Here is a 57,671-nt window from a genome sequence, read left to right as displayed (position 1 = left end):
ACGACCTTCGAGCAGGAGCACGCCGCCGACCTCGCCCACGCCCGCCGCACCGTGGTGGACCTGTTCCGCGAACCCTCCCTCCAGCAGGTCCTGCTGCTGTCCAACGACGCCCGTTTCGAGGAGTTCACCGCCTGGATCGCCTCCGGCGGCGAGGGGTCGGACGGGCACGTCCGGCGGATGACCGACCTGCTCGCCATGTACCTCCAGCGGGTCACCACCAAGAACGAGACCCACTCGCACTTCGGCCCGCTCGCGGTCGCCCGGACGGCGCCGGAGGGCACCGCCGCCGGCGTCAGCTGGTCCACCGGCCCGCTGCGCCGGATCGCCCTGCTCAGCCACTGGGCGGGCGAGGCGCTGGCCGAGGTGTTCAGCGCCCGGCCGGAGACCTTCGAGACGGTGCGCCCCCGCCGGCGGCCGCTCGCCTTCGCCGAGGGCCCCGTGGTCCGGCTGTACGCCTTCGAGACCACCACCGGCATGCCGGACGGCTGGCGCTTCGTCGCGGTGAAGTCCGACACCTTCGACGCCGATCGCTCCTGGCTCTGGGAGCACTGCGACGGAGAGCGCACGGTGGCGCAGCTGCGCGCCGGCTGGGCCCGGCGCCCGGACCGCCCCGCCGACCGGAGCTTCGACCGGGTGCTGGCCGAACTCGTCGACCAGGACTGGCTGATCGGGCGCTGGGAGATCCCGATCGGGTCCACCGACGTGCTGCGCTCACTGGCCGGCCACCTCGCCGACGACTCCCCCGACCGCGCCGTGGTGCGCCGCTTCGAGGACGGGCTGCGCCGCTTCGCCGAGGGCCCGACGGCCGAGCGCGCGGCCCTGCTCGGCGAGCTCAAGGCGACCTTCGAGGAGGTCACCGGCGCCGCCGCCAACCGCTCCGAGGGCCGCCACTACGCGGACCGCGCCATCCTCTACGAGGAGGCGTACAGCCCGGTCCGGGACGTCGTCCTGGGCCCGGACGTCGCCGGGCTGATCGGCCGCGAGCTGTCCGCGGTCTACGACCTGACGCTGCTCGTCCCCCGGCTGCGCGTGCGCCGCGAACTGGCGATCCTGCACCGCTGGACGGCGCGGCGCTTCGGCCTCGGCACACCCGTACCGCTGCCAGACTTCTACGCCGCCTTCTTCGCCGACAAGCCGCGGCTGGCCGGGGAGTGCGAGGAGGTGGACCGGGAGATCGCGGCGCTCGACCGGGAGGTCGTCGACCTGCTGCTGGACGGCGCCGAGGACGGCCGGCACGAGAGCGTCGTCGACCGGGCCCGACTGGAGGAGCTGCTCGCCCGCCACCCGGACACCCCGCCCGCGCTGTGCAACCCGGACGTCATGCTCGCCGCGCCGGACGCCGCCGCGATCGCCCGCGGGGACTTCCTCGCCGTCGTCGGCGACTGCCACGCGGTGCGCGAGGCGCTCACCCACTCCAGCTTCGCCCCGATGCTCCAGGCCGAGGCGCCGGAGCTGCTCGACGAGATCCACGCCCGCTACCGGGGACTGCTCGACGAGGACGAGGTGCTGGTCGACCTCTCCCGCTCGCACCCCGACAAGACCGGCGCCCAACTCACGTACCCCTGCCCGGACCTGGAGGTGTACGGGCTCTCCCCGAAGGCCCGCGGCGACGTCCTCCAGCCCGGCGGCCTGTACCTGGTGGCCACCCCCGAGCGGGTGGAACTGCGCGCCCACGGCGTCGAGGGCCGGCTGAAGCTGCTCGCCCCGCTGGCCGGCGGCCCCAGCATCCGCCAGGACCCGCTCTCCCCGTTCGCCTTCCCCCGGCACTTCGGCGGCGTCGGCGTCCGTGACCGGGACCGCGACCACGTGCCCCGGATCCGCTGCGGCCGGATCGTGCTGCACCGGGAGCGCTGGCGCGTCCCCGCCGAGGCCCTGCGCGGCTGGAGCCCCGGCGTCCACCGGTCCAAGGGCGACGCCGCCGAGTTCGCCGCCGCCCGCCGGCTGTGCCGCGAACTCGGCCTGCCGCGCCGCGGCTTCCTGAAGATCCCCGGCGAGCCGAAACCGGTCTACGTCGACTGGGACTCGCCCCTCATCGTCCGGCAGGTCTTCCGGCTCGCCCGGAGGACGGCCGCTCCCCTGGAGTTCAGCGAAATGCTCCCCGCCCCGGAGCACCTCTGGCTCGACATCGACGGAGAACGTCACACCAGCGAGCTGCGCTGTGCGGTCTTCTCGCGCCGTCCCCACTGAGTGCTCCACGTCGAGGACCCCACGCCCTCACCGACCGAAGGCACGGCCATGACCAAGAGCTGCATCGTCCAGTTGCCCTTCCCCTCCAGCCACGACCCCGACCCCAACCTGTCGCGCTACTACGACGACTACGACCGGCGCTTCCGGGCCTTGCTGCCCGAGTACTTCATCCCGACCGACGGCCTGTGGGAGATGCCGCTGTGGGTCGCCCACCTGACCGCCCTGCTGAACACCGCGGGCCTGGACTCCGTCTTCCGCGACCTGTCCCGGACCCCGGCCGAGCCGGAGGACTGCGCCGAGCCGCTGCTCGACGCGACCGCCCCCGGTGACCTGGTCCTGATGTCCCCGCTCGCCCAGAACCTCCGCCTCGCGCTGGAGGTGGCCAAGCGGCTGGAGCACGCCGGGCGGCGCGTCGTCCTCGGCGGGAACATGGCCCCGCTCGCCCCGGACGGCGCCGTGCACGCCGTGCACCGCGGCCAGCTCGACGCGACCTTCGTGCGCCGGCTGGTCGAACTCGCCTCCGGGTCCGGCGGCAGCCTGGAGAAGCCCCTGCTGCCCGGCCTGGTGTCCGACCGGATCACCTGGGCGCCGGACTACCGCCACCTCGGCGGCTACCAGGGCCGGGTGCCGCTGCTGCGGCTCAACGCCAGCCACGGCTGCCTGTACCAGTGCTCGTTCTGCGGCGACGCCTGGAGCAAGCAGCTCACCCTGGTCGCCAAGGACGCGCTCGCCCAGGAGGTGGACGAGCTGACCAGCCGGTTCCCGGACACCCGGCTCTTCTACATCGGGGACAAGACCTTCGGCCAGTCCCGCGAGGCCGTCGCCAACCTGCTGGACGTCTTCCGGGACCGCCCCGGCTACCGCTTCATCGTGCAGACCCACGTGATGCAGGTGAAGGAGTGGATCGTCGAGGCCATGCTCGAACTCGGCGTCGTCGCCGTGGAGCTCGGCTTCGAGTCCGCCGACTCGCAGATGCTGAAGCGGCTCAACAAGCTCTCCCGCGGCCTGGACGACTACACTTCGAAGATCCGTCAACTCAGCGACGCCGGGCTGAAGATCGTCCTCAACATGATGGGCGGCCTGGACGAGGAGACGGAGGCCGCGCACGGCCAGACCGTCAGCTGGATGCGGGAGAACGAATCGGCGCTGTGGCTCTTCAACCTCTACAACTTCGTCCCGTACCCGCTCACCCCGGACTTCCCCCGGCTGCGCGAGCGCATCTTCAACTGGGACTTCGCCGACTGGCGGGAGGACGCCCCGGTCGTCTACCGGCCCCGGCACCTGTCCCCGGAGGACAGCTGGGAGCTGTTCCAGGAGAAGATCGCCGCCGCGCACGCCATCATCCGCGACCCGCTGCCCGCCGCCGCACCCGTCGCACCCGCCGTGCAGGAGAGCTGACATGACCGAGCTGCCCGACTTCGAAGCGCTCCAGAACAGCGTCAAGCCCGAGGACTTCGAGCAGGACCCGCTGCCGGGCTGGGCCGGCGTCGGCACCCTCTTCGGCGCCCCCACCACCACCGCCGACCAGGTCGACGTCGGCGAGCGGGGCTGGGTGGTGTCCGGCGTGCCCTTCGACGCCACCGCCAGCTCCCGCCCCGGCGCCGCGGAGGGGCCGCGGGCGATCCGCCAGGCCAGCCTGGTCTTCTCCAGCTACCTCACCAGCCTCGGCCAGTGGCGGATGCTGGACACCCGCACCGGGCAGACCTTCCGCTACCACGCGCCCCGCGTCGCGGACGCCGGCGACCTGCACATCTACCCGACGGACACGGTGAAGACCTTCCAGGCCGTCGCCGCCGAGAGCCGCCGGCTCAGCCGCAACGCCCCGAACCTGGTCTTCCTCAACGGCGACCACTCGTGCACCTTCCCCACCTTCGCCGGCTTCCGCGCCGGACGGCTCGACCGCGGCGCCGGCCGGGTGGGGTTCGTCAACATCGACCACCACTTCGACTTCGGCAACTGGAGCACCCTGCACGGGCCGCTCTACCACGGCTCCAACTCCCGCCGGATCAGCGAGATCCCGCAGATGCGCCCGGAGGACATCGCCTTCGTCGGCGTGGGGGACGTGACCAAGTACGACCAGTTCCGCGGCCTGATCGACAGCGGCTTCCACGTCGTGCCCGGCTCCCAGATCACCCGGGACGGCGCCGCCGCGGCCCTGCGCCCGGTGATCGAGGAGCTCGGCTCGCGCTGCGACACCGTCTACGTCTCCCTCGACATCGACGTGCTCGACAGCGCCGCGGCGACCGGCACCGGGCATGTCACCATGGGCGGCATCGGCATCGGCGACCTCCTCGACGTCTACGAGGAGCTGCGGGCGCTGCCCGTCGGCGCCGTCGACATCGCCGAGATCGCGCCCCGCTACGACCCGTCGGGCGGCACCGCGCAGATCGCCGCCCGGCTGCTCTTCGAGTTCCTGTTCCGCACCGAGGGAGCCCCGGCCGAACTCGCGCCCTGGGCCCCCGGCCCCACCTCCGCACCCCTGGAGCACCGGTGAGATTCACGCCCCACGAAGCGCAGTTCGACTGTTCCCGGCTGGTCTCCGGGGCCCCCGCCGAGCGCGAGCAGGCGCTGGACGCCCTCGCCGCCGAGGCCGTCGAGGTCATCCACCGGGTCGGCTACGCGGTCTTCCGGATCGGCCGGCTCCGGCTCGGGATCGAGGACAGCCGCCGGCTGTCCACCGGCATCGTCGAGCGCGTGCGCACCGCGCTGATCGCCCGCGGCGCCCCCGCGCGGATGCGGCTGGAGGTCGACCGGGCGCAGCGGACCTACGTGCCCGAGGGCTACACCACCCGGACCCTGCTGCCCCACCACGACGGCCAGCACTGCTCGTACCTGACGCCCAGCCTCCAGGACGCCCCCGACTGGGACCCGGCCCGGCGCACCTACGGCGACTCCGGGTACACCACCACCCCCGCGCACAAGATGTACCAGGGCATCTTCCTGCCCGAGGTCGGCGAGGGGCTGAGCGTCACCACGTACTACGACTGGCTCGGCGTGATCGACGACGTGCTGGAGCGGCGCGGCATCGACCGCGGGGACGACCCGGCGGCCACCGCAGCCCGCTGGCTCGGCGACAACCTGAGCCGCGGCCTGGCGCGCCAGTCGGAGCACGGCTGCGCCTACCCCTCGGTGGGCGCCATGCTCGGGCTGGAGGAGCCGTTCTGGCACGGCCTGTCCTTCCACCACAGCGAGGCGGTGCTGACCAAGGAGGAGCGGCGGCGCTACCCCGCCGCGGTGCTGCTGGCCCAGGGCTGCGCCTGCGGCGAGTGCCGGGGCGAGGCGGCCCGGCTCTTCTGCCACCAGCTGCTGACGGCCACCGGCCTGACCTGGGCGGCGTTCCGCCGGCGCTGGGAGGTGCTCGCCCCGGGCGAGCACTGCGACCTGCTGCTCGGCCACAACCTGACCATGCTGCACGGCGGCCTGGCCGGCGGCGCGGGGCGGATCATCGAGCCGCTCTGCCTGGTCGTCGACGACCCGTCCGGTCCCGAGTACGAGCGCTGGCTGGCCGCCTCCTGGCGGCGCACCCTGCCCGGAGCCGGCTGATGCGGGGGGCGCCCGCCACCCTGGCCACCCCGGTCGACCTGCACCTGCACACCCGGCACTCGGACGGGGACGAGGCCCCGGCCGAGCTGGCCCGGCGGTGCGTGGAGGCCGGGCTGCGGGTCGCCGCCGTGACGGACCACAACACCGTCGCGGGCGTCGCCGCCTTCGAGCGGGCCGCCGGCGGGCGCCTCACCGTGGTACCGGCCTGCGAGATCACCACCAGCTGGCGCGGCGAGGAGACCCACTGCCTCGCCTACTTCGTCGACCCCGGCGACGAACCGTTCCGGCAGCGGATCGGGCGCGTCCACGACGCCGAACTGGCCTGGTGGCGCACCTGGACCGACCGGGCGCAGTCCCTCGGCGTGCCGCTCGACCGGGCGGACGTCGAACGCCGCATCGGCGGCGACCGGGTGGCCTACGTCAACGACTACCTGGCCCTGCTGCTGGAGGCGGCGCGGGACGACCCCCGGTTCGCCCCGTACGCCGACGGCGACGACCGGTTCGCCCGGTTCATCGCCGACTGGTGCCGGCCCGGTCGGCCGCTGCACGTCGAACACCCGGTCAACCCCGACCTGGTGGACGTGCTGTCCTGGATCGGGCAGGCGGGCGGGGTCGCCGTCCTCGCCCACCCCGGCCCGCACACCGCCGGGCTGGCCGCCCCGGAGTGCGCGGCGCTGCTGGAGCCGCTGCGCGCGGCCGGGCTGGCCGGGCTGGAGGTGTGGACCAGCTGGCACACCCCGGCGGACAGCGCCCGGCTCGCCGAGGCGGCCGAGCGGCTCGGCCTGGTCGCCACCGCCGGGTCCGACTACCACGGGGTGCGGGTCAAGCCGTGGGCGCCGCGCCCCGGCCTGCTGCCCGCGCTGCCCGCCGAGCCGCTGGCCGTCCTGGACGCCCTGCACGACCGGCGCCCGGTCGGCGGCACCGCTGTCCGGGCCGGCACCGCCACTGTTCCCGGCACCGCCTCCGTTCCCCGCGCCGCCACGACCGACGCCCCCCGTCCGCACGAGTCCCCGTCCGCACGAGTCCCCAGGTGAGGCTGTGACCACCGTCAACGACCCCCAGACCAGCACCGAGCCCGGTGCGCGCGTCGCCTGGCAGCTCGCGCCGGTCGTCGTGCTCCGCCAGGCCGGCTTCCCGATGGAACTGCTCGCGCCGCTGGCCGACCCGGCCGCCGCCGAGGAGGCCCGCGACCTGGTCGACCAGGGCCTGCGGCTGAAGGCCCTGGCCGACGAGTTCAAGGCCGCCCTGCGCCGGCACCCGGTGCCCGGCGCGGCCAGGCTGTCCTCCCCCGCCGGCTTCCTGCTGCCCGTCCCCGAGGCCGAACTCGCCGCCGCGGCCGCCGCGGTACCCGACGCGGCGGCCGCCACGCTGCACGCCTACCAGGACGCCGCCCGGCGGTTCGCCGAGGAGCAGACCGCGTTCGCCGCCCGGCACCAGGACCGCCTCGACCGGGCCGGGGCCGCCGTGGTCGAGGCCTTCGGCGACGAGCGCCTGCGGCAGGTCCTGCTGCTCTCCAACGACTCCGCCTACCCCACCTTCGCCGCCTGGCTCGACGCCCACGACGGCAAGGCCGGCCGGCGCACCCGCAAGATGACCGACCTGCTCACCATGTACCTCCAGCGGGTCACCACCAAGAACGAGACCCACTCGCACTTCGGCCCCTACACCCCCGGCCGGGTCGGCACCGCCCCCGGCATCACCTGGTCCGGCGAACGGGAGCTGGAACGGCGGGCGCTGTTCAGCCACTGGGCCGCCGAGAAGCTCGCCCAGAGCGCCGCCGCCGTCCCCGGCCTGCTCGACCACGCCCGGCCCCGGCGCCGCCCGCTGTCCTTCCTGCGCGACGGCCGGATCGACCTGTACGCCTTCACCACCCGCGACGGCCTGGACACCGACTGGGACTTCCAGCACCTCGGCGGCCGCCCGGTGGAACCGTACGAGGCCTGGCTGTGGGAGCACTGCGACGGCGAACGCACCCTGCGCGAGCTACGGCGGGCCTGGCAGGACGAACTGCGCTGCCCCGTCCCCTTCGACAAGGTGCTCGGCGAACTCGCCGACCTCGACTGGCTGGTCGTCGAGTTCGAGATCCCGATCGGCGACCACCGGCCGCTGGCCGCCCTGCGCGAGCAACTGCTCGACGCCCCGGCCGACTCGGCCGCCCCGCTGCTCACCGCGATCGACGGCTTCGAGGCCGACCTGGCCCGCTTCGCCCGGCTGCCGCTGCCCGAGCGCGCGGCCGCGCTCGCCGAGTCCAAGGCCCGCTTCGAGGAGCTGACCGGGGGCCCCGCCAACCGCAACAGCGGCCTGCACTACGCCGACCGCAGCATCCTCTTCGAGGAGGCCCGGGGCCGGCCGGCCGACCTGACCGTCGGCCCGGACCTCGCCCGCTTCATCACGGACGAGCTGTCCATCGTCTACGAGACCGTGCTGGCCGGCCCCCGCCTGCGGATGCGGCGCGAACTGGTCATCCTCACCCGGTGGGTGGCCGAGCGGTTCGGCCCCGGGGTGGAGATCCCGCTGGACGTCCTCTACGCCGAGTTCTTCCGCGACCGGGACGCCATCGCCCGGGAGTGCCTCGCCGTGGAGGCCGAACTCGCCGAACTGGACCGGGCGATCGGCGCCGCCCTGCTCGGCGAGGCCGCGACGGACCCGGACCGCTCCGAGGTCGTGGTGGACCGGGAGCGGATGGCGGCCGTCCTCGCCGCCCAGCCGAGCAGCCCGCCCGCGGTCTGCGACCCGGACATCCTGTTCGCCGCCCGCAGCCGGGAGGACCTGGCCGAGGGCCGGTTCACCGCCGTCATCGGCGACTGCCACGCGGTGCGGGAGGTCATCACCCACACCAGCTTCGGCCCGCTGATCCAGGAGCACACCCCCGAACTGCTCTCCGAGGTGTACCGCGGCTACCGGTCGCTGCTCGCCGACGACGAGGTGCTCGCCAACCTGTCCCGCGGCCACCCCGACAAGTCCTCCACCCAGCTCGTCTACCCCTGCCACGACCTGGAGGTCTACGGCCGCTCCGCGCAGTCCCGCGACCGGGTGCTGCAGCCCTCCCAGCTGTACCTGGTGCTGCGCGACGGCCGACTGGAGCTGCGCGCCCACGGCGTCGAGGGCCGGCTGCGCCTGATGGCGCCCCCGGCCGGCGGCCCGAGCATCCGGCAGGACCCGCTCTCCCCGTTCGCCTTCCCCCGCCACTTCGGCGGCGCCGGGCTGGACGCCCCCGACCTGGCGCACATCCCCCGCATCCGCTGCGGCCGCGTCGTGCTGCAGCGCGAGACCTGGCGCATCCCCGCCGCCCGGCTGCGCGACACCACGGCCCTCGGCCGGCAGAAGGGCCGCGACGACGCCGCCCAGTTCGTCGCCGCCTGCCGGCTGCGCGCCGAGCACCGGCTGCCCCGGCACGTCTTCGTGAAGGTCCCCGGCGAGCCGAAGCCGGTCTACGTCGACTGGGAGTCCCCCCTGCTGGTGCGCCAGCTGGGCCGGCTGGCCGCCAAGGCCGAGGGCACCCTGGAGATCTCCGAGATGCTGCCCGCCCCCGACCAGCGCTGGCTGGAGGTGGACGGCCACCGGTACACCAGCGAGCTGCGCTGCGCCGTCTTCTCGGCGGGGCGGCCCGACCCGGCGGAGCGGCCCGACCCGGCGGAGCCGCGCGGGTGAGCACCGACACCACCGTCCGCCCCGGCTCCGGCTACCACCGGGTCATCGGCGCCGCGGCCTCCTCCGCGGTCGGCGACGGCATGCGCTTCGCCGCACTGCCGCTGCTGTCCACCGCGGTGCTGCACGACGCCTTCCAGGTCTCCGCGGTCACCGCCGCGACCACGGTGCCCTGGCTGCTGTTCGGCCTGCCCGCCGGGGCGTACGCCGACCGCTTCGAGCGGCGCCTGCTGATGGTCCTCGCCGACCTGCTGCGCGCCGCGGTGCTGATCCTCGCCGTCGTGCTGCTCGCCGCCGGCTGGCTGACCTTCTGGCCGCTGCTCACCGCCGCGTTCCTGCTGGGCGTCGGCGAGGTGCTGTTCGACTGCGCGTCCTTCGCCCTGCTGCCCGGCGTCGTCCCCAAGGAGCGGCTGGAGTCGGCGAACGGCCGGCTCTTCGCGGTCCAGACGGTCGGCCGCGACCTGCTCGGGCAGGTGGTCGGCGGCGTGCTGTTCACGGTCGGCCGGGCGGTCCCGCTGCTGATCGACGCGGTCTCCTTCCTGCTCTCCGCGGCGCTGCTGCGCGGGGTGCGCGGCTCCCGGCCCGAGCCCCGGCCCACGGCCGACCGGCCCCGCCTGCTCGCCGACATCCGCGAGGGCGTCGTGCTCGTCCTGCGCGACCCCCTGCTGCGCGCCCTGACCGTCTCCGCCGGCGTGATCAACGCCGTCTACCTGGGCCAGATCGCCGTCTTCGTCATCCTGGTGCGCGACGTGCTGGAGCTCCCGGACGCCGCGTACGGGGCCCTGCTGGCCGCCGGGGCGGTCGGCGGCGTGGTCGGCAGCACGGTCGCGAGCCGGCTGACCACGGCGGTCGGCCGGGTCCCCGCGCTGGTCGGCAACCTGGCCCTGATGGGCGTCGCCGGGCTGGCGGTGGCCGCCACCGACCGGGTCGCCGTGGTCACCGTCGCCTACTGCGTCACCGGCTTCGCCCTGATGGTGTGGAACGTCGTCGCCGTCTCGCTGCGCCAGACGATCATCCCGGACCGGATGCTCGGCCGGGCCACCGGCGTCTACCGGCTGTTCGCCTGGGGCACGATGCCCCTCGGCGCGCTGGTCTTCGGCCGGGTGAGCGCCTCGGCCGGGCCGCGCGCCGCGTTCGCCCTCGGCGGCGTGGTCACCCTGCTGACCTGCCTGCCGATCGCGTACACCCTGCTGCGGGACGGCAGGATGACCGACAGCAGCGTGACCGACCGTCGCAAGACCCCCGAGGATGCAGCATGAGTGAGCGTTTCGCCGTACTGGACCGGCTGGCCGAGCAGTGGGGCCTGAGCGGTCTGGAACTCGTCGGCAAGGGCCTGGAGTTCACCGTCTTCCGGGCGCAGGGGCGGGACGGCGGACCGGTCGCCCTCCGGCTCGCGCACCGGCGCTTCGACTCCAACGCCAACGACCCGCACGTGGACACCCGCGCCCTGCTCGTCCAGGAGTACGCCGTCGCCCGGCACCTGGCCGAGCACGGCCTGCCGGTCGCCCGGGCCCGGGAGCTGGTCCTCGCCGACGATCCGAACTCCCCCGACGTGCTGCTCTCCGACTACGTCCCGGACGACGGCTCCCCGCTCGACTCCCACGCCCTCGGCCGGCTCCTCGCCCGGCTGCACCGGGTACCCCCGCCGCGGCTGCACCCCGTCGCCGCCGAGGGCGGCACCACCGCCGACGCCCTCATCGGCCGGATAGGCCGCCGCTGGGCCGAACTCGCCCGCCTCGTCGACGACTGGCCGGAGCCCCCGGCCGCCGGCCTGCTCGCCCGGCACCTCTCCTCCCTCACCGAGGACAGCCTGCTCCACCTGGACGTCCGCAGCTCCAACATCCGCCGCCACCAGGGCCGCACCACCGCCCTCCTGGACTGGTCCAACGCCCTCCTCGGCACCCCCGCCCTGGAGTTCGGCCGGCTGGCCGAGTACGCCCGCTACCCGGAGAACGACCTCGACCCGGCCGCCCTCCGCGCCGGCTACGCCACCGTCGCCCCCGCCCCCGCCGAGGACGACCCCTGCCTCCTCGCCTGCCGCCTGGACGCCGCCCTGATGCTCGCCCTGGTCTTCCTCTCCGAGGCCCCCGACCCCACCCGCGGCCCCGCTGCCGCCACCCACGCCCGCACCCTCGCCCAGCGCCTCACCGCCCGGTAACCGCCACCCGCCCACGCGGAACGCCCGGCCGGGAAACCCCGGCCGGGCGTTCTGCGTTCAGGGATCTCCATGACGCCATCCGCAACCTCGACGGCGGCCGGGGGCGGAAGTTCGCGGACCTCATCGTCGCCCTCACCGACCCGGGCGACATCACCCAGGTGTCGAATGCGGGCAAAAGGGTCACCGCGACGCGGTTCTGTCATGTGCAGGGGCCTGCAAGCGGCTTACAACGGGTGCGTTATCTTCAGCCGTGAGCATTTTCCCCCGGCAACGACCAGGTTCCCCGGGCCGCCGCAAGGCCGGCCGGAGCGGCCGCCTCGCCGTCCTGGACGGCCTGCGCATCCTGGCCGCACTGATGGTGGTCTTCCACCACTACATCGGCTACGGCGGCGGCACCAAACCCGAGATCAGCGCCTGGGGCAAGCCGGTCGAGCAGGTGTTCCACCGCGCCTCCGCGCCCGCCGCGTACCTGTGGACCGGCATCTGCCTGTTCTTCGTGATCAGCGGATTCGTGATCTGCATGAGCAGCTGGGGCCGTCCGGTGGGCGACTTCGTCCGCTCCCGGGTCATCCGGCTCTACCCCGCATACTGGTTCGCCGTCCTGCTCACCACCGCCGTCGTGACGATGTGGCCGCTGGTGCGCCAGCCGCTGCCCTCCGAGCAGGTCCTCGCCAACCTGACGATGTTCCACGTGGGCCTGGGGATCCCGAACGTCGACGCCGTCTACTGGACGCTCTGGGCCGAGCTGCGCTTCTACCTGCTCTTCGCCATCGTCGTGTGGCAGGGCGTGACCTACCGGCGGATCGTCGCCTTCTGCTCGATCTGGACGGTCGCCGGCATCGTCTCGGCCAGCACCAAGTGGCCGGTCCTGGAGTTCTTCGCGATGTCGGACGTCTCCTCGTTCTTCGTCGCCGGCCTCGCCCTCTACCTGGTCCACCGGTACGGTCCCAACCTGATGCTCTTCGGCATCGTCGGGATCAGCTGGATCCTCTCGGTGCTCTACACGATCCAGCACCAGCACGACGTGAACACCGTCCTGGGCCGGCCCGAGCTGCCGACCTGGCCCGCCGTGCTGCTGACCACCCTCTCCTACCTGGTGATCACCGGCGTGGCGCTGGGCTGGGGATCCCGGATCCAGTGGCGCTGGCTCACCTTCGCCGGCGCCCTCACCTACCCGCTGTACCTGCTCCACGAGACCATGGGCTGGACCGCGCTGCGCGCCCTCTACGACCACGGCACCAAGCCCTGGACGGCGGTCGCCCTCGTCACGTTCGCCATGCTGGTCGCGTCCTGGCTCGTCCACCGGATCATCGAGAAGCCCCTGACCCCCCGCCTCAAGACCGGCATGACCAGGAGCATCGACCAACTCCGCGCCGCCGAACCGCTCCCCCCACAGCCCGCCCCGGCCGCGACCCCCGCCCCCGGCATCCTGGAAGCCGTCACCACCCCCTGGACCACGGCCTTCACCCCGAAGGACGCCCACCCCCCGTACACCGCCGACCGCCACTGACCCACCCCGCCCCGACAGGGACCGGCGCCACTCGGCACCGGTCCCTGTTCCGTACCCGCCCCCGGTCGCCGCTCAGGACGACCGCCGGGGACGCCGGACGATTACTTGACACCCTCAACCATTCAGCCTTACCGTCGACATTACTTGAGCACATGAACCATCCAGTGACTCAATACTTGTCGCAGGGAGCAGTACCATGAAGGCCATCACCTACCGCGGCTACGGCGGACCCGACGTCCTGGAGTACGGCGAGGTGCCCGAGCCCAAGCTCGGCCCGGACTCCGTTCTGGTCCGGGTGGCCGCGGCCTCGGTCAACCCGGTGGACTGGAAGATCCAGGCCGGTTACCTCGACGGCGCGCTGGACGTCTTCTTCCCCGTGATCCCCGGCTGGGACGTCGCCGGTGTGGTGGAGCAGGTCGGCCCCGGGGTCACCGAGTTCGCCCCGGGCGACGAGGTGATCGGCTACGTCCGCGAGGACGTAGTGCGCCGCGGCACGTTCGCCGAGTACGTCGCCGCCCCCGTGCGCACCCTGGCCCGCAAGCCGGCGAACCTCGACTTCGCCCAGGCCGCCGGCCTGCCGCTGGCCGGCCTCACCGCCTACCAGGCACTGACCCGCGCACTGGAGCTCAAGCCGGGCGAGACCGTGCTGGTCCACGCGGCCGCCGGCGGTGTCGGCTCGCTCGCCGTCCAGATCGCCGTCGCCCTGGGCGCCCGGGTGATCGGCACGGCCGGCGAGCGCAACCACGACTACCTGCGCACCCTCGGCGCCGAGCCGGTGGCCTACGGCGACGGCCTGGCCGACCGCGTCCGCGCGCTCGCCCCGAACGGCGTCGACGCCGTGCTCGACCTGGTCGGCGGTGAAGCCCTCCGGATCTCGCCGGCCCTGCTCGCCGACGGCGGCCGCCTCGCCTCCGTCGCCGACGGCGCCGTCCTCGCCCTCGGCGGCCAGTACGTCTTCGTCCGCCCCGACGTCGCCGACCTCACCGCCCTGACCGACCTCGCCGAGAGCGGCCGGCTCACCGTCGAGGTCGCGGCGACGTTCCCCCTGGAGCGGGCGGCCGACGCCCAGCGCCTCAACGCCGGCGGACACACCCGCGGCAAGATCGTCGTCACCGTCCCCTGATCCCCCTCGCCCCCCGGCGGCCCGGCCACCAGGGCCGGGCCGCCCCACACCACCCGGAAGGACCCGCCGTGTCCCTCGTCGTGATCAGCGACTGGCTCGCCGACACCGGCGCCGAGCAACGCGTCGCCGACCTGCTCCCCGCCGTCACGCAGGCCGCGCTGGCCGAGCCCGGCGTACTCTCCTTCCGGGTGGTCCGCTCCCTGCGCGACCGGTCCGCCTTCGTCGTCTTCGCCGAGTACGAGGACGAGCAGGCGCTGGCCGCCCACCGCGAGAGCGCCGCGTACCAGCAGCTGGTCCTCAGCCGCATCACCCCCCACCTCATCGACCGCCAGGCCGAGGCCTACGCCGTCGTGTGACGGAAGCGCGCACCGGCGGGAGGGGCGTGCGCACCGGGAGCGGCCGGGCGCGCGATGCCTCCGGCTCGCCGAGGAGGCCCCTTCCGGCGCACGACGGCCTTCCGCCGCCCGGCGGCAACCGGCGGGCAACCGGCGGGCAACCGGGGCAAGGGCCGACACCCCTGCGCCGGCGGGACATGCCGCCGGCGGATCGGGAGCGCCCTCGGCGCGGCCGTGTCCGGTGCGGGGGCCCACCCGCTGCCCGGCGCTCTCCACCGCGAGGAGCCCCAGCCGACGTGCGGCTGGGGCTCCTCGCGCCGGCCGTCAGGTGACGCGGGGCTCACCGGGCGGGCTGCCCGGCGTTCTCCCCTCAGCGGTCGCCCGGCGCAGCGCGGTCGCCGGCGCCCCCGGTGGCCGGCTCAGCCCCAGGGCTGGGCGACCAGCCAGCTGGTGTCGGCGGCCCAACTGGCCCCGCTGTCCCAGCTGTTGGCGCCTCCGTTGCCGGCTATGTAGGCCGTGTACTCGTAGTGGCGCAGGTACTTCGCCGGGAAGTTGGCGGACCGGAAGGACGTGCCGACCCCGCTGTTGCCCCTGGTGGGGCAGAAGGTGGCGTCCTGCGCGAAGGTGCCCGCGCCGTTGTCGAAGTCCAGGTAGAGCTCGTAGTCGTAGTGGTGCAGGAACCGCCCGGGCCTGTCGGCGGACTCGAAGGAGAGGCAGGAGCTGTCGGCCAGGCCGGCGCGGACGATCCAGGTGGCGCCGGCCTTGTCGGCGGCCGGGCTGGAGGAGGTGGTGCCGGAGATGACGACCTTGGAGTCGGTGTCGTTGTGGCGGAGGTAGTGGGAGGTGCAGCAGGGCGCGGTGGTGGCCCGCAGCGAGATCCGGGAGCCGGGGGTCAGCGTGCCGGTGCCGGTCGAGCCGCTGTCGTAGCCGGCGGCGGTGATGTTGGCCTGGACGGCGTTCTCGGTGGCGTCCGAGGGGTAGCCCTGGGTCATGACCCCCTCGTAGAAGGTTCCTTGGGCCCACTTGCTGTTGTCACCGCCGATGCCCAGGATGATCGCGCCCTCCTTGTGCATCGGGTCGTAGCCGGTGGCGCTGGGGCGCACCCCGCTGTAGAAGGTGGACAGGCCGCCCGACCGGGCGTCGCCGCCGCGCAGCGCCCAACGGTTCGGGGCGCCCTTGAGCATGGCGGTGAGGAACCGGTTGTCGACACTGGGGTCGTTGGCGTTGAATCCGCGGTTGACCCCGGAGAACAGGCCGTTCTCCAGGTCGGCCATGACCCAGGGGCCGTTGCCGCTGCCCGAGCCCCAGCTCTTGTTGTCGCCGAAGTAGAGGGCTTCCATGTGGCCGTTGCCGGTGTCCAGGTTGTTGGTCTCGGCGTTGCCGTAGTCGAAGCAGCAGCCGCCGTTGAAGTGCGTGCCGTCGAAGATCGCGTACATGCCCTCGGGCTGGTCGCCGGTGGCGATGCCGTTGGTCCTGTTGTTCCGGTAGCCGGTCCCGGGGGCGACGTAGACGCCGTACGCCCGGTGGCCGGCGACGGTGACCGGCGCCTCGAAGGCGTTGGCGAGGTTGTCCGGCCCGCCGGCCGCGCCGCCGCCGGGCGCCTGGGTGAGGTGGTTGCCCTTGCCGGACTGGTCGTAGATGACGGTGATGACGCAGCCGGTGCCGGCGCAGAAGGAGTCCTGCGCGGCGGCGTCGGCGTAGCCGCCGGCGCTCAGCAGGCCGATGTCCCTGGTCGCGCCGTCGGAGGCGCGCCTGACCTGGTACAGCGGGCCGCCGTACGCCCCGTAGAGGGCCCGGGTGGTGCTGTGCGCGGCGACGCACGGGGTGCTGCCCGCGGCGTAGATGTCGCACGGCCCCTGGGTGGCGGCCTGCGAGGTGGTGGCCGTGCCGGCGAGCAGACCGGCGGCGAGCACCGCGGTCGTCCCGACCGCCGTCAGTGCCCGCCGGGCGCGGCTCCGCCACGATCGCGTGGTCATGAACGAACTCCTTCGTGGGGTGGGGGAAGGAAGAAGGCGTCCAATTGTTAGCGCTAACAATCTATGGCCGGTGAAAGTGCGCGCAGGATGGCGAGGACACCCCCGCCGTGCAGCGCCGATCCTCACTATGGCCAGCCGCTGAGGCACCGTCAAGGCGTCTGACTGTTAACGCTCACTGGAAGTTCTCACAGCGGACCCGTCCCCCGGCCCGCCCTGGGCGGGTGCGGACCGCCCGGTCCACCGCGGCGGTCCGACGCGGTAACTCCGGCAGGTACGAGCACACTTGCGCACGCGCGGGGCGGGGGCGTCGGGGCGGGGGCGTCGGGGCTACCGTCGGCGCCCCGGCAGCTCGACACCGGGGCCGGGCGGCCCCGCCGGCGGCGCCGCCCCGCCGGAGGCGCGCTCGGTCAGCCGGAAGCCGGTGACGAGTTCGGGCTGGATGCGCACGGTGTAGTCCATCGGGGCGTCCATCCACGGCCGCAGGACCTGCTGGTAGTGGCGCAGCCGGTCGGGCTCGGTGACGAGCCGGGCGTAGCCGGTGACGACGACGCTCCAGCCGAGGCGGGTGTCGGGGTCGATGGCGTCGGCTTCGTAGGCCACCACGACGCCCGGCGCGTCGGTGCCCGCGGTGACGGTGGTCAGGGCCGCGCCCTCGTGGGTGCGGATGATGATCGCGCCGTCCGCGACGATGTGGTTGACCGGGCGGATGGCCGGCAGCGCGCTCTCGGTGAAGACGACCCTGCCGAGCGGGACGCCGGCCAGCAGATCGAGGCACTCGCCCCGCTCCAGCGGGACCATCTGCCGGGCGGCGGGCGCCGGCTGGGTCCACCGGGCGGCGGTCGGCGGCTGGTTCTGCCGGCGGGCGGTGCCGCCCCGGCCGGCGGCTTCGTCGCTCATGAGGCGCCTTCGACGGTCGTGCGGCCCGGCCCGGCCGCCTCCAGCACCTCGACGAGCGCGTCCGGCCCCCGGACCGCGGCCGCGATCCGGGTCCGAGCATCGGCCGGCCTCCTGTACGGGACCCGCCCGTCCGCCTGAGCCGTGATCCCCTCGCCCACTTCCAAGGTCCTCCTACCGGCGCCGACCGGCCCCGCAGTCCACGTGCACCGATCACCCTCCTGCCGCCGGGATCGTGCCGCAAGGGCCGAACGGCCCCATCGGCGGGCGGGGTTGCGGGGCGGCGGTGTCAACGGTGCGGTGGCCGGTCCGGCCAGCCGGCCGGATCGATCCGGGGCACCGGGTTGGCCGGTCCCCGCCCGCCCCCGTCTGCCCCCGCCTCCCCCGGCCTGACCCCCGCCCGCCCCCGGCCGCTACTGTGAACCCGAGGGCCCTGCTGAGACGGGTCAGGCACGTCGAGGAGGTCACCCGTGGGCGCGGACGAAGCCGCATCGCCACTGCCGCAGCTGCGCCTGGACGAGCTGCTGGACGAGCTCCAGGCCCGCATCGACGCCGTGCGCGGCACCCGCGACCGGGTCCACAGCCTCCTCGAGGCGGTGCTCTCGGTCGGCCGCGAACTCGACCTCACCCAGGTGCTGCGGCGGATCGTCGAGGCGGCGGCGGTCCTGGCCGACGCCCGGTACGCGGCGCTCGGCGTGATCGGGGCGGACGGGGAGACGCTGTCCCAGTTCCACACGGTCGGGCTGTCGCAGGAGGAGATCGCGGCGATCGGCCCGTACCCGACGGGCAAGGGCATCCTCGGCGAGCTGATCCACCGTCCGGAGCCGCTGCGGCTGGTCGACCTCTCCGCGCACGCCGCCTCGCACGGCTTCCCGGCGAACCACCCCGTGATGCGCACCTTCCTCGGCGTGCCCGTGCGGGTGCGCGAGCAGGTGTTCGGCAACCTCTACCTCACCGAGAAGCGCGGCGGCGCCCAGTTCGACACCGACGACGAGACGGTGATCTCCACCCTGGCGGTGGCCGCGGGCGTGGCCATCGACAACGCCCGGCTGTACGAGGAGTCCCAGCGCCGACAGCGCTGGCTGCACGCCAGCGCCGAGATCACCCGGGGCCTGCTGTCCGGCAGCCCGCGCGGGGAGGTGCTGGAGCTGATCGCCCAGCGCGCCCGGGAGATCACCGGCGCCGAGCTCGCCGACGTGTCCGTACCGCTGCCCGGGTCGGACCGGCTGACGGTCGAACTCGCCCTCGGCGCGGACGCCGCCGGAAGGCGCGGGCTGACCGTCCCGGCCGAGGGCACCCTGTCCGGCGCGGCGTACGCCGGCGGGGCGCCGGCCACCAGTGCCGACCTCGACGCGGACCTCCGGTTCGCCGCCGGGCCGCGACGCTTCGAGGGCTTGGGCCCGGCGGTCGCGGTCCCGCTCGGCGTCGCCACCGGTGAGGTCCAGGGGGTGCTGCTGCTGGCCCGGCCGTCCGGGCAGCCCGAGTTCTCCACGGAGGAGATCGGGCCGCTGCTCGGTTTCGCCGACCAGGCGGCGCTGGCCCTGGAGCTGGCCGCGCGCCGCGACGACGCCGAGCAGCTGGCCCTGCTGGAGGACCGCGACCGCATCGCGCGCGATCTGCACGACCTCGCGATCCAGCGGCTGTTCGCCACCGGGATGACCCTGCAGAGCGCCGCCCGCTTCATCGAGCACCCGGGAGCGGCGGACCGGGTGGTGCGCGCGGTGGGCGACCTGGACGAGACCATCAAGATCATCAGGTCGACGATCTTCGGCCTGCGGGCCCGTGACCGGGACGCCGGCCACAGCCTGCGCGCCCAGGCCGCCCTGGTCGTCGGCGAAGCGCAGGAGGCGCTCGGCTTCGCACCCCAGCTCAGCATGGAGGGGCTGCTCGACACCGACGTGTCCGCCGAGTTGGCCGAGCAGGTGATGGCCGTGCTCCGGGAGGCGCTGAGCAACGCCGCGCGGCATTCCCGCGCCGACCGGGTGGAGGTCGCCCTGCGCGCCACCGGGACGGACGTCGTCCTCACGGTGGCCGACAACGGCGTCGGCATCCCCGCCGACGGCCGCCGCAGCGGGCTGAACAACCTCGCCGAACGGGCGGCCAAGGTCGGCGGCACGTTCGAACTGCGGACGCCGGACGGCCACGGCACCCGGCTGGTGTGGAAGGCACCGCTGGCGCAGCCGTAGGACGCCGGCGGCCGGTCGCCGCCGGGACGGTCAGCCCTCGGCCGGCCGCCGCCGGATCGTCACTCCTCGGACGGCCGCCGGTCCGTCACTCCTCGGCCCGGGCTGCCGGTGCCAGCCGTCGGCCCGTCACCAGCTCCGCCCGCAGGCGCACGGTGCCGGCTCCCGGCGTCGCGCTGGCGTGTCCGAGCACGGTGACGCTCCAGCCGCCGCCGTCCGTCTCGCTGACGTCGCCCGCCTCGAAGGCCACCACGGCCCGGTCCAGGGCCCGTCCGAGCCCGACCGTGACCGGCACCCGCAACAGCAGGGACCCGTCGTCCTGGAGACGGAAGCGGACCGGGAGCACGGCGGGCAGCGCGCCGACCGTGTACACCAGACGCCCCACCTGCCGTCCTGCCAGCAGCGCCAGCCACTGCCGCTCGCCGACCGCCTCACGTTCGAGTTCCATGCCCCCGATCCTCACCCCGCGGCCGCGGCCGGGCGAGGGCCGGACGTCCCTCGCCGCCGTCCGGCAGGCCCTCCTCGCACCCGTCCGGCAGGCCCTCCTCGCGCCCCTCCGTCCGGCAGGGCCGGTGCAGGGTCAGTGCAGGGCGAGCGCCGAGCGGAGCCGCTGTTCGACGTCTCGGAGCCGTGGTGCGTCCCGGGCGATCGCCAGGTAGGACCACGCCCCGCTGACGTCGGGGTCGTTCATCAGGACGACGCGGTGTCCGGTGGCCGGGTCGTGGGCGAGGCCGGTGCGGGTGAGCCGGTCGACGCCCTCGGCGAGGCCGTGCGGGCTCCGCGGGGTGGGGCGGCCGGTGTCGTAGAGCCAGGCGAAGCCGTCGGAGGGGCCCGGCTCCCGGGCGGTGAGGCGTTGGACGAGGGCGTGGGGGGTGGTGGTGCCGGTGCGGCGGACGTTGCTCTCCGTACCGTAGATCCGCCCGTCGGGGGTGAGTCGGGCGTCCAGGGAGAACGGGCCGCGGTATCCGCTGTCCCGCAGGTGCCGGCCCAACCGGCGTGCCATGCCGGCGAGTTCGCTCCGGACGGCGGTGGGGGCCTGGAGGCCGCACTGGTAGCCGTGCGAGGCGTAGCCGCCGGGCGTCATCCGCATCTGCCCGTCGAACAGGACGGCGGTGCCGTCGGCGTGCACCTCGGCCTGCACGCTGACGTCCCGGGCCGGGGCGATGCTCTCCTCGACGATCCAGCTGCCGGGGGGCAGGTCCGGTCGGGCCAGGTGCTGTTCCAGCGCCTCCCGCACCTCGCCCCACGCGCCCCGGCGCAGCCGGGTGATGCCGTACCCGTTGCCGGAACGGGCCGGTTTGACGAACACGTCACCGCGTTCCGACAGGGCGCGGACCGCGGCGTGGAGCTCCTGCCGGTCCGCGCAGACCGTGCCCTCGGGCACCGGGATGCCCAGTCCGGGGGCGGTCTCGCGGAAGCCGATCTTGGTGTTCAGCCGGTAGACCTCGGCCACGGTCCGCTCGTCCACGGGGCCGGGGCCGTAGAGGTGGAGCGGCAGGCCGAGCGCGGAGGCGAACCGTACGGTGGGGTGGTCGAGCGCGTACGGGAGCATCCGCAGTCCGGGGCGCCGGGCGGCGAGGGCCTTCAGCCCGGCGGTCAGGCCGCCGCGTTCGACGGCCTCCGCCAGCGGCACGGACTGCGCGTCGGGGACCGCGAGCGTGACGGTGTCCGACGGTGCCAGGCCCAGCACGTCGCACGCGTACGCCATGAGGGCGGGGGAGATCGGCGTCGGGGTGACCAGGATGTCGCCGCGCCGCAGGAGCCACACCTTGCGCACCGCCTGGCGGACGGCCTCCCGGGCGAGTCCGGGCGGGAGGCCGTCGGCGAGCGTGTCGGTGAAGCGGTTGGCGAAGACCAGCCACGGCGCGTCGCGGACGGTCACCGGGGCACCGCGCTCTGGGCCGGCCGGGGGCGTTCCATGAAGCGGGCGAGACGCTCGACCACGTCGGGGCTGTGCACGCGCAGGGCCTGGTGCAGCGCGTATTCGGCCATGTAGTCCTGGAAGGCGTGCGGGGGCTCCTCGGCCAGGTGGAGCAGGTGCCGGTTGGCGGGGACGGCGTGGTCGTCCAGGCGGGCCAGGGCGCGCTCGGCGGCCGCGTCGAGCCGGTCGGGTTCCACCACCTCGTCGAAGAACGTCCTGGCGGTGTCCTCGCCCGCGCGGATGCGGCGACCCCCGAGCAGGAGCTGCCGGGCCAGCCTGCTGTCGCCCCGGCCGCCCAGGCGCAGGTTCGCCCCGCCCGGGACGATGCCCTCCTGGGCGGCCGGAAGGCTGACGTAGCTGTCGGCGCCGGCCAGCACGTAGTCGAAGAGGAACAGCAGCTGGGCGCCGCCGCCGATGGCGAAGGAGTCGACGACCGCCAGCCAGGGCTTGGTCACCACCTCGCCCGGCCACGCCGCCTCGTTCGCCACCACCAGGCCGCGCATCAGCTTGTGCACGAATCCGAGCTCCCGGCGCAGGAAGAAGGAGAGGTAGGAGATCCGCCCGTGGTAGAGGTCCTTGAGGTTGATGCCGGAGCTGAACACCCGGCGCCCCGCGTACCTCGGATGGACCATCCGCCCACCGCGCAGGACGCCCACCCGCACGCCCTCGTCCAGCAGCACCTGGTCCACGGCGGTCTCCATCGCCGCGACGAAGCCGTTGTTGTCCGCGTTCAGCGACTGCGGCTGGTGCACCGTCAGGTATCCGGCGCCGTCGCGCCGCTCGACCGACACCGCACCGAGGTCGGCCCTGCCCTCGCACCGGAAGCCGGACAGCAGGTCCCGCGCCCTCGGCGTCGGCCGCAGCAACCGCTCCATCAGGCGGCTGCCGCCGGGGCGCGATCGCAGCAGCGCCTGGAAGAACACGCCCAGGGCGACGTCCAGGCCCTCCTTGTCCGCCAGTGCCAGGCGCTGTTCGGCGTCGAGCCGGTCACGGTCGGGCAGCAGACCGGGAAACGCCCCGCCGGCCGCGTCGGCCAGGCCCTCCAGCCCCGGCCGGTGCCCTCGCCCGCCGGCCGGGCCGGCCCCGTCGGCGAGCTCGGAGTGCACCCGCTCGGCGTGCAGCGCCAGGAACCGGGCACGCAGCCCGTCGCACGCCCGGCGGACCTGCCTGGCGTGCGCGCGGTGCTCGGGCGTCCGCCGTTCCGGTGACGGCAGCGAGTCGAGGTGCTCCTCGACGGCAGTGGCGTACCGCTCCACCGCGCGACGGTCTCGGTGGACGTCCTCCGTCAGGGCCGGGATCCGCTCACACCACTGCTCGGCGTCCATGACCATCCCATCGGTACGACTGCGGACAGCCCCTCCAGCAGACAACCAGACGAGCGGGACCCGCGCACCTGCCCGCCGGCAGCGCCGACGACCCCGGCGACCCCGACGACCTCGGCGACTGCGGTTGCGACCCGTTCCGCCCGCGGTATCGAATGGGCGCTCAGAGGCGAGCCGGGGCCCGCGCGCCTCCCCGGGCACCGGGGCCGGCACCTCCTCCCCTCGATCGGCCGGGTCGGAACCACCGTTCTCGCCGCCTCGGCCGCCCGGGCACCGACCGCCGCTCCGGGCCCCCGCACGACGGGCCCTCGTCCCACCCACCCGTGCCGGGCCGTACTCGCAGGAGCTCCCATGACCACCGCGAAGACCGCCGACCCGATCGCCGTACCCGCCGTCGACCGCAGCTGCCCCTTCAGCCCGCCGACCGCGTACCAGCAGGCGCTCCGGCACGCCGCGATCACCCGGGTCCGCCTGTGGGACGGCTCCGAGAGCTGGATGGCCACCCGCCACGAGGACGTCTGCGCCATCCTGGCCGACCCCCGCTTCAGCTCCGACACCCGCCGCCCCGGATTCCCCTTCCTCAACCCCGCCCGGAGGGCCGTCGCCGACGGGAACCGGAGCTTCATCAACCTGGACGGCCCCGAACACACCCGACTGCGCCACCTGGTCCTCCCCGACTTCAAACGGAGGAACGTCGACGCGCTGCGCCCCGAGATCCGCCGCACCGCGGAGGAGCTGGTGGACACCATGACCCGGGAGGGCACCGCGGCGGACCTCATGGCGCGGTTCGCTCTGCCGTTGCCCTCACGCGTCATCTGCCTCCTGCTCGGCATCCCCTACCAGGACCGGGACTACTTCCAGCGGCGCAGCCGCGTCCTGATGCACAACGACGCCGACCCGGCGCAGGCCCGGCAGGCCAGCGACGACCTCGACCGGTACCTCACCGGACTCGTCCGCGACGGCCGGGCGGCCCCCGACGGCATCGTCAGCCGGCTGTCGGCCCAGGACGGCGTCACACCCGGGCAGATCGCCGCCACCGGCCGGCTGCTGCTCATCAACGGCCACGAGTCCACCTCGCACATGATCGCGCTGTCGGTCCTCGTCCTGCTCCGCAACCCCGGGCAGCTCGTCCGGCTGCGCGCCGAGCCGGCCCTGGCCGCCACCGCCGTCGACGAGCTGCTGCGCTACCTGACGATCCTCCACCAGGGTCTCGGCCGCGTCGCCACCGAGGACGCGACGGTCGACCGGCACGTCATCCGCGCCGGGGAAGGGGTCATCTGCATGCTGAGCACCGCCAACCGGGACGAAGCGGCGTTCCCCGCCGCCGCGGACGTCGACCTCACCCGGGACGCCCGCCACCACGTCGCCTTCGGCTTCGGCGCCCACCGCTGCCTCGGTCAGCTCCTCGCCGAGGCGGAACTGGCCGCCGCCCTGGAGACCCTGCTGCGGCGCCTGCCCCGCCTCAGACTCGCCGTCCCCGAGAGCGACGTGCCGTTCCGCTACGACACCCAGACCTACGGCGTCCACGCCCTGCCCGTCCGCTGGGACTGACCGGAGCCGGCCGGCGGCCCTCTTCGCGTCCCGTCCCGACCTCGTCGCCTGCAGGCGCACCCAGGTCGTCCGGCCACACCTGAGGGCCCTGCCGACCGGGACCGCCGGGCCATCCGCCGAACGCCCGCCGACGGGCGGCCGGCGCCTGGTTCTGCGTCCGCGCCGGGGCCGTCCGGGATCGCCGTTCGGCGGGTGTCATGAGCGCAACGAGCTGCTACAGTGCCGAATGTTTCGTGATTTCCGGACCGGCCGCCCGAGACACCGCGCTGTGGAGACGTCACCGCCAGCCCGCCCTGATGCCGGAAGCGCCGGCGGACGCCCGGCGGCCCCGACCTGCCCGACCCGCCCTCGCGGGCCCCGCGAAGACCTCCTCGACCCTGGTCGACATCCACCCGGCCACCGCCCAGGGGCCGGGTGTCGGCCGTTTTCGGAGCCGATCCGGGTACCACCGCACCATTCTGACGTGTCGTCAGAACGGCTACGGGCAAGGGGCGATCGTCGGGAAGCCACGGAACGCCCCCCGGAAGAACGGCCCCCGCGCCGCCCGACCACCCTGACCGGCCGGGCACCCGCCGCCGGTCACACCACCGCTCGCCGGCCCCACCCACCGTCACCCCAGGAACGGAAACCGATCACGAGATGTCAACCGCGCAGGCGATCCCCCTCCGCCGCATCGAGGGGTTCCGCAACTTCTGGCTGTCCCGCGCCGTTTCGGGCCTCGGGTCCGCCATCACCACCGTGGCGCTCCCCGTCCTGGTCTTCCAGGAGAGCGGGTCGCCGCTGCTGGTCTCCCTGGTCGCGGCCGCCGGGACACTGCCCTACCTCGCCTTCGGCCTGATCGCGGGCGCCGTCGCGGACCGCGTGGACCGGCGCGCGCTGATGATCGCCACCGACTGGCTCAACGCCCTCTGCCTCGCCACCGTGCCGCTGGCCTGGGCGCTGGGAGCGCTGACGGCGTGGCACGTCATGCTGGTGGCGTTCCTGTCCGCGAGCCTCGCCCTGTTCTTCGACGCGGGCGTCTACGGCTTCGTCCCCGACATCGTGGGGAAGGACGGCCTGACCCAGGCCAACAGTGCCATCTACGGGGCGGAGACCGTCGTCCGCATCGTCGGCAACGCCGTGGCGGGCGGCCTCATCGCGCTCTTCCGCCCGGCCGGCACGCTCGCCCTCGACGCCCTGAGCTTCGCCGTGTCGGCGCTGTTCATCAGGGCGGTCACCAACGTCGCGCCGCGGGCCGCCGCCCCGCACGCCGAGCGGCCGGGCTTCAAGGAGTCGATAGGGCAGGGGCTGCGGTTCCTGGCGGGCCACCCCACCCTGCGGGTCATGACCGTGGTCGGCACCCTCCAGTCGTTCTCCGGCGGCGCCATCGTCGGCCAGCTGGTCGTCTTCGCCGACCGCTCGCTGGGCATCCACGGCTCCGACGGGCGGATCGGCCTGCTCTTCATGGCCTGGAGCGCCGGGGGCATCGGCGGTTCCCTGCTGCTGCCCCGGCTGCGGCGGCGCTTCGAGGCCTTCCCGCTGCTCCTCGGCGTGCTGCCGGTCGGGGCGCTGCTCGGCCTGGTCGTCGTCCTCACCTCCGACTGGCTGGTCGCGCTGGTGGCGCTGGCCGCGTGGGGAACGGCGTACCTCGTCGTCCTGGTGAACACGATGACGTACTCCCAGGAGGTGACGCCGCCCGAGCTCCAGGGCCGGGTCAACACCACCCGCCGGATGCTGTCCTCGGGCCTGGGCGTCCCGCTCGGCGCGCTGGTGGCCAGCAGCATCACCGTCTCCGTCGGCATCCAGGCCGGAATGGCCACGGCCGTGGTCTCGATCGCGCTCGCGGCCGTGATCGTCTGGGCGGTGCGGCTGCGCCAGGCGCTCCGCCCGGCCGACCGGGACTGAGCGCGGCCCGGACGACGGGCCGCGGCCCGTGCCGCACCCGCCGGATCGAGCGGGTGCGGCACGGGCCCGGCCGCCGGACGGCCGCAGGTTCAACAGGTCGTCGACTCAGCCGGCCACCGGCTCAGCGGGCCGCCGGCTTCCCCTCGAAGCGGCGGGCTATCCACCCGAAGAAGGCGTCGGCGACCTTGCCGAGCTCCGGCTCGGGCATCACGGTGAAGCCGCCGTGTGCGGTGCTCCACTCGTTCAGCACCGGCCCGGAGTCCGTCATCAGCCAGTCCACGCAGATCCACTCGGCCCGCAGCTCCCGGGCGAGGCGGACGCACTGGTCCGCGACCAGGTCGTGGTCCCGGTTCACGTCGACGGACCCGCCCTGGCTGACGCTCGCCAGGTAGCCGCCGGGGCGGGGGCGGCGGGTCATCGACGAGACGACCTCGCCGTCGGCCAGGTAGACGCGCATGTCGCCGTGGTGCGGGATCAGCGGCTGCACCAGGTACCCGCCGACGGCCTGGGCGACGAGGTCGACCACGGCGCCGAGCTGCTGCTCCGAGTCGACCCGCAGCACTCCGTAACCGCCGGTCAGTTCACGGGGCTTGACGATGTACGGGCCGTCGCCGAGGCCGCGCCGCACCTCGTCGAGCACCCGCCGGGCGTACCTGCCGGGCGGCACGGCGACGGTGTCCGCCGTCCGGATGCCCAGGCCGGCGGCGTACTGGAGCTGCGCGAGCTTGTCGCGCTCCAGGTAGTCCGGGCCGGTGAACGAGCGGTTGAGCAGGACGGAGTCGCTCGCCTCGATGGTGCGGTAGACCGCCCGCAGTGCCTGGAGGCCCTGCGGGTCGGTGGCCATGTCCTCGACGACGAAGCACTGCCGCTGCTCCAGCAGGTCCTCGTCGCCGTGGCGCAGGACCGGCCGGCCGCCCACGCAGGACGGCACCAGTTCGGTGGCGCTGATCACCCGGAAGTCGAGGCCGCGGGGCCGCGAGAGCGCCGAGTAGCGCCGGGTGATGCCCTGTTCGAACGCCTCGACCGCGGCCGGGTCGAGGTCCTCGGACTGGTAGATCCACGTGATCACGGGGTTCACGCGCGGCCGCCCCTCCGCCCCGCGGCCCCCGTCACGGGGACACCTGGTCGCCGCGCCGCAGCGCGGAGCCCTCGGGCGCCTCGGCGGGGTCCGCGCCGACGCTCACCGGCCGGTTCTGCCCGTCGACGAAGACCACCCGGGGCTTGAGGTCCCGGGCCTCGTCGTCGGTGACCGTCCCGTAGGCGATGATGATCACCAGGTCCCCGGGGCTGATCAGCCGGGCGGCGGCGCCGTTGATGCCGATGACCCCGGAGTCGCGGGGGCCTTCGATGACGTAGGTGGTGAGCCGGGCGCCGTTGTCGATGTCCACGATGTCGACCTGCTCGCCGGGGAGCAGGTCGGCAGCCTCCATCAGATCGGCGCTCACGGTGACCGACCCGACGTAGTGGAGGTCGGCCTGGGTCACGGTCGCCCGGTGGATCTTGGACTTCATCATGGAACGCAGCATGGTGGCGCTCTCCTCGCGCTGTGGTCGGCTGGTGGGGGTCAGGGTGGAACCGGTGCTCGGAGCGGGGGCTCTCAGGACGTCCGGGGCCCGGGCAGCCGGGACCAGAGGAAGTAGTAGTCCTCGTGGCCCTCGCCGCAGTCGAAGGCTCCGACCACCTCCAGGCCGGACTTCTCGACCATCCCGGTGAAGTCCTCCGGGGTGGAGAAGCGGTGGTTCTCCTGGACGACGACCGAGCCCCCGGGCCGCAGCCGCTCGGCCGCCGCGGCGTAGAAGGAACGGTGGATGCCCCAGTCGGTGTCCTTCCAGATCAGCGGCGAGTGCGAGCGCTGGTAGTCCGAGGCGGCCGCGGTCTGGTTGACGTGCGGCGGGTTGCCGACCATCAGGTCCCAGCGGAGGTCGGCGGGCACGTCGTCGAAGCCGTCGGACAGGTGGAAGCGGGCCCGGCCGCGCAGACCGTTCTCGACGATCGTCCGCTCGACCGCCTCCCCGGCGGCGGGGTTCACGTCGCCCAGGTCGACCGAGTCGCACAGTCCGGCCGCCAGCAGGGAGAAGCCGATGAACCCGGGGCCGGCGCACCACTCGAAGACCGAGCCGACCCGGCCGAACCGGGACCGGACGAACGGCGCGTACGCCCGGCCGAAGGTGTTGCCGCCGCCGTCGAGTTCGGCCGTGTAGGCCACGGACACCGGGCCGTAGTCGGCCCGCGCGTAGGTCGTCATGTCGTCCTCCTGGGAGAGTCGCGGGGGTCAGCGGAGCGCGAACGCCACGTTCGACAGGGCGCCGTGGCCGTGGATGCTGACCACGCCGTCCCGCTCGGGCGGGAGGTAGCGCACCATGCAGCCGGCGGGCCGACCGTCGAACAGGAAGGGGCTGAAGACCGGGACCACCTCGGCCTCGTGGCTGCCGGAGCCGCCCGGGCCGTCGAACTCCATCCGGTACGGCGCGGGTTCCACCCACTCCTGGGCGATGTGGTCCTGCGCGGCGACCGCCGCGGCCACCGCCGCCCGCCAGGCCTGCGGCGCGCAGGAGCGGCCCACCAGCACCTGCCGGCCGCTCATCCCGATCGCGGGCTTCAGCACGAAGTCCTCCTGGTGCTCCAGGAGGAGGTCCGGGAGCGGCACGGTCCGGCCGTGCCGCTCGACGGGCCGGTCCCCGACCACGCGCGTCCACGGCAGGTAGCGCTCGACGGTCCGCCGGTCCCGGTCGGTCATCCACGGCCGTCCCTCGGACACCCAGCCGAGCACCTTCTTGTTGGCGACCAGGTACGCGGTCTGGCTGGCGATCAACCGCACGCCGGCGTCCAGGGCCGTCCGCACCGGGCCGAGGTCGATGCCGTGGCCGAGCCATTCGAGGATCGTGAAGTGGCGCAGCCCGAGCCGGTAGCGGGGCTCCCCCGGCAGGCCGAGCCCGTCGAGGAGGTCCTCCGGCTCGAAGGTCTCGACGGCCAGGCCGCGGCGGCGCAGCGACTCCTCCTGGATCCGGAAGTAGCGGCTGGGGGCGCCGCCGAAGTCGCGGAGCGTGCCGACGATCGCGACCGCGGGCTTGACGCCGAGGTCCCGGACGGCGCGCACGAAGAGCTCGTCGCGCACCGCGAGCGGATCGACCGCGTCGAACGGCGTCCGCCCGGACCCGCCGAAGGCCGCCACCCACGCGGCGGTGTGCAGGGCCGTGTCCACCACCCCGCCGATGCCGGAGCCGATGTTGAACTCCAGGAACCGGGGGCCGTCGGCACCCACCATGACGTCGGGACGGGCGATGCAGGTGGCGTAGTCCTCCTCGACCGGGCCGTCCATGACCAGCGGGTACATCGCCTCGTCGGCGCCGAGCGCGGCGATCCGGCCGGCCGCCGTCGGGGCGCTCTCCAGCAGCGTCCGGCGCAGCAGCGCCAACAGGTCGGCGGTGGCGGTGAACAGCTCGTCGTAGGAGGTGCGCGGCAGCATGACGGGCCGCAGGGACGACGCGACCGGCACCACCCGGGCGTACTCGCCGTCCTCCACCCGGGCCAGTTCCCGCCGAACGGCGGGCAGTTCGAGCCGGCCGTCGAGCGGCGGCGGTGCGGTGCCGTACCACGGGGCGGTCACGGGCGGGCCGCCCTTCCGGCGGGCCCGCGCACCGCTCCGGCGAGGAACTCGTCGAGGTCCACCTCGCGCACGGCCGCCACCCCGGGGGACTTGGCGGAGTAGTCGAGCCGGGGGGCGCGCCGCGCGTCGCGGAAGTAGACCGCTTCCAGGGTCCCGTCCGTCCGCTCGGCCAGGACGGGATTGGCGACCAGGTAGTCCCGCACCTCCGGGGTGTCACCGCGGACCTGCAGCCACAGCCGCTTGGAGCCGAAGTGGTTGGGCGGCGGCAGCACCCGGGTGCCGAACCGCCGCTTCCACTGGTAGGTGCCCTTGCTGACGAAGGGTTCGGTGCCCTGGAAGTCGAGCCGGCGCACGCCGTGGCGGGCGCACCAGTCGATGAGGAAGTGGTAGATCGCCTTGAAGGCGCCGCTGTCGTAGTGCTCGCGCGCGCCGTCGACCACGCCGAGCAGGCGCAGGGTCATCGTGCGCGACGCCCGGTCCCAGTGGCAGAGCGCTCCGCCGATCGGTTCGCCGTCCTGCCGCAGGACGAACATCCGGCCGCCGCGGAAGAGGCACTCGTAGGAGACCTCCTTGGTCTCGGTGCGCTCGCGGTCCCCGTGCCGCTGGAACATGGTGGGGCGGTAGAGCCGGTCGTAGAAGTGGTCGAACCAGGCCGGGTCCCGGCTGAGCCCCCAGGTCCAGTCGTGGTCCTTCAGGTCGTGCTTGAACTGCTGGCGCTCCCGCTTGGAGATGCGCTGCCGCACCGTGTCCGGGTCCGCGTCGAAGTCGATCACGAAGTGCACCCGCATCGGCACGATGAGGGAGGCCCGGCGCGGCAGGGCCCGGGCCCGGGCGGCGCTCGTGCCGACGATGACGATGTCGGCGTCGGGCAGCCGCGCGGGGTCCCGCAGGGCTGCCCCGGTCAGCCGGCCGCTCCGGCGGCGCACGCCCTGGGCGTCGGCGTCGCGCCGGAGCTCGGTGAACTCCAGGGTGTACGCGAGGCCTTCGGCGAGGCCCGCGTAGCTCACCGACAGCCCCCCGGCCTCCGAGTGGACGGCCGGGAAGGTGGCGCCGTCCCGGGTGTCCCAGGCGGTCCGTGCGGTGGTCAGGACCGGGTTGCCGCTGTTGCGCCAGTGGTAACCGGTGTGCATGCGCAGCCGCTGCTGCGGCGTGGCGCGCGGGGGCGGGACGGCAGGGGCCACGGGGCTGTCACCTCGGCGGGTTCGTCGGTGGCTGGCGGGCGGGTCGGCGGGGAGGGGGCCCGGCACGGGCGGTCAGGCGGACGGCGTGGCGTCCAGCACCACACGCCGCAGGTCCTCGGCGGTGGCCACCGGGTGCAGGTCCCGGACGGTGAGGTGGCCGTAGTCCGTCGCCGAGTAGCTGCCGGAGCCGTGCACCAGGATGTCGGTCTCCGGCACCAACCCCCGGTCGACGGCGTTGAGCAGGCCCGTCATCGCCATCACGAGGGACCACTCGCGCAGCGCGGTGGGGTTCGCGGGCAGCCGCACGCCGGCCTCCCCGAGCAGCGCGCGCACCTGCCCGTAGCGGCCGAGGCACTCGGCGAGCGAGACGACGATGCCGCCGCCGCCCTGGGTGCGGATGAGCTCGTTCATCCGGGGCGAGGTGGGCGGGTTGCGGGTGTAGAAGGTCGGGTCGAGGGTCTCCCGCGGGTCGAAGGTCCGCGCGGGGTACCGCGGGTCGGCGCTCTGGGTGAACAGCCCCGTCTCCGCGTCGTAGCCGTACTCCGGGAGGTTCCCGGTGTCGGTGGAGCCCTCGTTGTACAGGCTGAGCACCATGTCGGGGGCACCCAGGTGCTGCACCAGGAAGTAGTGCGGCGGCAGGGTCCGGGAGCGGACGTCGGCGGGGAGCCGGCTGCGGCCGTAGGCGTGGCCGAGCAGCCCGTAGGCGCTGGAGACCGAGTGCAGGTGCAACCGGGCCTCGCCGGGCGCCGACGGGAACAGCTCGGCCTCGGCCAGCGCCCTGACCACGTCCGCGGCCAGGTAGTTCTCCAGTTGGAGGGTGTACCAGAGGTTGGTCTCGCACTCCTTCTCGACCGCGTTCCGGTGTTCGCCGACGAACCCGAGGGCGATGGCCTTCACCGTGCCGGGCTCCGCGCCCCCGTACACCGCGATCGGGTTGCGCGCCCGCAGCGCGGGATCGGTGAACAGCTCGGAGCTGCGCAGCTTGCCCACCGCCCCCTCGGGGACCACCGTGACGACGTTGAGCCGGTCCGCGTCCACCAGGCCGGTCCGGATGGCCCGGAGCACCGCGTCGCGCATGGCGATGGCCTTGTTGGCGGAGGACGGCGTGACGATGGTGACGCGCTGTCCGGTGTCCTGGATGAAGCGCACGGCCCTGGCCACGATGACCAGGGACGCGAAGGTCTTGGTCGTCATGGTGGCCGGATTGCGCGTCAGGTCCAGCAGCGCGAGGCTCCGCCCCCGGTACGACGGCATGGCGGCGTGGGCGAGGCCGGAGACCGAGAGGTACTCCTGCATGGCCGCGGTGAGTTCGGGCAGTTCGACACCCGGCGTGAAACCTTCAAAGCCGGCCTTTTCCGGGTCGCCCAGGAGGTCCCGCAGGGCTGCGCGGATCTCTTCGTAGTACCGGACGAGAGCGTTGTCGACAATCAATGTTCCAACCTCTTCCTACCGGAGTGGGAATCCTTCCCGGCCCGCGCGGTCACGCCCACGCAAGCCGGTGACGGCCGCCAGGGAAACCGAGAAAGCGGGCCGAGGCCCTGGTCATTACGACATCCGAACCCAATACGCACAAAACCGCCACACCATTCCGGCGCGAGCCCCCCTGCACCGCGCGGAGCTCGCGAAATTCCCGAAACGAATGCGGACCACGCCCCACCACCGCACGCCGGGGGCCCCACAGGCCACCCCGCCCCGCTCCCCAGCGGGCCCGGCGCCACTCCCGGACCTCCGCACCCGGTAAACCTCTAAAGCCCGGAGGATTCCGTGAAAATCTGTCGGACGAGTGTGACAGCAGCTGCTCAGCGGGATTATTGATCGTTTGACCGTTCTCCGTCAACGGACTCCGGTGTGACGCGGATTACACCGTGTCCATTTCGTTGTGACATTGCCCCACGTTCACCACTGTTGCCGGACAAATCCATCTGTGGAACGTCCCCTCGCACCCGGACCGACCTCCGGCGCGGCATTTCCCGCGGACCACCCGGGCGGAATTCCCCGACGGACACGAACTGCCACCCGCCGCGAGCCGTCCCCGACCACCGCCCTCCCCACGGAAGGGCTCCGACCCACCGACGCGGAAGGCCGCCGGCCCGGGATCCCACCCGGCCAACGGCCTTCCGACACTCTGCCGGGACGACTAGGCCCCCATGCCGACCTGGCGCTGCGGCGGGAGCTGGGTGTCCCGGCTCATGGCGCGGACGCTCTGGTCCAGTTCCTGCGCGAAGTCCGTCCAGGTCTCCGCGTACTGGCGCGCGAGGTCGACGACCAGGTTGCGGCAGTGCGCCGGCACGGCGGCGGCCAGCTTGGCCCACATCTGGTTGCCGAGCGCGTTCTGCTGGAGCAGGCGCAGCAGGTGCCGCCCCTCCTCCTTGTGCCGCAGGGAGGGGTCCCGGAGCAGCTTCTCCATCAGTTCGAGCGGGTCCGGCTGCACCAGGCGCACCTTTCGGACGCTCCGCTGAGCGGGCACCCGGTCGGCGGCGACCGACAGGCCGCCGGCGTCCGGAACGGAGACGGGCCTGCGTTCGGTGACCGCGAGCTCGCCGGCGGTCAGCCGCTTGCGGACATCGCTCACCGTGGCTGGCGAGATACCGGCGCGCCGCGCGATCTCGCGCAGTGAGGCTTCCGGGTTCTCCGCGATCAGCTCGGCGGCCCGGCGCCGGCCCTCCGCGCTGCTCAGCGGCCGGACCTTGCCGTCCCGCCCGATCCTGGCGGTCGGCTGAGCCCCCTTCAGGTCCATGTTCCGCCTGATGGCGGCCACCGACTTCGTCCCGAGGCCGGAGGCCTTGGCGATGGCCCGGTCCGACATCTCCGGGTGGGCCTCCACGATCCGTGCGGCCGCGGCTCGCCGGTCCTGCTGGGAGAGCGGGAGGCCGTGCGTCGTGTTCGCCTCGACGGCACGGAGGAACGCTTCCTCCCGGGTGCCGTCGAAGAGTTCCGCCTCGATGGTGTCCTGGCCCCGCAGGCATGCGGCGAGCAGGCGGTGCATGCCGTCGATCACCCGCATGGTGCGGCGGTCCACGAGGATGGGGGGCAGCGGCTCGTCGAGCTCCGCCAGCCGGGCCACGTGTTCCGTGTCCTGGCCGTCGAGACGGGGCGACTCCCCCGGCATGAGAGACGCCAACGGCAGTCGCACGACGTCCCGTTGACGAAGCACCACCGTCTTCGCAATCCGGTCGCCGGTCTTCTCGAGCTCGAATCCTGCGAAACCCTCGCCGTCCACGCCGACATGGCCCATCGTCGTACTCCCCCGTCCCGTTGAACAGATCAGCCCGGCTGCCGCTGGAACTCACCCGGCCGGGGCCGAAAGGGCGGGCCCGAAGCCCCGGAAGGAATACCCGTGCGCCGCCCCGGGGGGGCCGCCCCCTGAACAGCCCAGCACTCGGCCACCGCTAGCGGCAACCGATAGCGGTTCGGATAAACCCACCCTCCCCTTACCCCGTGAGTCACACCAGCAACTTCCGAACATCCGGCCCCATACTCACCCGTCGCACCTGCGACTGTCGAGTGATCGTCAGTTATCCGCCGGTTACTGCAAGAGAGGCCGGCACAACCCCGCCGGAACCGGATATGCCGATGCCGCCGACCGTCGGGTGACGGTCGGCGGCATCGGCATATCGCCCGGAACCGGTCCGGACTACTTCTGCGCCGCCATGGCCTCGATCAGGCTCTTGGGCCGCATGTCGGTCCACGACTTCTCGATGTGGTCGAGGCACTCCTGACGCCCCGCCTTCCCGAACACCGAGGTCCAGCCCTCGGGAACGTCGACGAAGACGGGCCACAGCGAGTGCTGGCCCTCGTCGTTGACCAGGACCAGGTACTCGGCATCGGGATCGTCGAACGGATTCGTCACCACGCCGTCCTTTCTTGGATACATGAGGTGGGTCGCATCGATGGCGCGCGTTCACCCGGGTGGTTCACCCGGACTCGCTCCACCGTCGGTGGCCGTCCGGCGCGGCGCCGGGCCCCGTGCGAGCCCACTATGTCCCCAAGCCTCGCCGACGCGTCAACCGGTGCCGTCCGCCCTCGCCGCCCGGCTGTTCAACTGCCACCCCGCTGCGGTTGAACGGCTCGTTCCGGATGCGAATCGCGCTGGTTCGGACCGATCTTGATTGCGCGTCGGCCCGGTGACATCGTGGAACGCTGCCACCGATGGCGACGGGCGGACGCCCGTCCAGGCCGGGCCGCCCCAGGATCCATCAGTGCCGGGGCCCTGCCGTCCCCGGTCGCGGACGCGGTCCGCCCAGAGCCATCCACCCGCTCGACCCCCAGGAGGCCGTCATGCCCGCACCCGTCGCCGGCGAGGGAGCAGCGCCATGCCGTTCGTGAGCGTCAACGGGGTCCGGCTCTCCTACCAGCGGTCCGGCAAGGGGGAACCGGTACTGCTCATCATGGGTTCGGGGGCCGGCGGCCGGGTCTGGACCATGCACCAGACCCCGGCGCTGAACAGGGCCGGCTACGAGACGATCGTCTTCGACAACCGGGGCATCGCGCCCTCCGACGCCCCGCCCGGCGAGTACTCACTGGCCGACCTGACCGCCGACACCCTCGGCCTGATCGAGCGTCTGGACCTGGGGCCGTGCCGGCTCGTCGGCACGTCGATGGGCGCCATGATCGCCCAGGAGGTCGCGCTCGCCCGCCCGGACCTGGTGCGCTGCGCCGTCCTCCTGGCCACCCGGGCCCGTTCGGACGCCACCCGCCGGATGATGGTGGCCGCGGAGCGCGCGCTGACCGCCTCGGGCATCACCCTGCCGCCCAAGTACGAGGCGGTGCGCACCGTCCTGGAGATGCTCTCCCCCACGACGCTCAACGACGACGTCACCGCTACCGGCTGGCTGGACATCTTCGAGCTGACCGCGGGTCAGAGCGCGCCCGGCCAACAGGGGGCGGATGTCGCCGGCGACCGCCGCGACGCCCTGCGCGCCATCGGCGTGCCCTGTCGCGCGATCGCCTTCTCCGACGACCTCATCTGCCCGCCCCACCTGGTCGCCGAGGTCGCGAACACCATTCCCGGCTGCGACTACGTGGAGATTCCCAAGTGCGGCCACCTCGGAAACCTGGAGGACCCGGACGCCGTCAACACGGCGATCATCGAGTTCCTCGACAAGCACTGACGGTCCCCGACGAACACGGAGCTGATTCCAGCATGGCAAGGAACCGGGATGCGGGGCCAGGTCGGGCCACGGCAGGGAGCGGCGACCAGCCGACAGCCGGCCGGATCAGGAGGGGGACGGTCCGGCGGGTCGTCCCGTACGCGCTGGCGCACCGGTGGACGGTGGTGCTGCTGTTGGCCGGCACCGTGGTCGACGCGGTGGCCACCGCCGCCAGCCCACTGCTGCTGAAGAAGATCGTCGACGACGGCATCCTGCCCGGACGCACCGACGTCGTGATCTGGCTGTGCCTGGTCGTCGCCGGCCTCGCGCTGGTCGAGGCGGGTTCGGTCTACCTGGTGGCGTGGTGCTCCGGGCGGATCGGCGAGGGCGTCGTGTACGACCTGCGCACCACCGTGTTCGCCCACGTCCAGGCGCAGTCGCTGTCCTTCTTCACCCGCACCCAGACCGGTGCGCTGATCAGCCGGCTGAACACCGACGTGGTCGGGGCGCGGCAGGCGGTGACCAGCCTGCTGTCCGACTCGCTGTCCACCGTGTTGTCGCTGGTCCTGGTCCTGGGCTCGATGTTCTACCTGTCCTGGCAGATCACCCTCACGGCGCTGGTGGTCGTCCCGCTCTTCTTCCTGCCGGCCCGGCTGATCGCCAGGCGGCTGCAGCGGCTCTCCCGACGGCGGATGGAGCTGGACGCGGAGCTCAGCGCGCTGATGAGCGAGCGGTTCAACGTCGCGGGCGCGACGCTCGCCAAGCTGTACGGCCGCGCGGAGCAGGAGTCGGGCCTGTTCGCCGGCAAGGCCGCCGGGGTGCGGGACGTCGCCATCGCGCTGATCCTGCAGAGCCGGGTCCTCGGCGTCCTCACCATCGTGCTCACCGCGCTCACCAGCGCGCTGGTCTACGGGGTGGGCGGTGTGCTCACCATCGACGGCTCCCTGGAGCTCGGCACGCTCGTGGCCATGGTCGCGCTGCTGCTGCGGCTCTACGGGCCGGTCAACCAGCTGTCCGGCCTGCAGGCGAGCGCCATGATGGCACTGGTGAGCTTCGACCGGGTGTTCGAGATCCTGGACCTCAAGCCGCACATCAGCCAGGCCTCCGGCGCCCGGGACCTCGTGCGCTCCGACGCCGCGCCCGGGATCACCTTCGAGAAGGTCTCCTTCCGCTACCCGGCCTCCGACGAGGACTCCCTGGCCTCGCTCGGACACCCGGCCGCACCGGGCACCGGGTCGGCCGAGGAGTCCTGGACCCTGCAGGACCTGAGCTTCGACGCCCCGGCCGGCAAGCTCACCGCCCTGGTCGGGCCCTCCGGCGCGGGCAAGACCACCATCACCCAGCTGGTGCCCCGGCTGTACGACGCCACCGAGGGCACCGTCCGGGTGGCCGGCGACGACGTCCGGGAGCTGACGCTGCAGTCGCTGCGCGACACCGTCGGCGTGGTCACCCAGGACGCCCACCTCTTCCACGACACCCTGCGGGCCAACCTGGAGTACGCCCGGCCGGGGGCGAGCGAGCAGGAACTGGTCGACGCCTGCCGGGCGGCGCTGATCTGGGACACCGTCGAGGCGCTCCCGGACGGCCTGGACACCGTGGTCGGCGACCGCGGCCACCGGCTCTCCGGCGGCGAGAAGCAGCGGATCGCCATCGCCCGGCTGCTGCTCAAGGCCCCGCCGGTGGTGATCCTGGACGAGGCGACCGCGCACCTGGACTCGGACTCCGAGGCGGCGATCCAGCGCGCCCTCAAGGCGGCGCTCGCCGGACGGACCTCGCTGGTGATCGCACACCGGCTCTCCACCGTCCGCGAGGCCGACCAGATCCTGGTCGTGGCCGCCGGGCGGGTCGCCGAGCGCGGCACCCACGAGGAACTGCTGGCCGCCGGCGGCCTGTACGCCGACCTCTACCGCACCCAGTTCGCGCAGCACGAGCCGCTGGAGGAGGCGATGGCCGTCGCCGAACCGCACTGACGCGCAACCGCGGCAGGACGACGGTGCCGGTCCCCGGTGCACCACCGGTGGGGGCCGGCACCGTCGTCCTGCCCGGGAACGGCGGCGGCGCCTCAGCCGGTCGGGTCCACGGACCCGGCCAACTGAGGCGCCGCGCTGGTTGAACGAAGCGGCGTCAGCGGCGGGCGGCGGCGAAGTCGTGGACCACGACCGCTGCCGCGCCGACCGCGGGGTGGCGCTGCAGGACCGCCTCGATCTCGCCGAGCTCCATCCGGACCCCGGCGAGCTTGACCTGGCGGTCCACCCGGCCCAGGTACTGCAGCGCCCCCTGCGGGAGGACCCGCACCGCGTCGCCGGTCCGGTAGAGCCGGCCGGTGGGCGTGGCGCGAAACGGGTCGCGGAAGAACGCGTCCCGGGTCCGGTCGTGATCGTGGACGTACCCGCGCCCCACGCCCACCCCGCCGACGAACAGTTCCCCGGTCTCTCCGGGCTCGCACGTCCGCCAGCCGTCCTCCGCGCGGCGCAGCACGTAGAGCTGGGTGTTGACCACGGGCGTACCGATCGGCAGGCGCATCAGACCGAGGTCGGCGGGCAGCACGGTGTGGTGGGTCACGTCGTCGGAGCACTCGGTGGGACCGTAGGCGTTCACCAGCCCGGCCTGGGGCATCTCCCGGAGCCAGCGGCGGGCCACCTCGGTGGGCAGCTCCTCGCCGGTGGCGAGCATCCAGCGCAGGCCCGCGAGCCGCCCGGCCTGCGGGGCGGCCGCCAGGTCGTCCAGCAGCAGACGGACCATGGTGGGAACCAACTCCACGACGGTGACCCGGTGTTCGTCGACGAGTCGGGCGAAGGCCACCGCGTCGTGGGCGGTCGCGTCGGCGACCACGCTGACCTCGCCGCCGACGACCAGCGGGCAGAGCATCTGCCAGATGGAGATGTCGAAACCGAGCGGGGCGGTCTGGGCCACCACGTCCTGCCCGGTCAGACCGAGGTCCACGACCTTGGCGACGAGGTGGTTGAGCATGCCCTGGTGCTCGACCACCGCGCCCTTGGGCCGGCCCGTGGAGCCGGAGGTGAACAGCACGTACCGGGGCTGGTCGGGGCGCTCCAGCCGGGCGGGGCCCTGCCAGGGGTCGCGGTCGGCCGCCCCGGCGGCCCGGACCACCGGGACGCCGACCTCCGCGGCGCCCTCGGAGAGCGAGACCGGCACGACCTCCGGGTCGGTGCTGAGCAGCAGACCGGCACCCGCCTGACCGAGGACGTCCGCGACCCGGCGCGCGGGCCAGTTGCCGTCGACGGGCAGGTAGAGCGCGCCGAGCAGCTCGGTGGCCAGGAAGGCGGCGACGACGGTGGCGCCGCGTTCGCCGCCGACCGCGACGACCGAGCCGGGGCCGACCCCCTCACGCTCCATCAGGGTGGCCAGTCGGCGCGCCCGCAGGGCCAGTTCGGCGTAGCCGACCCGGCCGTGGGCGTCGCGGACAGCCGGCCGGTCACGCTCGCGGGCGAAGCGCTCCACCCGGGTGACCACCGCGTCCGAGAGGTCGGCCGGGTGGTCGCGGGTGAGTGCCAGCTCGCGGGCCCGCCGCAGCTCCCCGGGGGCGATGGCCAGTTCCGGGAGCCCGGCGGGGCCGAGCAGGCCGTCCTCGATCGTCACGAATCCGCTCCTTTTTGATCGGCGGCATTATCCGCTTTCGACTGTCCAGGGAATACCCGGATCTTGCCGGGCTACTTCCCGTGAAGTACGGTAATCGATGCCGGGGGCGATCGGATACCGAATTCGCCCGCCGCCGGGGCGAAGAGAATGTGATGCTCGGGCCGGGAGAGCTGAGCGCCGGGTACGTCAACTCGCTTTCTTGACGCAGGCTTTCGATCGTATCGACCATTCCCCGCATCCCTTACCGTCCTGCCGAGGTGTCCGGCGCCATGCCCATTATCAGCTCCCCGCACGAATTCAATGTCGAGGATCTCTACCTGGATCTGCGCCGGGTGAACGGCACACCGTTGTACCTGAAATGCGAAGGGTTCAACTTCGCCGGATCCATCAAGCTGAAGGCTGCCGTCGCGATGGTCGACGCCGCGGAGCGGGACGGCCGGATCGGGCCCGACTCGGTCCTGGTGGAGTCCTCCTCCGGCAACCTCGGCATCGCGCTGGCCATCATCGCGGCCGACCGGGGCTACCGCTTCGTCTGCGTGACCGACCCCCGGTGCAACCCGACCGCCCGGCAGCTGATGCGCTCGTTGGGCACGGACGTCCGGGTGGTCACCCACCAGGACGCCAACCTGGGATACCTGCACAGCCGCATCCAGTACGTCCGCGACCTCTGCGCCACCAGCGACCGCTACCTCTGGCTCAACCAGTACGCCAATCCGAACAACTGGCGGGCGCACTACGAGAACACGGCGCCGGCCATCGCGGCCGACTTCCCGGCCCTGGAGGTCCTGTTCGTCGGCGCGGGCACCACCGGCACCCTCACGGGGTGCGCGCGCTACTTCAAGCAGCACCGCCCGGACGTCACCGTGGTGGCCGTCGACGCCGTCGGTTCGGTCACCTTCGGAGGAGTCCCGGGGCGCCGGGTGGTCCCGGGCCTCGGCACCAGCACCCGCCCGGAGCTGGTCGACGAATCCGTCGTCGACGACGTCGTGTACGTCTCCGAGCCCGACACCATCCGGGTCTGCCGCGAACTGGCGGCCCGCGGCTTCGTGCTCGGCGGGTCGACCGGGACGGTGGTGGGCGGCGCCTCCCGCTGGCTGGCCGAGAAGTACCCCGGCGAGGACCCGGTCGCCGTCGCGATCTCCCCCGACCTCGGCGAGCGCTACCTGACCTCCATCTACGACGACCACTGGCTGGACGAACACTTCGGCCAGGACGACCCGTTCACCCACTCGCACTGGAGCCCGCACCCATGACCACCACCCCCTCCTTCTCCGTCATCCCGGGAGCGCAGGTCGTCGACGTCCTGCGCGGCCGCGAGAAAGAGGTCATCGCGACGGTCGAGAACACCTACCGCCTGCACGGCCGGGGCCTCACCGTGAACCCCGACTCGTACTTCCTGCGCTTCCCCGAGCAGCCGGCCGACCGGATCATCGCGCTGCCCGCCTCGGTCGGCGGCGACGTCGACGTGCACGGCATCAAGTGGATCTCGTCGTTCCCGGGGAACGTCGCCGCCGGCATCCCGCGCGCCTCCGCCGTGGTCGTCCTCAACGACACCGCGACCGGCTATCCGCTGGCCTGCCTGGAGAGTTCCGTCATCAGCGCCTCGCGCACCGCCGCCTCGGCGGCCCTGGCGGCGGTGGCGATCGCCGAGCGGCGGGGCGTCGCGCCGCGCCGGGTCGGCTTCATCGGGGTCGGGCTGATCGCGCGGTACGTGCACACGTACCTGGTGGCGGCCGGTCTCGACTTCGACGAGGTCGGGGTCCACGACCTGTCCCGGGAGCACGCCGAGGGCTTCGAGGGGTACCTGGAGCGCGCCGGGTCCGGCCCGGTGACGGTCCACGACACCGCCGAGTCGCTGATCGCCGCGTCGGACCTCATCGTGCTGGCCACGGTCGCGGGCGAGCCGCACATCCTCGACCCGGCCCTGTTCGCCCACAACCCGGTGGTGCTGCACGTCTCGCTGCGCGACCTCTCCCCCGAGATCGTCCTCGCCTCCTACAACCTGGTCGACGACGTCGACCACTGCCTCAAGGCGAACACCTCGCCGCACCTGGCCGAACAGCTCACCGGCAACCGGGACTTCGTCGACGGCACGCTCTTCGACCTGCTGGAGGGCCGGACCACTCCCCCGGCCGACCGGCCCGTGGTCTTCTCCCCGTTCGGACTCGGAGTGCTGGACCTGGCCGTGGCGAAGTTCGTCCACGACGAGGTCGCCGCGGCCGGCAGCCTGCAGACCGTCCCCGGCTTCTTCCACGAGATGAAGCGCTACGGCTGAGGACGGCGCCGGAACGCGTACGGGGAAGGGCCCGCCGGAAACGGCGGGCCCTTCCCCGTACCGGGGCGCACGGTCACCGCTCAGGGCCGCTCCCCGGCCGCCCAGCGGACGAAGTCGGCCAGCCGCCCGACGCCCTCGGCGATCTGCGGCCGCGTCAGGTAGCTGACCGAGAGCCGCAGGCTGCGCTCGCCTCCGCCCTGCGGGAAGAAGTACGACATCGGCGTCCAGATCACCCCGAAGTTCTCGGCGCAGAGCTCCAGGGCCGCGTTGTCCGCCGTGAAGGGCACGTCGACGGCCAGGAAGAAGCCCCCGGTCGGCTCGTTCCAGCGCAGTCCCAGCGCCGCTCGCTCCGCCTCGGGGAAGCACCGGTCGAGCTCGCTCAGGGTGGCCCGCATGGCGTCCCCGTAGTAGGCGGCCGTCCCGGCGTTGGACTCCGAGGTCCGACCGCCGGCGGCGAGGAGCATCCCGGCCACCACCGCCTGGCTGACCGGCGAGGTGTTCACCGTCACCATGCTCTTGATCCTGGTGAGCTCCTCCGCCAGGAGGCCGGTGGAGCCGTCCGCGCCGACGACCACCTGGTCGGCGACCGCGTAGCCCACCCGGGCGCCCGGGAAGAGCGTCTTGGAGAGCGAGCCCAGGTGCACGACGCGGCGCCGCCGGTCGAGCGCCTTGAGGGTCGGCAGCTGCCGGCCCGGGCTGACCATCCGGTACGGGCTGTCCTCCAGGACCAGCAGGTCGTGCCGGTCCGCGAGGTCGAGCAGCTCCCGGCGTTGTTCGAGCGGCATCGTCGTCCCCGACGGGTTGGAGTGGTCCGGCACCACGTAGAACGCCCGGGGGCGGCGCCCGCGCGCCCGCTCGGCGAGGATCGCCGCCTCCAGGTCGGCGCAGCGGAAACCGTCCGGCCCCTCCGGGACGGCCGTCGGCTCGATGTCGAACAGTCGCGCCGCGCCCGTGATGCCCACGTAGCAGGGGCTGGAGACCAGGAGCACGTCCTCGGGGCCGGCGATCAGTGCCCGCACGGCGATGAGCATCGCCTCCTGGGCGCCGACCGTCACCACGATCGACTCGGCGGGCACGTCGACGCCCTCGTCGGCCCGCAGCGCGTCGGCGATCAGCTCGCGGATCTGGCCGGCCGCCGGACCGTACTGGAACAGCGCGGAACGGACGTCCTCGGGCGAGGCGCCGCCCTCGGCCAGGTGGTCGAGGTAGCGGCGCAGGTGGGTGAAGACCTGCTCGGTCTCGAAGAATCCCGCGTACGGGCGGCCCGGGGCGAAGGAGATCGCTTCGGGGTAGCGCTGGGTGACCTCGTTGAGGAAGTTCATGGTGTCGAGCACCGGGTCGCTGACGCTGCCGTGCAGGTCCTCCCGGCGCAGGTCGCCGGGCCGAGCGGGGACGGCGCGGGGACGCGGGGGTGCCGCGGGCCGGTCCGCCGGTTCGGCGCCGACCACCAGCTCCGGGCCCGCCTCGGCCACCGACCCGGTGCCGGTGAGGGCCATCGCCTCGGTCAACTCCTCGGCGACCAGGCCGAGGAGGTGCTCCACGCCGCGCGCTCCGTCCACGGCCAGGCCGTGCAGCACGGGCCGCCCGAGGAGCACGGCGTCGGCGCCGAGGGCCAGCGCCGCGAGCACGTCCGCGCCGCGCCGCACCCCGCCGTCGACGAGCAGCGGGCAGGCGCCCGCGACCGCCCGCGCGATCTGCGGCAGCACGTCCAGCGTCGCCGGGGCGCCGTCCAGCTGACGGCCGCCGTGGTTGGACACCACGATCCCGTCCACCCCGGCGGCCAGCGCGAGCCGGGCGTCCTCGGCGGTCAGCACCCCCTTGACCAGCACCGGCAGCGAACTGACCGACCGCAGCCACTCCACCACCGACCAGTCGAGCGCGGGGTCGAACTCGGTCCGTGCGTGCCCGCCGGGCGAGGAGAAGCCGCCGCCGCTCAGGTTGGCCGGGACGACGCCGTCCGGCAGCCGGAAGTCGTTGCGCAGGTCGCGCAGCCGGCGGCCGAGGTGCGGGGCGTCCACGGTGAGCAGCAGCGCCTCGAAGCCGGCCGCCTCGGCCTGCCGGACCAGCTCGCGCGTGGTGGCGCGGTCGCGGAAGCAGTACACCTGGAGCCAGAGCGGGGCGCTGGTGGCCCCCGCGATGTCCTCGAAGGTGCGGCTCGCGAAGGTGCTCACCACCAGCGGGACGCCGAGCCGGCCGGCGGCACGGGCGGTGGCGACCTCGCCGTCCGGGTGGGCGAGGGTGTGGTAGGCCATCGGCGCGATGCCGAACGGCAGGGACCAGGTCCGGCCGAGGATCCGCGTGTCGGTGACGGGCGCGCCCTGGCCGGTCAGCACCCGCGGCCTCAGCCGGACCTGCTCGAACACCGCCAGGTTGGCGGCGAGGGTACGCTCCTCCCCGGCGCCGCCGGCGAGGAAGTCCCAGACCGCGGGCTCCAGCCGACCGCGGGCCAGGACCTCGTACTCGGCCGGGGTCAGCGGGCGTCCCGTCCCGGGGTCGGCGGCCATCAGGAGTTCAACCGGTCGCGCTCGACGGCCTCGTACAGGGACCGGATGTTGGCGCTGCCGAAGCCTCGGGAGCCATGGCGCTGGATCAGCTCGAAGAAGAGGGTGTTGCGGTCGTAGGGCGAGCGGGTGAACAGCTGCAGCAGGTGGCCCCACTCGTCCCGGTCCGCCAGCACCTTCGCCTTGCGCAGCTCGGCGATCCGCTCGGCCATCCCGTCGAAGCGCTCGGCGAGCAGGTCGTAGTACGCGTCGGGGGTGTCGAGGAACTCGACGCCGCGGTCACGGGCCTCGCCGACCGCCGCGACGATGTCGTCGACCAGGAAGGCCAGGTGCTGCACGCCGGGGCCGCCGTTGCGCTCCAGGAAGGCGTCCAACTGGCCGCGCTCCTGGGCCGGGTCCGGCGCGACCAGGGTGAAGGTGACGCGGCCGGAGGCGCTGCGCACCACGATGGAGTCCATCGCCTGACCGCCGACGGCGACGTACTCGGACGAGTAGCGGGAGAGGCCGAAGGCGTCCCGGTAGAAGTCCGCGGTCCGGTCCAGGGTGCCGCCGGCGAGACAGACCGCGACGTGGTCGAGCGTCCGGACCCGGGAGGGCGCGGCAGCCGGGTCGGCCGGGCACGGCGTCCACCGGCGGCCGTCGGCGAACGGTGCGCCGGGGTGGGCCGCGGCCGGGAGCAGGGTGTGGGAGACACCGCCGAAACCGGAGACCGCGGTGTTGCCGCGGACCGGGTCCAGCCGGGCGGCGCCGGCCGCCACCGCCCGCTCGCCGTCCGCCACCGGGTCGTCACAGCCGAAGGCCAGGTCGGCGATGCCGTCGCCGTACTGGTCGAGGAAGCGCCAGATGCCGCGGCCGGAGGTGACGACCAGGTTCACGTCCCCCTGCCGCAGCAGCACGGAGCTGCGGTCGGTCTCCACCGAGTCCGCGACCGGGCTGAAGCCGAGGGCCGAGACGAAGTAGTCGACGGCTGAGACCTTGCTCGAGGTGAACAGTTCGGCGTAGACGATGTCCTGCACGGCCATGCTGCTACCTACCTCCTGAACGGCCGACGGCCGGTGACGTTTCATGGATGACGCGGCCCCGCGGTCCGGGCCGACGGCAGGGGGCGGGACCACCGGGTCCTCGCGGACGACGAATCCCGGTGCCCGCCCCCAGACCTACCGACGCCGGGGGACTACCAGCGCCATTCCTGCTGCTTGAAGAGGTGGCCGGCCTTGATGTCGCGCTCCTTGCACCAGCCCATGAACTCCTCGATCTGCTTGATCTGGAAGGTGTCCGGGGTGTAGGTGGTGGCCATCACGTGACCGAGCCAGTCCTCCTCACCCATGGCGTAGACGTACGCCTCGCGGGCGCCGAGCTCGGTCATGATGGCGGCGGCCTGCTCGGCGTTGGAGCCGGAGAGCTTGCGCGAGTTGCTCATCTTCTTGGTGACCGGGACGGTCAGCAGCGCCTGGTAGAGCCAGGTCAGCGGCGCGCCGTCGCACTCCATGCCGAGGAAGGCGATGTCGGCGGTGCCCAAGTGGTTCTTGATGTAGCGGTAGAGCGAGGGCTCGATGCCGGAGGAGTCCGCACCGATGAAGATCTTCTTGCCGGCCAGCTCGGCCCAGTAGGTGGACTTGGCGCGGATGTCCAGGTCGCAGTGCTCGCCGAGGAACGGCGTCGCGGTGATCTTGCCGCCGGGGAACTCGACCTCGTCGAAGTCGTCCACCTCGATGACGTTGAAGCCCTGGTGGCGGAGCATGTGCGCCATCGACGGGTCGGCCAGGTTGCCGCGCGAGGACCGGGGGACGACGATCGCGCCGAGGCGGCCGCGCAGCTGGAGCAGGGTCTCCAGGACGATGTGGTCCTGGTGGCCGTGGGTGATCACCACCAGGTCGATGTAGTCCGGCAGGTCGTCCAGCGTGTAACGGTCGCCGGCGGTGTTGTCGGCGCTGATGAACGGGTCGGTGACGATCGCGGCCTCGGGCGTCTGCAGGACCAGACAGGCGTGCCCGAAGTAGCGGATCCGGCCGCCGCTCTCGATGTGCCGGTCCTCGGAGAGGCTCGGACGGTCCGTCAGCAGCTTGGACAGCTGGACGGTCTGGGCGTCGTCCAGGCCCAGCGCCTCGCGCAGGTGCGCGAGGGTGGTGCCGTGCACGCGGGCCTTGAACAGCTCGGTGAGGCCCTCGTGGCGGAACGGGATGTTCAGCTCCAGGACGTCCGGCGAGGGCAGGCGCGGGGTGCTCAGGATGAACGGGCGCTCGATCCCGGTCTCCAGCGACAGCTGGACCGACTGGCGCGACTCGTCGTAGACCTTGCTCTTGTAGGCCACCGGCTCCATGAAGCGCATCTGCGCCTGGTTGTCGGTGTCGTAGGCGAGTTCGATGAGCCCGCCGAGCTCCTCCGGCATCTTCGGGTAGAGCGGGGTGAGGTCGAAACCGGTGGCGTTGGCGCGCAGGATCTCCTGACCGGCCGCGATGGCCTCGGCGAAGCGCAGCATGTCGGCCCGGTCGCTCTTGATCGAGGCGACCAGGTCACGGACCTCGTCGGCGCGCGACTCCGGAATGTTGATGAAGTAGCCGCCGCGCAGCTCGGGGTTGTTGCTGGCCGCGACGTGCACCTGCGGGGACTGGAGGTAGGACTCCAGCAGCGGCAGCTGCAGGAACGCGAGGTTCATCGCCGCCTGCACGGGCGCGATCGTGTACGGCCAGGCGTAGAACCTGTCCACCAGTGGCTCGATGATGGCCTTCGACCGCAGGAACAGCTTCTCGTCGGGCATCTGCACCCCTCACTCCAGAAGAACTTAGAAGGAATTGACCAAATCGGCCGGGGGTGGATCCCGGAATTTTCGGATACCCGACCGAACCGTGCTGGAATGACGACCAGAGAGAATCAGCCCGGGCCAATGCCCGGAGGGCCGAAGGAACCACATCCGCCTCGCCATACGGGGATCGCCGCACGCGGCGCGCTCGCCCGAATCAGAATGGCCCGGGGCAGCGCGGTGGATCAATAGCCGACGGCCGCGCACGGTCCTTGAACAGGCCGGTCGGGCGGCCCGGAGCCCCGGGCCGCCCGCCGTGCAACTGCGTCGGCGCGCCGGTTGAACAGCGCGACCCGCCTCCGGTCGCCGCCCGCCGGTCAGACCGCGATCGCGGCGACGGCGGGCCGGGCCAGCTCCAGGTAGTCGGCGGTGGACAGGGCGACCGACAGGTCCAGCCGCCCGGCGTTGAAGTAGATCTCGTCGTGGCGCAGCAGGCCCTCGTCGACGAGCAGTTCCAGCTCGGCCGAGAAGGCGAACGGGACGATGGACCCGCTGACGCTGCCGGCCAGGCGTTCGGCGACGACCCGGGTGGCGAACGACGCCTCCCGGCCGCCGAAGCGCCGGGCCAGGGCCGCGAGGTCGACCCGGCGGTCACCGGGGACGACCGCGAGCACGTAGCGGCGCGAGCGCTTGCCGGTGGCCACCCGGACCACGATGGACTTGGCGGCCTGCGCCGGCGGGTGCCGGCGCAACAGGCTGGCGGCCTCGGTCCGGCCCTCCGGTGCGTGCGCGATGGTCCGGTAGGACGCCTCACCGGTGGCGAGCAGGGCCGTCAGGCGGCGGAAGGCGTCGAGGTCAGCGGACATCTGCGGCCTCCCCGGGCCGCGTGGTGTGCCGGACGGGTCCGGACGGGACCGCCGGACGGCGGTCGAGGACGGTGCGGGAGCAGCGTCGTGGACGGCGGGACACCTGGTCTCCAGGGGCAGTTGGGCGCCGTCGGGAAGGGCCGACGGTCGTGGGACACGCCCAGCGGGATCCTGCCGCCGGTGGAGAGCTCCGCGCGCACGGCTCGTGGGGGTGCGCGGGGATGTCGACGAGCCGTCATCATAGGAACGTCCCGGCGTTCACGGCACCCGAGCCCCTGAACGGCCGCCGGTCGGCGGGGCGGCGCGGGGGGTGGCGCGACTCAGGCGCCGGGGGTCTCCGGGGCCAGCTCGTACACCGGGACCACGTTCAGGAAGGCGATGTCGCCGACCTGCCGCGCGCTCAGGCCCGTCACCGTCAGCACCTGGTCGTCGTCGCGCAGCACCGAGGCCCCCTCGCTGGTCAGCAGCCCGGTCAGCACCTCGGCGTCGGGCGTGCGCACCCGCACCCGTCGGCGCCCGCCGCGGCCGAGAAGCAGCGCCGCCCGCTGCCTCTCGACCCGGCGGCCGTCCGCGAGGACCACCAGCTCGACCGCCGGGTCGGCGAGTTCGACCGGTGGCTGACCGGTGACGAGCACCGTGCGCCCCTCGCCGGCCAGTCGGCGGAACAGACCGTGCGCCCAGGCCAGCCCGCGGTGGTCCAGGCCGTTGAGCGGCTCGTCGAGCACCAGCACCGGCGGGTCGGCCAGCAGGGCGAATGCCACGCCGAGGCGCTGGCGCATCCCCAGCGAGAAGGTCCCGACCCGGCGCTGCGCCGCGTCCGTCAGTCCGACGTCCTCCAGCATCTCGTCCACCCGGCCGCGCGGCAGCCCGTACTGCCAGGCCAGGCCGGTCAGGCACTCCCGGGCGGTGTTGCCCACGTGGCGGCAGTACACGCCGTGGGTCTCCAGCAGCACGCCGACCTCGCGCGGACCCGGCGGGCGGTCCCCGAACTCCCGGCCGCCGATCGTCGCACTGCCGGCGGTCGGAGTGCCCAGGCCCAGCAGCAGCCGCAGCGTCGTGCTCTTGCCCGAGCCCTCCGGTCCGACCAACCCGGTGACGCGCCCGGCCTCGGCCGTGAAGCTCAAACCGTCGACGGCCGTGATCTGGCCGTAACGCTTCGTCAGTTCTCTGATCTCGATCACGAATCACCATGGTGGAGTGGGCCGGGCCGCGCTGCATCGGTCTTCCGGTGGCAAGAACCGGCGATTCCTGTCAACCCCGGGCTGACACCTACGGTCCGATGCCGTCGGGGAGCGGATCTGGTACCCGCCCGGGCCCGGCCGGCCCACCACGGCACGCGCGCGCGGGGGCAGGGGGCGGGGACGGCCGAGTCTTCCGGACGAAGAACCTCGCCTGCAAGGATAAAGGCCACTTCTGCACATTCCGCAGACAGCCCTTTTGAGGAGGCCCCGATGGGCATGACATCGGCGTGCGAGCAATTCCCCTCCCCGCCGCACCGGAATGGAATCGGCGGGCCCGACGGAAAGTCGGTGCAGCATGCCTGAAACCGCGCCCGGAAAGCACCCCGCGCTCTTCGCGGAAACTCCGCTCGACCGCGACGGCGTCGAACGCGCCGCACGCGAACTCACCGACCGGGTCTGGCGCACCCCGGTGGTGCGCTGCGCCCCGCTCGACGCGATCGCCGGCGCCCGGCTGTGGCTGAAGGCCGAGAACCTCCAGCACGGCGGGTCGTTCAAGGTGCGGGGGGCCCTGCTGGCCGTCGACGAACTCGCCCGGGCCGGCAGCCGTGGCGTGATCGCCCAGAGCACCGGCAACCACGCCATCGCGGTCGCGCTCGCCGCGCGCGAGCACCGGCTCCCCGCCACCCTCGTGCTGCCCTCCGACGCGCCGCCCGCCAAGGTCCGACGGATCCGGGACGCCGGCGCCGAGGTGGTCACCGCCGGCACCCTGCTGGCCGAACGCGTCGCCGTCGTCGAGCAGTTGCGCGAACGCCACGGCTACGACGCGGTCGACCCCTACCAGAACCCGCGGGTGGTGCTCGGCCAGGCCAGCGCCACCGCCGAACTGCTCGGCCAGGTCGCCGCCGAGGGCGTCCGGCTGGACGCCGTCATCGTCCCGGTCGGCGGCGGCAGCGCCGTCGCGGGCGCCTGCCTCGCCGCCGAAGGGACCGGGACGGCGGTGGTCGGTGCCGAGCCGGCGGCCGTACCGGCACTCACCGCCGCCCTGGCGGCCGGGCTGCCGGTGACCGTCCCGGCCCGGTACACCGTCGCCGACGGGCTGCGCCCCGACCGGATCGGCGCGCTGCCCTTCGAGCTCGCCGAACGCGCGGTCACGGCGGTGGTCACCGTGCCGGAGCCGGCCATCGGCGAAGCCCTGATGGCCGCGTTCCTGCACGCCCGGCTGGTCGTCGAACCGGCCGCGGCCACCGCGCTCGCCGCCGCACTGGCCCACGCCGCCGAGTACGGCGGCGACGTGGGCGTCCTGCTCAGCGGCGGCAACGTCGAACCGGGCCTGATCGCCTCGCTGCTCGCCGGGCGGAGCGGCCTCGACTGAGGCCGCTCCGCCCGGACGCGCCTCGTGGCGTCAGTCCTCCCAGCCGAGCCAGGCGGACACCTCGGCCCAGACGAGGCCGAGGTTCTCCGGCTTCGCGAGGTCGTAGTGGGTGCACGGCACCCCGGCCTCCGAAACCGTGCCGGTCACGAACTCCGCCCAGGATCCGGCGGTCCGCTCGTCCTCCTCCACGCGGCTCTCCTCGGCGACGACCAGCAGGGCGTCGCCGTCGAACCGGCCGTGCGCGTGGTGGGGCCGGATCCTGCGGCCGTTGTACAGCACCTTCGCGAAGGTCCGGTACTCCTCGTCGGTGATCGCACCGAGCACGCCGCCCGCCTCCCGCCGCACCATGTCGACGAGTCGGCCGATCAGCTCCTCCTCCTCGTGCTCCGCCACCTCGGCCGCCAGGGCCTCGTCCTCCTCGCGGTCCCACGGGTACTGGTCGAGCATCACCAGTGCCCCGACCTCCTCACCGGCCGCCTGCAGCTGGACGGCGATCTCGTGCGCGATCACGCCGCCGTACGACCAGCCCAGCAGGTGGTACGGGCCGCTCGGCTGCACCGACCGCATCTGCTCGATGTAGTCCGTCGCCATCTCCGCGATGGACCCGGCGACTTCGTCGACCCCGTCCAGACCACGGGCCTGCAGCGCGTACAGCGGGATGTCGGCCGGCACGTGCCGCGCGAGCGGCATGTAGCACCAACCCACGCCACCTGCCGGGTGGAGGAAGAAGAACGGCGGCCGCTCGCCCTGCTGCCTGATCGGCAGCAGCACCGCCAGCGCGTCCCGCATCGAGGACAGGCTCGTCCGCTTCAGCAGCTCGGCCACGGTGGGCGCCGCGAACACGTCGCGCACCGCGATCGTCACCCCGCGCTCCCGCAGGTTCTCCACCAGCCGGACGGCGAGCAGGGAGTGGCCGCCGAGGGCGAAGAAGTCGTCGTCCACGCCGACGCTGTCCAGCCCGAGGACCTCCGCGAAGGCGGCACCGACGTTCGCCTCGAAGGAGGTGACCGAGTGGTGGGCGTCCTCACGGACCTCGGTCTCCGGCGACGGCAGGGCCTTGCGGTCCAGCTTGCCGTTCGGCATCAGCGGCAGCTTCTCGATCACCACCACCGCGGACGGGACCATGTACCCCGGCAGCCGGTCCTGCGCGACCGCGCGCACCGCCTGGCCGAGCTGGTCCAGCTCCTCCTGCGGGACACCCCGGTTCGGCACCACGTAGGCCACCAGCCGCTGGTCACCCGGGACGTCCTCGCGCACCAGCGCCACGGCCTGGCCCACCGAGTGGTGCCCGGCGAGCACCGACTCGATCTCGCCCAGCTCCACGCGGAAGCCGCGCACCTTCACCTGGTCGTCCGAGCGCCCGACGTACTGCAGCTCGCCGTCGGCGGTCCACCGCACCACGTCACCCGTCCGGTACATCCGCTCCCCGGTTCCGGCGAACGGGTCCGCGACGAACCGGCCCGCCGTCAGCGCCGGCCGGCCCAGGTAACCGCGCGCCACGCTGCGGCCCGCGATGTACAGCTCGCCGGCCACGCCGACGGGCACCGGCGACAGCCGCTCGTCCAGCACGTAGACCCGGGTGTTGCCGATCGGCGAGCCGATCGACGACGCGTCCGCCCCGTCGCCCGCCAGCTCCTTGCCGGTCGACCAGACCGTGGTCTCGGTCGGACCGTACAGGTTGGTCAGGGTGGGCGTGCGGCTCAGCAGGGTCCTCGCCAGGTCCGCGGGCAGCGCCTCGGCACCGATCATCGCCCGTACCCGGCTCCAGTCCACCGGGTCCTCCGCGTCGGCCACCAGGCCGCGCCAGAGGCTCGGCGTGGCGTGCACGATCGTGGCACCGGTGTCGCGGATCAGCGCGCGCAGCGCCCACGGGTCGAGCACCTGCTCCTGTGCGGCCAGGACGATCCGGGCGCCGTTCAGGAGCGGCAGGTAGAACTCGAACCCGGCCATGTCACAGCCGTGCGTGCTCACCGCCAGCAACCGCTCGTCGGCGTCCAGCGCGAAGCGGTCCTGCATCGCCGACAGGAAGTTGACGATCGCCCGGTGCTCCACCAGCACGCCCTTGGGGCGTCCGGTCGAGCCCGAGGTGTAGATCACCCACATCGGGTGCTCCGGCCGCAGGGGCGCCGTGCGCTCGCCGTCCGTCAGCGGACCGTCCGCCAGGGTCGCCAGCTCGGCCCGCACCTCGGCGGAGTCGATCAGCACGACGGGCACGCCGTCGAGCCCATCGCCCTCGGCTGGCTCCCGCCCTTCGGGCTCGGCCGGCCGCTCGCCCAGGCTCTCGCTGGTGAGGCGGCAGACCGCGCCCGAGTCGGCGATCACGTAGGCGATCCGGTCCGCCGGGTAGGCCGGATCGATCGGCAGGTAGGTGGCACCCGCCTTGATCACCCCGAGGAGTGCCACCACCAGGTCGACGGTGCGCTCGAAGACCGCCGCGACCACGTCCTCCGGGCCGATCCCGCGGCCCGCCAGCAGTCGCGCCACCCGGTTCGCGCGGGCATCCAGCTCGGCGTAGCTGAGCTCGACCCCGCCCTGCACCAGGGCGACGGCGTCGGGCGTCCGGGCGACCTGCGCCTCGAACAGCTCCACGACCGTCCCGTCCGGCACCGGCGCCTCGGTGGCGTTCCACTCGGTGAGCACCCGGTGGCGCTCCTCCGGGCCGAGCAGGTCGACCTCGCTGAGCCGCAGGTCCGGGTCGGCGGCCAGGGTCGCCAGCAGCCGGACCCACCACTTCGCGAGGCGCGCGCCGGTCTCGGCGTCGAAGAGGTCGGCCGAGGCGGTCAGTCCGCCGTGCAGCCCGGCCGGCGTGCCGTCCTCCTCGTGCACCTCGACCAGGTCGAAGTCCAGGTCGAACTTGACCGAAGCGGAGCGGGTGGCCAGGACGCCGCCGCCGGCAGCCTCGAAGGAGCCGCCGTCGGTCCAGTAGCCGGGACCGTCGGACTTCTTGCCGATCGCGCTCTCCAGCAGGAACATCACCTGGAAGAGCGGGTGGCGGGCCATCGAACGGGCCGGTGCCAGCTCCTCGACCAGCTTCTCGAACGGCACGTCCGTGTGGGAGAGCGACCCCAGCGCCGCCTCCCGGACCCGCCCGAGCACCTCGCGGAAGGTCGGGTCGCCCGACACGTCGGTCCGCACCACGAAGGTGTTGACGAAATACCCGATCAGGTCGTTCAGGGCCTCGTCCGTGCGGCCCGCGGCCGCCGACCCGATCGGGAAGTCGGTGCCCGCGCCGAGCCGGTTCAGCAGCACGGCCAGCGCCCCGTGCATGACCATGAACGTGGTCACGCCCTCAACCCGCGCCATCTCCGCGAGCCGCGCATGCACCTCCGGCGAGACCTCCAGCGCCGTCCGGTGGCCCCGGTGGCTCGCCGTCGCCGGACGCGGCCGGTCGGCGGGCAGCTCCAGCTCCTCCGGGATCCCGGCCAGCGCCTCACGCCAGTGGGCGATCTGACGAGCACCCAGGCTCTCGGGATCGGCGAAGTCGCCGAGCAGCTCGCGCTGCCAGAGCGCGTAGTCCGCGTACTGGACCGGCAGCGGCTCCCAGTCGGGCGCCCGGCCCTCGAGGTGCGCCGCGTAGGCGGTCTTCAGGTCGGAGATCGCCGGTCCCCACGACCAGCCGTCGCTGGTGATGTGGTGCACCACGATCACCAGCACGCACTCCTCCGGGCTGACCCGGAGCAGCGTCGCCCGGATCGGGATCTCGGCGGACAGGTCGAACTCGTACCGCTCGGCCCGCTCGACCGCGGCCCCCAGCATCTCCCGCTCCACGTCCTCGACGTGCAGCGCCCAGTCCAGGTCGCCGAGTTCGAGGATCCGCTGGTGGGGCTCGCCGTCGACGGCCGGGAACACGGTGCGAAGCGACTCGTGCCGCCCGATCACGTCACGGAACGCGGCGTTCAGCAGCTCGGCGTCCACATCGCCGGGTATCGGCGAGGTGACGGGGATGTTGTACGTGCTGCTCGGCCCGTCCATCTGGTTGATGATCCACAGCCGGCGCTGGCCGTAGGAGAGCGGGAGGTGGTCGGGGCGGGGCATCCGCGTGAGCGGAGTGCGGGCCGTGTCGGCGTCCGCGAGGCGGGCGGCGAGGGCCGCGACGGTCGGCGCCTCGAACAGCGTCCTGATGTCGGTCTCGACGCCCAGGACGGTACGGATCCGGCTGACCAGCCGCACCGCGAGGAGGGAGTGGCCGCCGAGGTCGAAGAAGTCGTCATCGACGCCCACGTTCTCCAGGCCCAGCACGTCGGCGAAGGCCAGGCACAGCAGTTCCTCGCGCAAGCCCGCAGCCCGACGGCCACCACCGGCGGCCGAGCCGCCGTAGGTCGGCGCGGGCAGGGCCTTGCGGTCGAGCTTGCCGTTGCCGGTCAACGGGATCGCGTCCAGGACCACGACCGCGGCCGGCACCATGTGCTCGGGCAGACGACGCGCCGCGAACTCCCGCACCACGGCCGGCAGACCCGACGCGTCCTCGTCCGGATCGTCCGCCACGACATACGCCACCAGACGCACATCACCCGGCACGTCCTCCCGGGCCACCACCGCGGCCTGCCCGACCAGCGGATGCGCGGTGATCCCGGCCTGGACCTCGCCCAGCTCCACCCGGAACCCACGGACCTTCACCTGCTCGTCCGCACGCCCCAGGAACACCACCCGGCCATCAGCCGTCCACCGCGCCCGGTCACCCGTGCGATACATCCGCTCCCCGGCGACGACACCGTACGGGTTCGCGACGAAACGCTCCGCCGTCAACCCCGGCCGCTGCACATAGCCACGCGCCACCTGCACGCCCGCCACATACAACTCACCCGCCACACCCACCGGCACCGGCCGCAGGAACCCGTCCAGCACATAGAACCGGGTGTTCGCCACCGGCGCACCCACCGGCACCAGACCACCGGCGGCATCATCACTGCTCAACCGCGTGGTCGCGACACCGATCGTCGTCTCGGTCGGGCCGTAGTGGTTGAACACCCCCCGCTCACCCGCCCGCTCGACCAGCTCGCGCACCAGCTCCGGCGTGGCAGCCTCGCCACCCAGCACCAGCGAACGCCCCGGCAGCACACCCCCCACACCCGCCACCGACGCCAGAGCGGCCAGGTGCGAGGGCACCGCCTTCAGGAAGTCGATCCCCTGCTCGGCCAGATACGCCGCCACCCGCGCCGGATCGGTGACCGCCTCCTCCTCCAGGACGTGCAGCTCACCACCCGTCGCCAAGCTCGCGAACACCACCGTGTTCCCCAGGTCCGTGGCCTGCGCCTGAAGAAGCGCATACCGCCCGCCCGGCACACCGAACCCGACCCGACCCGGCACCGACGACACATAGTTCGCCACACCGCCGTGCGTGACCGCCACACCCTTCGGACGACCCGTCGAACCCGACGTGTAGATCACATACGCCAGACCCTCAGCCCGAACCACCACCCCGGGAGCCGTCACCGGCAGAGCGGCCAACTGCATCGCCGTGAACGTCGCATCGATCGCCACCAGCCGGACCCCGACCGACGGCAACTCACCGAGGATCTCATCCGTCGTGACGACCAGCGCCACCCGGCTGTCCTTCAGCGTGAACGCCACCCGGTCCGCCGGCTGCGCGTGGTCGACCGGCAGATAACCCGCACCCGCCTTCCACACCGCCAGGATCCCCGCGATCATCTCCACACCACGCGGCAGGGCAAGACCCACCACCGACTCCGCACCCACACCCTGAGCCACCAGGAAGTGCGCCAACCGGTTCGCCCGCGCGTCCAACTCCGCGAACGACACCCGCTCACCACCGGCCACCACCGCCACCGCATCCGGCGACGACGCCACCCACGCCTCGAACAACTCCACCACCGAGGAAGCCGAAACCTCCTCCTCCGTGGCATTCCACTCCACCATCACACGACGGTGCTCGGCGTCGTCGAGGACGTCCACCAGCGCCACCGGCACACCCGGATCACGCGTCACCGCATCCAGCACCCGGACCCAGGCCGAAGCGATCCGCCCCGCCCACACCGGCTCGAACAGATCCGCCGACACCGTCACCGTGCCCCGCACACCCGCCGCACGACCCTCACCGTCGAAGACCTCACCCACGAGGACGTCGAGGTCGAACTTCGCCGCGGAGTCGGACGCCACCGGCTCGTGCCCGTCGGGCTCCGCCACCGGCGACTCGGAGTCGACCGGTGCCGTACCCGTCTGCATACCGGGCAGTTCGAGCACCGCGTCCACGGTGTTCTGCTTGGTGAGGACCACCTGGAAGAGCGGGTGGCGGGCCATCGAACGGGCCGGCGCCAGCTCCTCCACCAGCCGCTCGAAGGGCACGTCCTGGTGCGCCAGAGCCGACAGCGTCCGCTCCCGCACCCGCCCCAACAACTCCCGGAAGGTCGGCTGACCCGACAGGTCCGCCCGCACCACCAGCGTGTTGATGAAGAACCCGACCAGATCGTCCAGCGCCTCGTCCGTACGGCCCGCGTTCGCCGAACCGATCGGGATGTCCGTCCCCGCACCCAGCTTCGACAACAGCAGCGCCAGCGAAGCCTGCAACACCATGAACGGCGTCACACCCTCAGCCCGCGCCACCTCCGTCAGACGCGCGTGCACCGCCGCCGGAACCTCCACCGACACCTGGTGCCCACGGTGCGAACCCACCACCGGACGCGCACGGTCGAACGGCAGCGCCAACTCCTCCGGCACACCCGCCAGAGCCTCACGCCAGTAGCCGAGCTGAGCGTGCATCAGGCTGGCCGGGTCGTTCTCGTCGCCCAGCAGCTCACGCTGCCACAGCGTGTAGTCCGCGTACTGCACCGGCAACGGCGCCCACTCCGGCGCCCGGCCCGCGGACCGGGCCGCGTACGCCGTCGACAGGTCACGCGCCAGCGGACCCCTCGACCAGCCGTCGCTCGCCACATGGTGCATCACCACCACCAGCGCCCGCATACCCGGACCACCCTCGAACAGCCACGCCCGGAACGGCACCTCACAGGACAGGTCGAAAGCATGCTCCAGCGCCCGGTCCACCGCCGCCGGCAGCTCCCCCGGCGC

Annotated in this window: 39 protein-coding genes (1 of these 39 running past the window's edge); 19 read left to right on the top strand and 20 right to left on the bottom strand. The window is 73.3% G+C overall.

Translation table 11 applies throughout. The features are described 5' to 3' along the window. The 11 genes from ACFY0X_RS27975 to ACFY0X_RS27925 all read left to right on the top strand — a co-directional run. A protein-coding gene (locus tag ACFY0X_RS27975) for a lantibiotic dehydratase (protein ID WP_387758605.1) crosses the window boundary here: on the top strand, positions 1-2,187 show its 3' portion. Its footprint begins 423 nt before the window's first position; 2,187 of the gene's 2,610 nt are visible here — the last part of the coding sequence; the start codon falls outside the window, past its left edge; the stop codon is at positions 2,185-2,187. Positions 2,188-2,235: 48 nt separating this feature from the next. Then, a complete protein-coding gene (locus ACFY0X_RS27970) occupies positions 2,236-3,585 on the top strand; it encodes a B12-binding domain-containing radical SAM protein (protein ID WP_387758603.1) in 1,350 nt (449 codons plus the stop codon). Between the two features lies 1 nt (position 3,586). Then, a complete protein-coding gene (locus ACFY0X_RS27965; protein ID WP_387758601.1) occupies positions 3,587-4,681 on the top strand; it encodes an arginase family protein in 1,095 nt (364 codons plus the stop codon). Next, positions 4,678-5,730 (top strand): hypothetical protein, encoded by a 1,053-nt coding sequence (locus tag ACFY0X_RS27960; RefSeq protein WP_387758600.1) that lies wholly within the window; start codon positions 4,678-4,680, stop codon positions 5,728-5,730. Before ACFY0X_RS27965 ends, ACFY0X_RS27960 begins: the two co-directional genes overlap by 4 nt. Beyond that, positions 5,730-6,764, top strand: coding sequence for a PHP domain-containing protein (locus tag ACFY0X_RS27955; RefSeq protein ID WP_387758599.1), 1,035 nt, complete (start codon positions 5,730-5,732; stop codon positions 6,762-6,764). Before ACFY0X_RS27960 ends, ACFY0X_RS27955 begins: the two co-directional genes overlap by 1 nt. Before the next feature lie 4 nt (positions 6,765-6,768). Then, entirely contained in the window at positions 6,769-9,381 is a 2,613-nt protein-coding gene (locus ACFY0X_RS27950) for a lantibiotic dehydratase (RefSeq protein WP_387758597.1), read from the top strand. Continuing rightward, on the top strand, positions 9,378-10,637 hold the full coding sequence (locus tag ACFY0X_RS27945; RefSeq protein ID WP_387758595.1) for an MFS transporter: 1,260 nt from the start codon (positions 9,378-9,380) through the stop codon (positions 10,635-10,637). Before ACFY0X_RS27950 ends, ACFY0X_RS27945 begins: the two co-directional genes overlap by 4 nt. Further along, entirely contained in the window at positions 10,634-11,536 is a 903-nt protein-coding gene (locus ACFY0X_RS27940) for a phosphotransferase family protein (protein WP_387758592.1), read from the top strand. Before ACFY0X_RS27945 ends, ACFY0X_RS27940 begins: the two co-directional genes overlap by 4 nt. 250 nt (positions 11,537-11,786) lie before the next feature. After that, positions 11,787-13,046: an acyltransferase family protein gene (locus tag ACFY0X_RS27935; RefSeq protein ID WP_387758590.1), complete on the top strand. Its 1,260-nt coding sequence runs from the start codon at positions 11,787-11,789 to the stop codon at positions 13,044-13,046. A gap of 196 nt (positions 13,047-13,242) precedes the next feature. Next, positions 13,243-14,169: an NADP-dependent oxidoreductase gene (locus ACFY0X_RS27930; RefSeq protein WP_387758589.1), complete on the top strand. Its 927-nt coding sequence runs from the start codon at positions 13,243-13,245 to the stop codon at positions 14,167-14,169. 68 nt (positions 14,170-14,237) lie between these two features. Further along, positions 14,238-14,525, top strand: a complete 288-nt coding sequence (locus tag ACFY0X_RS27925) for a putative quinol monooxygenase (protein WP_387758587.1) — start codon at positions 14,238-14,240, stop codon at positions 14,523-14,525. A 398-nt stretch (positions 14,526-14,923) separates the two neighbouring features. Here ACFY0X_RS27925 and ACFY0X_RS27920 read toward each other — a convergent pair whose 3' ends face one another. Together ACFY0X_RS27920 and ACFY0X_RS27915 are read right to left on the bottom strand one after the other, a co-directional pair. Continuing rightward, positions 14,924-16,480, bottom strand: coding sequence for an alpha-L-arabinofuranosidase B (locus tag ACFY0X_RS27920; RefSeq protein ID WP_387758585.1), 1,557 nt, complete (start codon positions 16,478-16,480; stop codon positions 14,924-14,926). Between the two features lie 327 nt (positions 16,481-16,807). Then, positions 16,808-17,377: a pyridoxamine 5'-phosphate oxidase family protein gene (locus tag ACFY0X_RS27915; protein WP_387758583.1), complete on the bottom strand. Its 570-nt coding sequence runs from the start codon at positions 17,375-17,377 to the stop codon at positions 16,808-16,810. Between the two features lie 467 nt (positions 17,378-17,844). Here ACFY0X_RS27915 and ACFY0X_RS27910 point away from each other — a divergent pair, with 467 nt between their 5' ends. Next, the gene (locus tag ACFY0X_RS27910; RefSeq protein WP_387758582.1) at positions 17,845-19,560 is read left to right on the top strand and encodes a GAF domain-containing protein; all 1,716 of its coding nucleotides are present in this window, start codon (positions 17,845-17,847) and stop codon (positions 19,558-19,560) included. Between the two features lie 85 nt (positions 19,561-19,645). Here the strand turns inward: ACFY0X_RS27910 and ACFY0X_RS27905 are convergent, their stop codons facing one another. The 3 genes from ACFY0X_RS27905 to ACFY0X_RS27895 form a co-directional block, all read right to left on the bottom strand. Next, the gene (locus ACFY0X_RS27905) at positions 19,646-20,005 is read right to left on the bottom strand and encodes a pyridoxamine 5'-phosphate oxidase family protein (RefSeq protein ID WP_387758580.1); all 360 of its coding nucleotides are present in this window, start codon (positions 20,003-20,005) and stop codon (positions 19,646-19,648) included. 132 nt (positions 20,006-20,137) lie between these two features. Continuing rightward, the gene (locus ACFY0X_RS27900; RefSeq protein WP_387758578.1) at positions 20,138-21,439 is read right to left on the bottom strand and encodes a hypothetical protein; all 1,302 of its coding nucleotides are present in this window, start codon (positions 21,437-21,439) and stop codon (positions 20,138-20,140) included. Then, positions 21,436-22,803, bottom strand: a complete 1,368-nt coding sequence (locus tag ACFY0X_RS27895; RefSeq protein ID WP_387758576.1) for an enoyl-CoA hydratase/isomerase family protein — start codon at positions 22,801-22,803, stop codon at positions 21,436-21,438. Before ACFY0X_RS27895 ends, ACFY0X_RS27900 begins: the two co-directional genes overlap by 4 nt. Before the next feature lie 348 nt (positions 22,804-23,151). On the opposite strand from ACFY0X_RS27895, the gene ACFY0X_RS27890 reads away from it, so the two are divergent. Together ACFY0X_RS27890 and ACFY0X_RS27885 are read left to right on the top strand one after the other, a co-directional pair. After that, positions 23,152-24,351, top strand: coding sequence for a cytochrome P450 (locus ACFY0X_RS27890; protein ID WP_387758574.1), 1,200 nt, complete (start codon positions 23,152-23,154; stop codon positions 24,349-24,351). Positions 24,352-24,990: 639 nt separating this feature from the next. Beyond that, positions 24,991-26,235 carry an MFS transporter gene (locus tag ACFY0X_RS27885; RefSeq protein ID WP_387758572.1) on the top strand — a complete coding sequence of 415 codons (1,245 nt, stop codon included), beginning with the start codon at positions 24,991-24,993 and terminating at the stop codon, positions 26,233-26,235. A 121-nt stretch (positions 26,236-26,356) separates the two neighbouring features. On the opposite strand, the gene ACFY0X_RS27880 is transcribed toward ACFY0X_RS27885, so the two are convergent. The 8 genes from ACFY0X_RS27880 to ACFY0X_RS27845 all read right to left on the bottom strand — a co-directional run bounded on the left by ACFY0X_RS27880 (position 26,357) and on the right by ACFY0X_RS27845 (position 34,873). Beyond that, complete coding sequence (locus ACFY0X_RS27880; protein ID WP_387758571.1) at positions 26,357-27,313, bottom strand: RimK family alpha-L-glutamate ligase; 957 nt, start codon at positions 27,311-27,313, stop codon at positions 26,357-26,359. 31 nt (positions 27,314-27,344) lie between these two features. Continuing rightward, positions 27,345-27,761 (bottom strand): aspartate 1-decarboxylase, encoded by a 417-nt coding sequence (gene panD / locus ACFY0X_RS27875; RefSeq protein WP_387758570.1) that lies wholly within the window; start codon positions 27,759-27,761, stop codon positions 27,345-27,347. Positions 27,762-27,832: 71 nt separating this feature from the next. Further along, positions 27,833-28,480 (bottom strand): methyltransferase, encoded by a 648-nt coding sequence (locus tag ACFY0X_RS27870; protein ID WP_387758568.1) that lies wholly within the window; start codon positions 28,478-28,480, stop codon positions 27,833-27,835. Between the two features lie 27 nt (positions 28,481-28,507). After that, on the bottom strand, positions 28,508-29,842 hold the full coding sequence (locus tag ACFY0X_RS27865; protein ID WP_387758567.1) for a hypothetical protein: 1,335 nt from the start codon (positions 29,840-29,842) through the stop codon (positions 28,508-28,510). Beyond that, the gene (locus ACFY0X_RS27860; RefSeq protein ID WP_387758566.1) at positions 29,839-31,023 is read right to left on the bottom strand and encodes a hypothetical protein; all 1,185 of its coding nucleotides are present in this window, start codon (positions 31,021-31,023) and stop codon (positions 29,839-29,841) included. Before ACFY0X_RS27860 ends, ACFY0X_RS27865 begins: the two co-directional genes overlap by 4 nt. A 72-nt stretch (positions 31,024-31,095) precedes the next feature. Continuing rightward, positions 31,096-32,454: a DUF6002 family protein gene (locus ACFY0X_RS27855; protein WP_387758565.1), complete on the bottom strand. Its 1,359-nt coding sequence runs from the start codon at positions 32,452-32,454 to the stop codon at positions 31,096-31,098. A 706-nt stretch (positions 32,455-33,160) separates the two neighbouring features. After that, positions 33,161-34,087 (bottom strand): winged helix-turn-helix transcriptional regulator, encoded by a 927-nt coding sequence (locus ACFY0X_RS27850; RefSeq protein ID WP_387758563.1) that lies wholly within the window; start codon positions 34,085-34,087, stop codon positions 33,161-33,163. Positions 34,088-34,657: 570 nt separating this feature from the next. Next, positions 34,658-34,873: an MbtH family protein gene (locus ACFY0X_RS27845; protein ID WP_387758562.1), complete on the bottom strand. Its 216-nt coding sequence runs from the start codon at positions 34,871-34,873 to the stop codon at positions 34,658-34,660. Between the two features lie 463 nt (positions 34,874-35,336). On the opposite strand from ACFY0X_RS27845, the gene ACFY0X_RS27840 reads away from it, so the two are divergent. Beyond that, positions 35,337-36,134 (top strand): alpha/beta fold hydrolase, encoded by a 798-nt coding sequence (locus tag ACFY0X_RS27840; RefSeq protein ID WP_387758560.1) that lies wholly within the window; start codon positions 35,337-35,339, stop codon positions 36,132-36,134. 32 nt (positions 36,135-36,166) lie between these two features. After that, positions 36,167-38,083: an ABC transporter ATP-binding protein gene (locus ACFY0X_RS27835; protein WP_387758558.1), complete on the top strand. Its 1,917-nt coding sequence runs from the start codon at positions 36,167-36,169 to the stop codon at positions 38,081-38,083. Positions 38,084-38,237: 154 nt separating this feature from the next. On the opposite strand, the gene ACFY0X_RS27830 is transcribed toward ACFY0X_RS27835, so the two are convergent. After that, entirely contained in the window at positions 38,238-39,713 is a 1,476-nt protein-coding gene (locus tag ACFY0X_RS27830) for an amino acid adenylation domain-containing protein (RefSeq protein WP_387758557.1), read from the bottom strand. A 269-nt stretch (positions 39,714-39,982) separates the two neighbouring features. Between ACFY0X_RS27830 and sbnA the strand changes: the two genes are divergently transcribed. Together sbnA and sbnB are read left to right on the top strand one after the other, a co-directional pair. Beyond that, a complete protein-coding gene (gene sbnA / locus ACFY0X_RS27825) occupies positions 39,983-40,966 on the top strand; it encodes a 2,3-diaminopropionate biosynthesis protein SbnA (protein WP_387758555.1) in 984 nt (327 codons plus the stop codon). Then, a complete protein-coding gene (gene sbnB, locus ACFY0X_RS27820) occupies positions 40,963-41,988 on the top strand; it encodes a 2,3-diaminopropionate biosynthesis protein SbnB (RefSeq protein ID WP_387758553.1) in 1,026 nt (341 codons plus the stop codon). The genes sbnA and sbnB overlap by 4 nt, the downstream gene beginning before the upstream one ends. 80 nt (positions 41,989-42,068) lie before the next feature. Here the strand turns inward: sbnB and ACFY0X_RS27815 are convergent, their stop codons facing one another. From ACFY0X_RS27815 to ACFY0X_RS27795, 5 genes are all read right to left on the bottom strand, one after another. Next, the gene (locus ACFY0X_RS27815) at positions 42,069-44,492 is read right to left on the bottom strand and encodes an aminotransferase class I/II-fold pyridoxal phosphate-dependent enzyme (RefSeq protein ID WP_387758552.1); all 2,424 of its coding nucleotides are present in this window, start codon (positions 44,490-44,492) and stop codon (positions 42,069-42,071) included. After that, the gene (gene hppD, locus ACFY0X_RS27810) at positions 44,492-45,511 is read right to left on the bottom strand and encodes a 4-hydroxyphenylpyruvate dioxygenase (RefSeq protein WP_387758550.1); all 1,020 of its coding nucleotides are present in this window, start codon (positions 45,509-45,511) and stop codon (positions 44,492-44,494) included. Before hppD ends, ACFY0X_RS27815 begins: the two co-directional genes overlap by 1 nt. 152 nt (positions 45,512-45,663) lie before the next feature. Continuing rightward, positions 45,664-47,247 carry an MBL fold metallo-hydrolase gene (locus ACFY0X_RS27805; RefSeq protein ID WP_387758549.1) on the bottom strand — a complete coding sequence of 528 codons (1,584 nt, stop codon included), beginning with the start codon at positions 47,245-47,247 and terminating at the stop codon, positions 45,664-45,666. A gap of 359 nt (positions 47,248-47,606) precedes the next feature. Further along, positions 47,607-48,095, bottom strand: a complete 489-nt coding sequence (locus ACFY0X_RS27800) for a YbaK/EbsC family protein (RefSeq protein WP_387758548.1) — start codon at positions 48,093-48,095, stop codon at positions 47,607-47,609. A 320-nt stretch (positions 48,096-48,415) separates the two neighbouring features. After that, a complete protein-coding gene (locus ACFY0X_RS27795; RefSeq protein WP_387758546.1) occupies positions 48,416-49,276 on the bottom strand; it encodes an ATP-binding cassette domain-containing protein in 861 nt (286 codons plus the stop codon). Between the two features lie 355 nt (positions 49,277-49,631). Between ACFY0X_RS27795 and ACFY0X_RS27790 the strand changes: the two genes are divergently transcribed. Beyond that, entirely contained in the window at positions 49,632-50,648 is a 1,017-nt protein-coding gene (locus tag ACFY0X_RS27790; RefSeq protein WP_387758544.1) for a threonine/serine dehydratase, read from the top strand. Positions 50,649-50,678: 30 nt separating this feature from the next. Here ACFY0X_RS27790 and ACFY0X_RS27785 read toward each other — a convergent pair whose 3' ends face one another. Then, a complete protein-coding gene (locus ACFY0X_RS27785) occupies positions 50,679-57,647 on the bottom strand; it encodes an amino acid adenylation domain-containing protein (RefSeq protein ID WP_387758542.1) in 6,969 nt (2,322 codons plus the stop codon). Positions 57,648-57,671 lie beyond the last annotated feature (24 nt).

The sequence above is a fragment of the Kitasatospora sp. NPDC001547 genome (assembly GCF_042894165.1).
Taxonomy (GTDB): Bacteria; Actinomycetota; Actinomycetes; order Streptomycetales; family Streptomycetaceae; genus Kitasatospora.
The sequence above is the reverse complement of the archived record's forward strand: the minus strand, read 5'-3'. Positions and strand labels throughout refer to the sequence as shown.

Bases quoted from the DNA above. Each gene is read 5' to 3' on its own strand.
- ACFY0X_RS27895 (WP_387758576.1), bottom strand. From the start codon at position 22,803: ATGGACGCCGAGCAGTGGTGTGAGCGGATCCCGGCCCTGACGGAGGAC.
- ACFY0X_RS27800 (WP_387758548.1), bottom strand. From the start codon at position 48,095: ATGTCCGCTGACCTCGACGCCTTCCGCCGCCTGACGGCCCTGCTCGCC.
- ACFY0X_RS27970 (WP_387758603.1), top strand. From the start codon at position 2,236: ATGACCAAGAGCTGCATCGTCCAGTTGCCCTTCCCCTCCAGCCACGAC.
- ACFY0X_RS27915 (WP_387758583.1), bottom strand. From the start codon at position 17,377: ATGAGCGACGAAGCCGCCGGCCGGGGCGGCACCGCCCGCCGGCAGAAC.
- ACFY0X_RS27890 (WP_387758574.1), top strand. From the start codon at position 23,152: ATGACCACCGCGAAGACCGCCGACCCGATCGCCGTACCCGCCGTCGAC.
- ACFY0X_RS27805 (WP_387758549.1), bottom strand. From the start codon at position 47,247: ATGCCCGACGAGAAGCTGTTCCTGCGGTCGAAGGCCATCATCGAGCCA.
- ACFY0X_RS27920 (WP_387758585.1), bottom strand. From the start codon at position 16,480: ATGACCACGCGATCGTGGCGGAGCCGCGCCCGGCGGGCACTGACGGCG.
- sbnB (WP_387758553.1), top strand. From the start codon at position 40,963: ATGACCACCACCCCCTCCTTCTCCGTCATCCCGGGAGCGCAGGTCGTC.
- ACFY0X_RS27905 (WP_387758580.1), bottom strand. From the start codon at position 20,005: ATGGAACTCGAACGTGAGGCGGTCGGCGAGCGGCAGTGGCTGGCGCTG.
- ACFY0X_RS27955 (WP_387758599.1), top strand. From the start codon at position 5,730: ATGCGGGGGGCGCCCGCCACCCTGGCCACCCCGGTCGACCTGCACCTG.
- panD (WP_387758570.1), bottom strand. From the start codon at position 27,761: ATGCTGCGTTCCATGATGAAGTCCAAGATCCACCGGGCGACCGTGACC.
- ACFY0X_RS27790 (WP_387758544.1), top strand. From the start codon at position 49,632: ATGCCTGAAACCGCGCCCGGAAAGCACCCCGCGCTCTTCGCGGAAACT.
- ACFY0X_RS27940 (WP_387758592.1), top strand. From the start codon at position 10,634: ATGAGTGAGCGTTTCGCCGTACTGGACCGGCTGGCCGAGCAGTGGGGC.
- ACFY0X_RS27870 (WP_387758568.1), bottom strand. From the start codon at position 28,480: ATGACGACCTACGCGCGGGCCGACTACGGCCCGGTGTCCGTGGCCTAC.
- hppD (WP_387758550.1), bottom strand. From the start codon at position 45,511: ATGGCCGTGCAGGACATCGTCTACGCCGAACTGTTCACCTCGAGCAAG.
- ACFY0X_RS27930 (WP_387758589.1), top strand. From the start codon at position 13,243: ATGAAGGCCATCACCTACCGCGGCTACGGCGGACCCGACGTCCTGGAG.
- ACFY0X_RS27965 (WP_387758601.1), top strand. From the start codon at position 3,587: ATGACCGAGCTGCCCGACTTCGAAGCGCTCCAGAACAGCGTCAAGCCC.
- sbnA (WP_387758555.1), top strand. From the start codon at position 39,983: ATGCCCATTATCAGCTCCCCGCACGAATTCAATGTCGAGGATCTCTAC.
- ACFY0X_RS27885 (WP_387758572.1), top strand. From the start codon at position 24,991: ATGTCAACCGCGCAGGCGATCCCCCTCCGCCGCATCGAGGGGTTCCGC.
- ACFY0X_RS27815 (WP_387758552.1), bottom strand. From the start codon at position 44,492: ATGGCCGCCGACCCCGGGACGGGACGCCCGCTGACCCCGGCCGAGTAC.
- ACFY0X_RS27840 (WP_387758560.1), top strand. From the start codon at position 35,337: ATGCCGTTCGTGAGCGTCAACGGGGTCCGGCTCTCCTACCAGCGGTCC.
- ACFY0X_RS27835 (WP_387758558.1), top strand. From the start codon at position 36,167: ATGGCAAGGAACCGGGATGCGGGGCCAGGTCGGGCCACGGCAGGGAGC.